Annotated in this window: 78 protein-coding genes (1 of these 78 running past the window's edge); 70 read left to right on the top strand and 8 right to left on the bottom strand. The window is 65.9% G+C overall.

Annotation, left to right across the window (positions count from 1 at the left end; translation table 11 throughout):
• The 18 genes from P1V51_20060 to P1V51_19975 all read left to right on the top strand — a co-directional run.
• On the top strand, nt 1-4,042 hold the 3' portion of the coding sequence (locus tag P1V51_20060) for an Ig domain-containing protein (GenBank protein MDF1565343.1). It extends 551 nt beyond the left edge of the window; 4,042 of the gene's 4,593 nt are visible here — the last part of the coding sequence; its start codon lies off the left edge, out of view; the stop codon is at nt 4,040-4,042.
• A gap of 13 nt (nt 4,043-4,055) precedes the next feature.
• Complete coding sequence (locus tag P1V51_20055; protein MDF1565342.1) at nt 4,056-4,664, top strand: hypothetical protein; 609 nt, start codon at nt 4,056-4,058, stop codon at nt 4,662-4,664.
• The gene (locus tag P1V51_20050; GenBank protein MDF1565341.1) at nt 4,664-4,855 is read left to right on the top strand and encodes a hypothetical protein; all 192 of its coding nucleotides are present in this window, start codon (nt 4,664-4,666) and stop codon (nt 4,853-4,855) included. Before P1V51_20055 ends, P1V51_20050 begins: the two co-directional genes overlap by 1 nt.
• Before the next feature lie 38 nt (nt 4,856-4,893).
• Nucleotides 4,894-5,505, top strand: a complete 612-nt coding sequence (locus tag P1V51_20045) for a hypothetical protein (protein MDF1565340.1) — start codon at nt 4,894-4,896, stop codon at nt 5,503-5,505.
• 9 nt (nt 5,506-5,514) lie between these two features.
• Complete coding sequence (locus tag P1V51_20040; protein MDF1565339.1) at nt 5,515-5,823, top strand: hypothetical protein; 309 nt, start codon at nt 5,515-5,517, stop codon at nt 5,821-5,823.
• A 10-nt stretch (nt 5,824-5,833) separates the two neighbouring features.
• The gene (locus P1V51_20035; protein MDF1565338.1) at nt 5,834-7,300 is read left to right on the top strand and encodes a hypothetical protein; all 1,467 of its coding nucleotides are present in this window, start codon (nt 5,834-5,836) and stop codon (nt 7,298-7,300) included.
• Nucleotides 7,301-7,312: 12 nt separating this feature from the next.
• Nucleotides 7,313-7,687, top strand: a complete 375-nt coding sequence (locus P1V51_20030) for a hypothetical protein (protein ID MDF1565337.1) — start codon at nt 7,313-7,315, stop codon at nt 7,685-7,687.
• 398 nt (nt 7,688-8,085) lie between these two features.
• Nucleotides 8,086-9,810, top strand: a complete 1,725-nt coding sequence (locus P1V51_20025; protein MDF1565336.1) for a hypothetical protein — start codon at nt 8,086-8,088, stop codon at nt 9,808-9,810.
• A gap of 13 nt (nt 9,811-9,823) precedes the next feature.
• Complete coding sequence (locus P1V51_20020) at nt 9,824-10,288, top strand: hypothetical protein (GenBank protein MDF1565335.1); 465 nt, start codon at nt 9,824-9,826, stop codon at nt 10,286-10,288.
• A 12-nt stretch (nt 10,289-10,300) separates the two neighbouring features.
• Complete coding sequence (locus P1V51_20015) at nt 10,301-10,507, top strand: hypothetical protein (protein MDF1565334.1); 207 nt, start codon at nt 10,301-10,303, stop codon at nt 10,505-10,507.
• A 74-nt stretch (nt 10,508-10,581) separates the two neighbouring features.
• A complete protein-coding gene (locus P1V51_20010; GenBank protein ID MDF1565333.1) occupies nt 10,582-11,001 on the top strand; it encodes a hypothetical protein in 420 nt (139 codons plus the stop codon).
• A 26-nt stretch (nt 11,002-11,027) separates the two neighbouring features.
• The gene (locus tag P1V51_20005) at nt 11,028-11,396 is read left to right on the top strand and encodes a hypothetical protein (protein ID MDF1565332.1); all 369 of its coding nucleotides are present in this window, start codon (nt 11,028-11,030) and stop codon (nt 11,394-11,396) included.
• Nucleotides 11,393-11,683 carry a hypothetical protein gene (locus tag P1V51_20000; GenBank protein MDF1565331.1) on the top strand — a complete coding sequence of 97 codons (291 nt, stop codon included), beginning with the start codon at nt 11,393-11,395 and terminating at the stop codon, nt 11,681-11,683. Before P1V51_20005 ends, P1V51_20000 begins: the two co-directional genes overlap by 4 nt.
• Before the next feature lie 5 nt (nt 11,684-11,688).
• A complete protein-coding gene (locus P1V51_19995; protein MDF1565330.1) occupies nt 11,689-11,973 on the top strand; it encodes a hypothetical protein in 285 nt (94 codons plus the stop codon).
• Nucleotides 11,970-12,404, top strand: coding sequence for a hypothetical protein (locus tag P1V51_19990; GenBank protein MDF1565329.1), 435 nt, complete (start codon nt 11,970-11,972; stop codon nt 12,402-12,404). The genes P1V51_19995 and P1V51_19990 overlap by 4 nt, the downstream gene beginning before the upstream one ends.
• Before the next feature lie 14 nt (nt 12,405-12,418).
• Nucleotides 12,419-12,988, top strand: coding sequence for a hypothetical protein (locus P1V51_19985; GenBank protein ID MDF1565328.1), 570 nt, complete (start codon nt 12,419-12,421; stop codon nt 12,986-12,988).
• Entirely contained in the window at nt 12,988-13,869 is an 882-nt protein-coding gene (locus P1V51_19980; protein ID MDF1565327.1) for a metallophosphoesterase family protein, read from the top strand. Before P1V51_19985 ends, P1V51_19980 begins: the two co-directional genes overlap by 1 nt.
• A 24-nt stretch (nt 13,870-13,893) precedes the next feature.
• Entirely contained in the window at nt 13,894-14,145 is a 252-nt protein-coding gene (locus P1V51_19975; GenBank protein MDF1565326.1) for a hypothetical protein, read from the top strand.
• A 68-nt stretch (nt 14,146-14,213) separates the two neighbouring features.
• On the opposite strand, the gene P1V51_19970 is transcribed toward P1V51_19975, so the two are convergent.
• The 7 genes from P1V51_19970 to P1V51_19940 form a co-directional block, all read right to left on the bottom strand.
• Complete coding sequence (locus tag P1V51_19970) at nt 14,214-14,543, bottom strand: hypothetical protein (protein ID MDF1565325.1); 330 nt, start codon at nt 14,541-14,543, stop codon at nt 14,214-14,216.
• A 476-nt stretch (nt 14,544-15,019) separates the two neighbouring features.
• Complete coding sequence (gene rdgC / locus P1V51_19965) at nt 15,020-16,060, bottom strand: recombination-associated protein RdgC (GenBank protein MDF1565324.1); 1,041 nt, start codon at nt 16,058-16,060, stop codon at nt 15,020-15,022.
• Between the two features lie 6 nt (nt 16,061-16,066).
• Nucleotides 16,067-16,417 (bottom strand): hypothetical protein, encoded by a 351-nt coding sequence (locus tag P1V51_19960; GenBank protein MDF1565323.1) that lies wholly within the window; start codon nt 16,415-16,417, stop codon nt 16,067-16,069.
• A 127-nt stretch (nt 16,418-16,544) separates the two neighbouring features.
• Nucleotides 16,545-16,760 carry a hypothetical protein gene (locus tag P1V51_19955; protein ID MDF1565322.1) on the bottom strand — a complete coding sequence of 72 codons (216 nt, stop codon included), beginning with the start codon at nt 16,758-16,760 and terminating at the stop codon, nt 16,545-16,547.
• A 97-nt stretch (nt 16,761-16,857) separates the two neighbouring features.
• A complete protein-coding gene (locus P1V51_19950; protein MDF1565321.1) occupies nt 16,858-17,343 on the bottom strand; it encodes a single-stranded DNA-binding protein in 486 nt (161 codons plus the stop codon).
• A gap of 78 nt (nt 17,344-17,421) precedes the next feature.
• Nucleotides 17,422-18,945, bottom strand: a complete 1,524-nt coding sequence (locus tag P1V51_19945) for a PD-(D/E)XK nuclease family protein (GenBank protein ID MDF1565320.1) — start codon at nt 18,943-18,945, stop codon at nt 17,422-17,424.
• Nucleotides 18,946-19,121: 176 nt separating this feature from the next.
• Complete coding sequence (locus P1V51_19940; GenBank protein MDF1565319.1) at nt 19,122-20,297, bottom strand: AAA family ATPase; 1,176 nt, start codon at nt 20,295-20,297, stop codon at nt 19,122-19,124.
• A gap of 404 nt (nt 20,298-20,701) precedes the next feature.
• Here P1V51_19940 and P1V51_19935 point away from each other — a divergent pair, with 404 nt between their 5' ends.
• The 46 genes from P1V51_19935 (at nt 20,702) to P1V51_19710 (ending at nt 50,716) form a co-directional block, all read left to right on the top strand.
• Nucleotides 20,702-20,971: a hypothetical protein gene (locus P1V51_19935; protein ID MDF1565318.1), complete on the top strand. Its 270-nt coding sequence runs from the start codon at nt 20,702-20,704 to the stop codon at nt 20,969-20,971.
• Nucleotides 20,972-21,127: 156 nt separating this feature from the next.
• A complete protein-coding gene (locus P1V51_19930; GenBank protein MDF1565317.1) occupies nt 21,128-21,706 on the top strand; it encodes a tyrosine-type recombinase/integrase in 579 nt (192 codons plus the stop codon).
• Nucleotides 21,703-22,458: a ParA family protein gene (locus tag P1V51_19925; GenBank protein MDF1565316.1), complete on the top strand. Its 756-nt coding sequence runs from the start codon at nt 21,703-21,705 to the stop codon at nt 22,456-22,458. The genes P1V51_19930 and P1V51_19925 overlap by 4 nt, the downstream gene beginning before the upstream one ends.
• 22 nt (nt 22,459-22,480) lie before the next feature.
• Nucleotides 22,481-22,699: a hypothetical protein gene (locus P1V51_19920; GenBank protein ID MDF1565315.1), complete on the top strand. Its 219-nt coding sequence runs from the start codon at nt 22,481-22,483 to the stop codon at nt 22,697-22,699.
• Between the two features lie 362 nt (nt 22,700-23,061).
• The gene (locus tag P1V51_19915; GenBank protein MDF1565314.1) at nt 23,062-24,060 is read left to right on the top strand and encodes a hypothetical protein; all 999 of its coding nucleotides are present in this window, start codon (nt 23,062-23,064) and stop codon (nt 24,058-24,060) included.
• Nucleotides 24,057-24,845, top strand: coding sequence for an ATP-binding protein (locus tag P1V51_19910; protein ID MDF1565313.1), 789 nt, complete (start codon nt 24,057-24,059; stop codon nt 24,843-24,845). The genes P1V51_19915 and P1V51_19910 overlap by 4 nt, the downstream gene beginning before the upstream one ends.
• 47 nt (nt 24,846-24,892) lie before the next feature.
• Complete coding sequence (locus P1V51_19905) at nt 24,893-25,384, top strand: hypothetical protein (GenBank protein ID MDF1565312.1); 492 nt, start codon at nt 24,893-24,895, stop codon at nt 25,382-25,384.
• Between the two features lie 120 nt (nt 25,385-25,504).
• Complete coding sequence (locus tag P1V51_19900; protein ID MDF1565311.1) at nt 25,505-25,705, top strand: hypothetical protein; 201 nt, start codon at nt 25,505-25,507, stop codon at nt 25,703-25,705.
• A gap of 79 nt (nt 25,706-25,784) precedes the next feature.
• The gene (locus P1V51_19895; GenBank protein ID MDF1565310.1) at nt 25,785-25,958 is read left to right on the top strand and encodes a hypothetical protein; all 174 of its coding nucleotides are present in this window, start codon (nt 25,785-25,787) and stop codon (nt 25,956-25,958) included.
• On the top strand, nt 25,955-26,362 hold the full coding sequence (locus P1V51_19890) for a DUF4406 domain-containing protein (protein MDF1565309.1): 408 nt from the start codon (nt 25,955-25,957) through the stop codon (nt 26,360-26,362). The genes P1V51_19895 and P1V51_19890 overlap by 4 nt, the downstream gene beginning before the upstream one ends.
• Nucleotides 26,359-27,006 (top strand): ParB/RepB/Spo0J family partition protein, encoded by a 648-nt coding sequence (locus P1V51_19885; GenBank protein ID MDF1565308.1) that lies wholly within the window; start codon nt 26,359-26,361, stop codon nt 27,004-27,006. The genes P1V51_19890 and P1V51_19885 overlap by 4 nt, the downstream gene beginning before the upstream one ends.
• A 28-nt stretch (nt 27,007-27,034) precedes the next feature.
• Nucleotides 27,035-28,438 carry a methyltransferase domain-containing protein gene (locus tag P1V51_19880; protein MDF1565307.1) on the top strand — a complete coding sequence of 468 codons (1,404 nt, stop codon included), beginning with the start codon at nt 27,035-27,037 and terminating at the stop codon, nt 28,436-28,438.
• A gap of 96 nt (nt 28,439-28,534) precedes the next feature.
• Nucleotides 28,535-28,735, top strand: a complete 201-nt coding sequence (locus P1V51_19875) for a hypothetical protein (GenBank protein MDF1565306.1) — start codon at nt 28,535-28,537, stop codon at nt 28,733-28,735.
• 10 nt (nt 28,736-28,745) lie between these two features.
• Nucleotides 28,746-29,210 (top strand): hypothetical protein, encoded by a 465-nt coding sequence (locus tag P1V51_19870; protein ID MDF1565305.1) that lies wholly within the window; start codon nt 28,746-28,748, stop codon nt 29,208-29,210.
• 193 nt (nt 29,211-29,403) lie between these two features.
• Complete coding sequence (locus P1V51_19865; GenBank protein MDF1565304.1) at nt 29,404-29,685, top strand: hypothetical protein; 282 nt, start codon at nt 29,404-29,406, stop codon at nt 29,683-29,685.
• Nucleotides 29,682-30,131, top strand: a complete 450-nt coding sequence (locus tag P1V51_19860; GenBank protein MDF1565303.1) for a hypothetical protein — start codon at nt 29,682-29,684, stop codon at nt 30,129-30,131. Before P1V51_19865 ends, P1V51_19860 begins: the two co-directional genes overlap by 4 nt.
• A gap of 54 nt (nt 30,132-30,185) precedes the next feature.
• Nucleotides 30,186-30,479 (top strand): hypothetical protein, encoded by a 294-nt coding sequence (locus P1V51_19855; protein MDF1565302.1) that lies wholly within the window; start codon nt 30,186-30,188, stop codon nt 30,477-30,479.
• A gap of 10 nt (nt 30,480-30,489) precedes the next feature.
• The gene (locus tag P1V51_19850) at nt 30,490-31,620 is read left to right on the top strand and encodes a DUF932 domain-containing protein (GenBank protein ID MDF1565301.1); all 1,131 of its coding nucleotides are present in this window, start codon (nt 30,490-30,492) and stop codon (nt 31,618-31,620) included.
• A gap of 51 nt (nt 31,621-31,671) precedes the next feature.
• Entirely contained in the window at nt 31,672-32,166 is a 495-nt protein-coding gene (locus P1V51_19845) for a hypothetical protein (GenBank protein ID MDF1565300.1), read from the top strand.
• Between the two features lie 181 nt (nt 32,167-32,347).
• Nucleotides 32,348-32,731 carry a hypothetical protein gene (locus P1V51_19840; GenBank protein MDF1565299.1) on the top strand — a complete coding sequence of 128 codons (384 nt, stop codon included), beginning with the start codon at nt 32,348-32,350 and terminating at the stop codon, nt 32,729-32,731.
• 250 nt (nt 32,732-32,981) lie between these two features.
• Nucleotides 32,982-33,977 (top strand): amidoligase family protein, encoded by a 996-nt coding sequence (locus tag P1V51_19835; protein MDF1565298.1) that lies wholly within the window; start codon nt 32,982-32,984, stop codon nt 33,975-33,977.
• Between the two features lie 59 nt (nt 33,978-34,036).
• Nucleotides 34,037-34,306: a hypothetical protein gene (locus P1V51_19830; GenBank protein MDF1565297.1), complete on the top strand. Its 270-nt coding sequence runs from the start codon at nt 34,037-34,039 to the stop codon at nt 34,304-34,306.
• Between the two features lie 2 nt (nt 34,307-34,308).
• Nucleotides 34,309-34,725: a gamma-glutamylcyclotransferase gene (locus tag P1V51_19825; GenBank protein MDF1565296.1), complete on the top strand. Its 417-nt coding sequence runs from the start codon at nt 34,309-34,311 to the stop codon at nt 34,723-34,725.
• 164 nt (nt 34,726-34,889) lie between these two features.
• Nucleotides 34,890-35,642, top strand: coding sequence for a gamma-glutamylcyclotransferase (locus P1V51_19820; protein ID MDF1565295.1), 753 nt, complete (start codon nt 34,890-34,892; stop codon nt 35,640-35,642).
• A gap of 10 nt (nt 35,643-35,652) precedes the next feature.
• Nucleotides 35,653-35,943 carry a hypothetical protein gene (locus P1V51_19815; GenBank protein MDF1565294.1) on the top strand — a complete coding sequence of 97 codons (291 nt, stop codon included), beginning with the start codon at nt 35,653-35,655 and terminating at the stop codon, nt 35,941-35,943.
• A 97-nt stretch (nt 35,944-36,040) separates the two neighbouring features.
• A complete protein-coding gene (locus P1V51_19810; protein ID MDF1565293.1) occupies nt 36,041-36,460 on the top strand; it encodes a hypothetical protein in 420 nt (139 codons plus the stop codon).
• 181 nt (nt 36,461-36,641) lie between these two features.
• Nucleotides 36,642-36,983 (top strand): hypothetical protein, encoded by a 342-nt coding sequence (locus P1V51_19805; protein ID MDF1565292.1) that lies wholly within the window; start codon nt 36,642-36,644, stop codon nt 36,981-36,983.
• Nucleotides 36,984-37,089: 106 nt separating this feature from the next.
• The gene (locus tag P1V51_19800) at nt 37,090-37,218 is read left to right on the top strand and encodes a hypothetical protein (GenBank protein MDF1565291.1); all 129 of its coding nucleotides are present in this window, start codon (nt 37,090-37,092) and stop codon (nt 37,216-37,218) included.
• Entirely contained in the window at nt 37,219-37,662 is a 444-nt protein-coding gene (locus P1V51_19795; GenBank protein ID MDF1565290.1) for a hypothetical protein, read from the top strand.
• Nucleotides 37,659-37,970, top strand: coding sequence for a hypothetical protein (locus tag P1V51_19790; GenBank protein ID MDF1565289.1), 312 nt, complete (start codon nt 37,659-37,661; stop codon nt 37,968-37,970). Before P1V51_19795 ends, P1V51_19790 begins: the two co-directional genes overlap by 4 nt.
• Nucleotides 37,967-38,473, top strand: coding sequence for an HAD family acid phosphatase (locus P1V51_19785; GenBank protein MDF1565288.1), 507 nt, complete (start codon nt 37,967-37,969; stop codon nt 38,471-38,473). The genes P1V51_19790 and P1V51_19785 overlap by 4 nt, the downstream gene beginning before the upstream one ends.
• Entirely contained in the window at nt 38,470-38,700 is a 231-nt protein-coding gene (locus P1V51_19780; GenBank protein ID MDF1565287.1) for a helix-turn-helix transcriptional regulator, read from the top strand. Before P1V51_19785 ends, P1V51_19780 begins: the two co-directional genes overlap by 4 nt.
• A gap of 4 nt (nt 38,701-38,704) precedes the next feature.
• The gene (locus P1V51_19775) at nt 38,705-38,977 is read left to right on the top strand and encodes a hypothetical protein (protein MDF1565286.1); all 273 of its coding nucleotides are present in this window, start codon (nt 38,705-38,707) and stop codon (nt 38,975-38,977) included.
• Nucleotides 38,974-39,234, top strand: coding sequence for a hypothetical protein (locus tag P1V51_19770; GenBank protein MDF1565285.1), 261 nt, complete (start codon nt 38,974-38,976; stop codon nt 39,232-39,234). Before P1V51_19775 ends, P1V51_19770 begins: the two co-directional genes overlap by 4 nt.
• Before the next feature lie 463 nt (nt 39,235-39,697).
• Nucleotides 39,698-40,525 carry a DUF1643 domain-containing protein gene (locus P1V51_19765; protein MDF1565284.1) on the top strand — a complete coding sequence of 276 codons (828 nt, stop codon included), beginning with the start codon at nt 39,698-39,700 and terminating at the stop codon, nt 40,523-40,525.
• Between the two features lie 106 nt (nt 40,526-40,631).
• Nucleotides 40,632-40,955 (top strand): hypothetical protein, encoded by a 324-nt coding sequence (locus tag P1V51_19760; protein ID MDF1565283.1) that lies wholly within the window; start codon nt 40,632-40,634, stop codon nt 40,953-40,955.
• Complete coding sequence (locus P1V51_19755; protein ID MDF1565282.1) at nt 40,952-41,155, top strand: hypothetical protein; 204 nt, start codon at nt 40,952-40,954, stop codon at nt 41,153-41,155. Before P1V51_19760 ends, P1V51_19755 begins: the two co-directional genes overlap by 4 nt.
• Nucleotides 41,155-41,670, top strand: coding sequence for a methyltransferase domain-containing protein (locus tag P1V51_19750; GenBank protein ID MDF1565281.1), 516 nt, complete (start codon nt 41,155-41,157; stop codon nt 41,668-41,670). The genes P1V51_19755 and P1V51_19750 overlap by 1 nt, the downstream gene beginning before the upstream one ends.
• Before the next feature lie 64 nt (nt 41,671-41,734).
• A complete protein-coding gene (locus P1V51_19745; GenBank protein MDF1565280.1) occupies nt 41,735-42,262 on the top strand; it encodes a hypothetical protein in 528 nt (175 codons plus the stop codon).
• Between the two features lie 25 nt (nt 42,263-42,287).
• Complete coding sequence (terL, locus tag P1V51_19740) at nt 42,288-43,943, top strand: phage terminase large subunit (protein ID MDF1565279.1); 1,656 nt, start codon at nt 42,288-42,290, stop codon at nt 43,941-43,943.
• A 9-nt stretch (nt 43,944-43,952) separates the two neighbouring features.
• Entirely contained in the window at nt 43,953-45,524 is a 1,572-nt protein-coding gene (locus P1V51_19735) for a hypothetical protein (protein MDF1565278.1), read from the top strand.
• 32 nt (nt 45,525-45,556) lie between these two features.
• On the top strand, nt 45,557-45,700 hold the full coding sequence (locus P1V51_19730; protein MDF1565277.1) for a hypothetical protein: 144 nt from the start codon (nt 45,557-45,559) through the stop codon (nt 45,698-45,700).
• Nucleotides 45,701-45,710: 10 nt separating this feature from the next.
• Nucleotides 45,711-45,956: a hypothetical protein gene (locus tag P1V51_19725; GenBank protein MDF1565276.1), complete on the top strand. Its 246-nt coding sequence runs from the start codon at nt 45,711-45,713 to the stop codon at nt 45,954-45,956.
• 29 nt (nt 45,957-45,985) lie between these two features.
• The gene (locus P1V51_19720) at nt 45,986-46,159 is read left to right on the top strand and encodes a hypothetical protein (protein ID MDF1565275.1); all 174 of its coding nucleotides are present in this window, start codon (nt 45,986-45,988) and stop codon (nt 46,157-46,159) included.
• A complete protein-coding gene (locus P1V51_19715; protein ID MDF1565274.1) occupies nt 46,137-46,733 on the top strand; it encodes a hypothetical protein in 597 nt (198 codons plus the stop codon). Before P1V51_19720 ends, P1V51_19715 begins: the two co-directional genes overlap by 23 nt.
• Nucleotides 46,734-46,864: 131 nt before the next feature.
• Nucleotides 46,865-50,716, top strand: coding sequence for an NAD(+)--dinitrogen-reductase ADP-D-ribosyltransferase (locus P1V51_19710; protein ID MDF1565273.1), 3,852 nt, complete (start codon nt 46,865-46,867; stop codon nt 50,714-50,716).
• On the opposite strand, the gene P1V51_19705 is transcribed toward P1V51_19710, so the two are convergent.
• The gene (locus P1V51_19705) at nt 50,713-50,949 is read right to left on the bottom strand and encodes a hypothetical protein (GenBank protein MDF1565272.1); all 237 of its coding nucleotides are present in this window, start codon (nt 50,947-50,949) and stop codon (nt 50,713-50,715) included. The two genes, P1V51_19710 and P1V51_19705, sit on opposite strands and share 4 nt — an antisense overlap.
• Nucleotides 50,950-51,119: 170 nt before the next feature.
• Here P1V51_19705 and P1V51_19700 point away from each other — a divergent pair, with 170 nt between their 5' ends.
• The 6 genes from P1V51_19700 (at nt 51,120) to P1V51_19675 (ending at nt 52,651) form a co-directional block, all read left to right on the top strand.
• Nucleotides 51,120-51,410, top strand: a complete 291-nt coding sequence (locus tag P1V51_19700; protein ID MDF1565271.1) for a hypothetical protein — start codon at nt 51,120-51,122, stop codon at nt 51,408-51,410.
• 2 nt (nt 51,411-51,412) lie between these two features.
• On the top strand, nt 51,413-51,634 hold the full coding sequence (locus P1V51_19695) for a hypothetical protein (GenBank protein ID MDF1565270.1): 222 nt from the start codon (nt 51,413-51,415) through the stop codon (nt 51,632-51,634).
• Nucleotides 51,635-51,806: 172 nt separating this feature from the next.
• Nucleotides 51,807-52,103 carry a hypothetical protein gene (locus P1V51_19690; GenBank protein MDF1565269.1) on the top strand — a complete coding sequence of 99 codons (297 nt, stop codon included), beginning with the start codon at nt 51,807-51,809 and terminating at the stop codon, nt 52,101-52,103.
• Nucleotides 52,104-52,113: 10 nt separating this feature from the next.
• Complete coding sequence (locus P1V51_19685) at nt 52,114-52,269, top strand: hypothetical protein (GenBank protein ID MDF1565268.1); 156 nt, start codon at nt 52,114-52,116, stop codon at nt 52,267-52,269.
• Between the two features lie 10 nt (nt 52,270-52,279).
• On the top strand, nt 52,280-52,483 hold the full coding sequence (locus P1V51_19680) for a hypothetical protein (GenBank protein ID MDF1565267.1): 204 nt from the start codon (nt 52,280-52,282) through the stop codon (nt 52,481-52,483).
• A gap of 3 nt (nt 52,484-52,486) precedes the next feature.
• The gene (locus P1V51_19675; GenBank protein ID MDF1565266.1) at nt 52,487-52,651 is read left to right on the top strand and encodes a hypothetical protein; all 165 of its coding nucleotides are present in this window, start codon (nt 52,487-52,489) and stop codon (nt 52,649-52,651) included.
• Nucleotides 52,652-52,697: the final 46 nt, after the last annotated feature.

Here is a 52,697-nt window from a genome sequence, read left to right as displayed (position 1 = left end):
GCTGCTCAACGCCACGGGGTCCCAGCTCACCCCCCTCTACAACCCCTACGAGGCGATCCAGCGGGCCGGCCTGATCTCCCGCTACTACGGGCACAAGGTCAACGTCCACATCGCCCCGGGGGAGTACGAGGACACCAAGTTCTTCCACTTCTTCGTCCCGGGCGCGACCGTGGACGTCTTCGGTGACGTCGACAACCGCCCGAAGGTTTGGTGCAACGAGGACGCCGACTACTCGGCCTGGCACCTGGGGTCGTTCGACGAGTACCTCGGCAACATGCAAACCTACTGGTCGACCGTGAAGTATTGCGGCTACAACCACCACCCGGCCCCGCTCAACACCCACCTCCGGATCTACGACGTGGACTTCTCCTCGGTCCACATCAAAGGGCTCCTCAACACCTTCGAGTGCCACCGGTCGGCCTTCGCGCTCTCGCTGGTCAAGACCTATGTGACCGACCGCTACGTCTTCCTCGACAACGAGGTCTCGGCCTCGATTGTTCGCCAGGATCCCCTCTGGGACTACACCGAACACTTCACGATGATTCCGCGGGGCGGCAGCTACGGGGCCTTGAGCTACATCGACCCCGCCTACTGGTCGAACATCCACTGGAAGCTACTCAAGGTCCCCATGCCGAGTCGCGCCGACTACGTCCAGTTCTACGGGGAGGCCGACGCGCAGCACCTCGATAACCTGGGGATGGGTCCCTACTGGGGCGGCTTTTTCGGAAAGTCGGCTTGGCACAACTTCGGGAACTGGAAGATCGACGGGGCCTACCTCGACGGGACCCCGATCGACACCATGTTCATCACCTTCTGGGAGGCCTGCTACAAGAACCCGAATACGGGCAACTGGGACTCTTACGACACCCACGTCGAGGTCCGGCGCAACACCTTCCGCGACAACTGCACGGTCGTCCGGTTCAACGCCGGGGTCGGCTCCATGTACTTCACCAACAACGTCGTCATGGGGTCCTTCCCCTACGACTCCTACACGATCAAGCAGTTCCGCTGCGAGGGGCGCCGCAACCTCATCGTCGAGAACAACACCACCGACGACAACATGCAGACGCCGGTCTACCTCCTCGGGGATCTCTACCCGGACGACGGCGTCGAGCTCTACGACTACACCGCATACCCCGCCAACAAGACGATCCACGGCACGCGCCAGGACAAGCTCATCTCGACCGGGACCTGGCCGGTGGCGACCATCCGGAGGCAGAACGAGTGCCAACTTGGGGTGGGCGGGCTCACGGTCGGCAACTGGTACGGCAACGGGGAGGAGAAGAACTGGAGCGACCCCGAATACGAGAACTACATGAGCTTCGCCAACAACATCATCCACTACAAGATCCAGCCGGTGCTCTTCAACCGGGCGAACGCGCAACTGGTCGACCTCGTGGGGATGGGCAAGGCGACCTTCAAGGAGTGGCTCGGGGTCGCCCCGACGCACTACGACTCGGGCTCTAGCGATGGTATGTCCGCTTACAACCAGGAGATCGACCTCGCGCAGTTCTACGACGTCATCGGCTTCCGGCCTCTGCCGAGCTCGCCCTACATCAACGCCGGCAACCCGGGCGTCGCGTACAACGATGCAGACGGCGCCCGCAACACGGTCGGGCACACCGGGGGGCCGGCAGGCACCAACGTCGTCGTCGCCCGGATCTACTGGATCGACTCCTTCGTCCCGGTCAACTACACCAAGGTCTATACGGGGATGCACCTCGAGCTGAAGGGCAACCGCTCGACGTGGGGCGGCGGGGTGGAGCCGACCTTCACCTGGGCCGACGACCCCGGCAACCCCACCTCCCAGGTCTGGGTCAACAACGGCACCTTCGCCGGCATGAACCAGTCGGCGGTCCTCTCCCAGGCGGGGACCTACACCTTCTCGGTCACGGTCGACGACGGGGCCGGCGGGGTCGACACGGCCTCGGTCACGTTCCTCGTCTCCGCGCAGAGGACCTTTTGCGTCAACTCGGATCGCACCTTCGTCAACAACGTCCTCCCGTTCGACCAGGTCGCCCCGGACGTGGCGAATTGGACCTTCTACGAGGACGCGGACTACTCGGAAGCCGTGGGCGGGACGGTGCAAAGCGTCAATTATGACGGCGCCGCCCACAACTCGGTCGCCCTGAACTGGGCGGCGCATCGGGACGTGACCCTGCCGCTGACCGACTCCCGCTACTACATGAAGTTCCGGGTCGCCAAACAGCACGTCGACAAGCGGCTCAACAATGACCTGAAGTTTTGGATCTTCGTCCAAGACGCCGATGGGAACCTGCTCTTCAGTGACCAGGCGATCATCCGCGGCTCGAACCTCGTGACCAAGCGGAACGCCGACTGGTCCGTCACCTACGGGGTCGCGAGCGCCTACTTCAGCGTCTCTGGGCAGACCAACGTCCGGATCTACGTCATGACCGACAACCGCGACGGGGGCCGGACCTACCGGACCTGGCTGGACGCGGTCTACATCACCCCGGCAGACGTGGAGAGCGACGCGATCTATCAAGACCTGCGGCTGGCGATCCGGCATCACAAGCCCAACGACTTGATCCAGCTTGCCGGCACGGCAGACGGGATCTTCTTCGACGTCCCGATGAGGATCGCCGGCAAGAACATCGCGTTCAACATCACGGGCGGATGGGATGCTTCTTCCCACAACGGGGCGGTCTATACGAGCCAGGACTGGACTACATACAAGAGCCACTTGAACTATATCAGGTTCGCTTACTTCAAGCGGCAACGGGACTGGGCATACAACGCGGTCTCGACCAATATGTATATCTATTTCCCGTCGCTCATGGGTCATTTCTACGTTTCCAACGAGTGGCCGGATCTCCCGAATGCTTGGGCCTACGACGGCATGAACATGCAACTCATCATGCACGCGCCCGTCATCATCGAGAAGATCAAGTTCTCCGGGCTCTACCGGGCCGGCGACATCACCGCCTATGGCGACTCGGTGCAACAGATCGACAACAAGCTCACGGTGCGGGACATCGAGATCGAGGACTGCCTCGAGGGCTTGCGGATCCGCACCGAGCACATTGATCTCGACGTCCTTGACAGCACGGGGGCGCGGGTAACGGCGGGGACCTTCATCATCGCGGCCAAGCGCTCGAACCTCATCGAGCGCAACTGCCGGATCAACGGCAACTCCTTCACCGACTGCGGGGTCTTCTCTGCGATCGGCTCGCAGGCGATCAACCGGGACGACGACGTTTGGCGCCGGATGCCGAGCTTCACCGACGACCCGAAGTGGGCGGTCAACTTCTCGGCCTATGTGCAGAACCCCTACTGGAACGTCGTCTACGACCCCCACTTCGCCCCGATCGCGATCGTCGAGGACGATCTGAATAAGGGCATGGAGCCCAACTTCGAGATCGCGGGCAACACCTTCCGCAAGCCCACGGCGGGACGCGAGGCCCTCTACGACATCGTCTTCACCGGCTCTGCGCTCCCCCAGTCGCGGGTGAGGATCCACGGCAACGACTCGGACTCCGGAAAGGACTTCATCGGGATCCACCGGGTCGGGGATCGCTGGGACTACTACTGCCCGGAGTGGCCGAAGTTCATGACCTTCACCCACTCCCTGGTGGAAGGGGCGATCGACTGGACCCAGTTTGCCGACGCTGCCGCCGCTGCCGCGTTCCTCGAGGCGAACACCGACCACTACCTGGCGGTCTACGACAACACCCTCGCGGATATGCGTTCGATCGTCAACTTCGTCAACGGCAGCGGCTTCTCGGAGGCGAGCCCCCGTGGGGTTCCCTACTTCCTCCTCGAGGACAACCTCTGCACCGCGGTCCCGTTCGCGGCCCACTTCGGGGCGGGGTCGGCCATGACTCCCCAGGGGTGGGACAAGATCCAGACCCCGGGCTCGGAGTGGTATCACATCGGCAACAACGGCGTCGGCTGCGCCGAGAAGCACATCACCTGGAACATCATGCCCGGAGAGCCGCAGGCCACTCCGCTCCTCCATAACGCTATGTGCCACCACGGGGTCATCCCCCGCCAGATCTTGGCGCACTTCCCTCGCGGCTAGATAGGAGAGCTTCATGGACAGGATCGAACAAGCTCGCGGCGACCTTCTGCTCCCTCTCGCGCTCCGGGGCGCCGGCGGTCCCTACATCTACAACCCCCTCAACCCGGAGGCCCTGGAGGTCGTGGCGTTCCATCCGGACTATCCGGCCTGGAGCCTCGCCGGCTACTCGGTGGTCCCGGTCTCGGCCTACGGCGAGGCCTGCCTCCTCATTCCGGGGGCGAGCCTGCCGACGCTGGTCGAGAACTTCTTTATCTACGCCTACTCCCCGACTGGGGCGTTCTACACGCAGATCTTCGAGGTCGTCTTCTTCCCGACGACCGTCCGGACCCAGGTCAGCGCTCTTGCCGCGAGCCTCGGGGAGTTCAGGGTGGACTTCGACGCCTTCGAGGCGACCGTCATCCAGCAGCTCGGTTTGCTCCTCGTCCCCACCGAAGCCAACGTCGAGAAGACCTTCGAGTGGAACGTCGACGGGACCGAGATCCAGGCGGTCAACATCCGGCTCGTCACCGACGACAACGCGCCGAACTTCGACAACCCGGACAAGAAATACCGGATCGAATACTTCCGCGACGAGACCTCCCGCCGCGTCACGCGAGCGACGATCAAGGAGGTCGCGGTCTAATGGCGATGCCGGCCTTCACCCCTGACGGGGTAACGAAGAACGTCGACGTGCGGCCCTCGACCGCGAACCTGGGGACCGTGACGATGGGGTCGTCCCGGGAGGTCATCGTCGCCACGCTCCCGCAGTCGCCCAAGGCGAAGATCCTCCAGTTCAGCGCCCCGGCCAAGTGGCGCCTGATCGAGTTCCTCTAATGCTCGGCCTTCTCTGGAGGGACTTCAGTATCGAGGGCATGGGCGGGCCTGCGGTGGATCCGGTTGTCGAGGACACCTTCGGCGCCGCCTGGGGCACCGGAGCGCCGTATGCCGGGGACTTCGCCCTGCCCGAGAACCTCGACAACTACCAGGCAGAGATCTTTCGCGAGGTGGTGCGGCGCACCATGCGACGCAAGGACCTCTACCTCTCCGAGACCCTGGCGTCGATCGAGTCGCCGTTGAACGCGGCCTTCGCCCAGACGGTGGGGCTCGAAGCCCTGCGCCCGATGAACGTGACCGCCCCGGCCTCGCCCGCGGTCGCCCGCCGCCGGGTGGTGTTCACGGCTGGCTCCGAGTACGTCCACGAGTTCGGCGCGGTGGAGATCACCGCCTGGAGCGAGCAGGCAATGACCTTCGGCTGCGAGCTGGTCTTCACCGACGACACGCGCTCGACGACCGTGGAGATGCCGGTCCTCGCGGGGACCTGGGACCAGATCAAGTTCCTCATCCCCCCGGGGTTCAGCCGCCAGCGCATCAAGCAGGTCCGGGTCGGCATCCAGAACGTCCCCCTTGTGACCAACCAGTTCCGGATCGGGCGCGTCTCGCTGCTCTACGCGGCGAGCCCCCTGCCGGCCCCCGTTATTGGATAGGAGACCCCGATGCCTGGAATAGTAGACGTCAAGACCCCCCGGGAGCACTTGGGCGCCGTTGCTCATCTCCTGCGGGCGATCCTCATGCAGCTCAAGAGCTACCCGAACGGACTCGGGTCCAGCTCTGACGCGCTTCCGGTCTACCAGGTCGGCGGGATCGCCACGGGCTCCCAGCCGATCTCGGGGACGGTCACGGTCTCCAATCACGCAACGTCCCCGTTGAACATCACAGACGTCAACTACATCGCCGAGCGCAACGGCGACTCGATCCGGTTCCAAGCCTTCCGCACCTTCGTCTCGAGCCTGACCGACGCCTAAAGGAGATCCCATGCTCAACCTCAGTCTTGCCAGTTTCCGCGAGTTCGAGCGGCTCCCGCCGCAGGTCGTCGACCTGTCTGGTTTCCTCGTCCAGTCTCTCTCCTATTGTTGGGTCAAGACGACCAAGAACTACTTCATCGCCGGCACCCACCGGGATCGGGGGATGCTCGTCTTCGATCCGGCCTCGATGCAGGTCCGCTGGACGATCTACTCGCCCGACCCGACCTACTTCAACGGCAACCAGACGTTCGAGGAGATCGAGGACGCCAACGGGCAGCGCTTCTTCGTCAACCAGTACGCGGGCAACTCCCAGACCCTCAACATCTACCCCTTCGGGGGCCAGGGGCTCGTCAACATCAACGGGACGAACTACGGACAGATGGCGCAGGGGTGGACGCAAGGGGCGCCGCTCCCCGCCCAGACGAACCTCCCGGTCACGCCGAACACCCAGCACATGAGCGGGCTCTCGAACTGGTGCGACGAGCGCTGGCGGATCGCGCCGAAAACGATCAACGACACCTCGCCCACCGTGGCCGACCCTGGGGCCGCGCCGACCTGCACCCCGGCGACGAGCGGCGGCAACCTGGCCGACGGCACCTACTACATCGCCTACGCCTGGGTCACAAAGCGCAACATGGCCCGGACGGCGCACGGCTTCACGCTGGCCTCCGCCGAGCAGACCGCGGCGGTAAGCGGGGGGGGTGGCCTGGGCTCGATCGACGTGACGATCCCGGCCTTCCCGTCGAACGTCGTCGGCGCGGTCGTCTACATGGGGACCACCTCGGGGGACCTGCGCGTCACCGCCTCCTTCAGCCAGGCGGGGACCTACACCCTCAAGCACGACCTCGACGCGCTCAACCTCAACGACAAGCTCTACTATGGCTACAACAACAACTTCTACTGGACCGACGTCCGGGCGGCGCCGCTCTCGACCGCCTGGACGTGGAACCTCATGCTGAACACCGGGTTCCAGACGAACTACCGGTACTACTCGCACCCCACCGGCTACGCCTTCCAGTTCTCCCCGTTCAACCGGGAAGCGGGCTTCGCCTACCTGCCCTACATCTACACGCACACCTACCCCTACGGGGGCTGGGATAAGTTCAACCTGGCCGACTTCGCGACGGGCAACCAGTTCGACGTCAAGGACAACGGGGACCTCACGCTCGGCATGAACGCGAAGTATGACTACTGCCAATACGCAATGACCAAGCCGGTCCCCGAGCTGGCGGCGCACCTCCGCATCTCGCACCCCAACCAGTTTACGGACATCTCCCCGAACATGAGCTACGACCTCGTCTCCGACATCACTGGGGAGACTATGTGGAGCTGCCCGCGGCAGAACACCGCTTCGACCTACCCCAGCTACCAGAACGACGCCGACGTCATCGTCGTCGACGGGCTCCCCTTCCTGATCTACTTCAACCGCCCGATGAGGGCTCTTGTCCGGCAACCGATCATGCTTCCGGACTGGTAAAAGGAGAGAACCATGAGCGTACACTACAAGAGCCTTGACTGGATCGTGAAGGCGGTTGACTTCTCCCGAATGATTACCGAGGCGACACGGGAGAACGACAAGGCCCTGACCCTGACCATCTCCTTCGGCGCGAAGCGGATCGACGAAGAGGGGGTGCCGGTCCTCGGCCTGCTCGGCGCCGAGCTCTGGGACGAGCTGGTCGCGAAGACGTACCCGGCGACCCTGCGGGACATCTACGACTTCTCGGTGGCGATCAACCACCCCGAGAGCCCGTTCCGGCCCGCGGCCCCGGAGGCGACCGACTTCCTGAGTCTCGACGCCCTGGTCTCCGGGCCTATGTACCAGTTCGCCCTCTGGATGTTCGCGCAAGGGCGCTGGATCCTGTAGGACGCCTCGCGTGAAGCGCTCGGAGCCCCCGCATGGGGGCTTCGTCGCGTCCGGGGCCAAGGGTGGCCGCTCGACCCGGCTCGTCGCTCCTGGGAGCTCCACGGGCGACGTGGATATGAACCACCACGACCTGCGCGGACACCATGACAACCTTGCCCTATTCCGAGTGGGAGAATTGGGCTACCATAAGCCAGCATGACAGCAAAGCGGCAGGGAGGAGACGGCGCACCACCTGAACTTCGGAGGGTTCTTCCATGCCTCAACTGACAGCAGGCGCAAGCCTGCGCCATGAACTCGCGGGGACCAACCTCGCCACGGGCAAGCCCCACACTGGGGGGCCTGTCTACGTCCTGCTCCGCGACGTTACGGCGAACCGGCACTGGGACGCGACCCTGAGCTTGTGGGTCCTCGGAGAGCCGGCCCTGGGCGACGTCCTGCTCGCCTCCGATATGGGCAGCGGCAACTTCGCCTACGTCATCCCGACCTCGGCGAGCGCCGGCCTGGCGGGGCACATCCTCAAGACCAAGCTGCTTACCACCTACGACGAGGCCGCAGAGGTGCTCTCTTCGGAGGTCGCGAGCTTCGAGGTCGTTGCGGGCGGCGAGTCCGGGGTAGCCGGCAACGCGGCGATCGGCGGGGCCGGTGGCCCCCAGATGTTCAACTCGGGGCAGCTCGTCCCGTTCGTCATCGACCTTGACGCCTCCGGAGGCCCGCCAAGGATCGAAGTCCGGCGCATCTCGGACGGCTACTACCTCGACTTCGCCAACAACACCTACAAGACCTCGGGCTGGGGCCAGAAGTCGGTCAACGTGCCCTCGAACGGGGTCGCCTGGGCTTGGCTCTGGGACACCACCAACCTCGACACGACCGCGCACGCCGTTCAAGTGGAGTGGCTCATCGACGGGGAGGTCTTCCCCGAGCTCTACCTGTTCAACTACGGCGGCGCGGGCGCGACTCTCCAGCAGATCGAGAACTCCGCGGTCCTGGCGAAGGAGATCACGGTCCTCTCCCGCCTGGCGGCTGCGAACTACGTCGCCCCGCCGAGCACCACGCAGATTCAATCGGACCTGACGACCTTGCTCTCCCGGCTCTCGGAGACGCGGCTAAACCGCCTGGACTTCATGGACGCGCCGATCACCTCGCGTCTCGCCGCCAGCTCCTACGCAGCCCCGCTCAACAACTCCATCACCGCAATCCTCAACGCTCTAACCAACGTCACCACCGGGCTCGCTGCGATCAAGACGGCGGTCGAAGCCGTCCCGGGGAACGTGGAGACCGTGCTCCAAGACGACTTCGACGGTCTCATCGCCCAGGGATACCCGACCCCGAGCGCGATCGCGGAGGAGGTCCAGACGCTCCTCTCCTCGGTCCTCCAGACCGCCGCCCTGGCGGGGACCTACCTCGAGGCCCTGACAACGGACGACGGCGGGATCCGGCGCTTCACCGCCGCGGCCCTGAAGAAGGTCATCCTCGTCCCTGAAGAGCTCGACATCGTCAACAACCCCACCAACCCCCCGGAGGTCTCACAGATGTATCGCGTCACGCGCTCGATCGACGTCCCCGACCCCGGGCTGGGGGTGGAGAGCATCAACGTCTATCGCTCGACCGACCTCCTCTCGGAGGTCTGGGACCTGGTCAACACCATCCCCTACACCCAAGGGGAGGACGAGGTGGTCTTCGACACCACCGTCAACGGTTTCTTCCGGATCGCCTTCGTCGCCTCGGATGGCCACGTCGGGACCCTCTCCGAACCGTTCGCCGTGGGCTCTGTCTACGACCGCGACTTCACCTACGCGGTCGAGTCGGACTCGGGCAAGTTCATCGTGGGCGACCAGCGCTACCTCACGGTCGTCGTCACCGATCCGGAAGAGAAGGGGACGGTCTGCCCTCCCTCGACCTTCTCGATCTACGGGCCGCTCTCTGACGAGACCGACCTGACCTCCTATCCGGAGACCCCGGTGCAGCTCGACGTCCCGGTGCTCGTCGACCGGATGGAGCTGAAATACCTGCTCGACTGCCGTCTGCTCGAGCCCGGGCTCTACATCTTCAACATCAAGACCAACACCGGATACGAGGTCATCCAGAACGCGAAGCCCCTGAAGTTCCGGGTCATCGCACGCTAGGACGGAGCCGTCTATGAGCCCAACCCTGGAGCCGCCCGTCATCCAGATCGGCGGCGAGCATGACGCGGAAATGGCGAAGAACCACGGGACGGTCCTCGTGTGGCTTTCCCAGATGGCTCAAAACACCGACACCGCGCTCAAGGTCATCTCGGAAAAGCTGGACTCGGTGCTCTCGGAACTCAAGGACCAGGGCAAGCGCATCGGGGGACTGGAGACGAAGGCCTTGGAGAACAAACACCAGCTCGAGCTCGTCCGGCGCGATCACGCGGACCTCGATCGCCTGGTGACGAAACACATCGCGGACCATGAGATCGCGATGAAGGAGAAGGACCGCAGGCGCTACGAGCTGTTCACTCGCCCGATCGTCGTCTGGGTGGTCGTGGGGATCCTGGGGCTCGCCGTCGTCGGCGGGACCATCACGGGGACGCTCTACGCGACACGCACGACGTCGGGCACTGCGGGCAGCTCGCCCGAGTAGGAGGAGAACCCCATGAAGGCCTGCGAGGAGAAGCTGGTCCCGATGGTCGCCGCGCTCAAGGGGCATCCCTCCTGGGACGCTGCCGAGAAGCTGCTCGCCCTGGACGGGATCAAGAGGGGAGCCTGCCCGCACGACTGCCTTGATATTTGCGCCTTCGGGCAGGAAGAGATCTTCCGCGACGCCCAGGCGAAGGGGATCGTCTTCGGGGGTGCCGCTTGACGCGGGCAGAGGTCCTCGCGACCGCCCTGCCGGGGGACATCCTGCTCGTCGCCGGCCCTTGGTATATCCGAGCGTTGACGTGCGAGTCGGCCTCTCACGTCGCCCTGGTGGCGGGCTACGACTGCGACGACGACCTCCTGGTGACCGAGTACACCTACCTCGGGGGCTGGCGCGAGACGCCCTTGGAGGAGTGGCTCGCCACGCGCCGGACCCAGGTCTGGTTCGGCATCGCCCCGGGCAATCTGCGGGGGGCGCAGGCGATCGGCGAGCTCCCGTGGGCCTATGGGAAGTTGGGCTATGGCTTCGGCGAGGCCGTGTGGGCTTGGGTCTGCCGGATCATCGGGCGCCGCTGGGCTGGCCGGGGGCAGATTTGCTCGACCTACGTTCAGCGCGTCTGGAAGGCCGCGAAGTCCGCGAACTGGATGGGGGACGGTCGCGCAATGTACCCCGGCGACTTCTTCGACTACGTCATCTCCTACCCGGTCACCGAATAGACGTGGCGACCTACGGCTCCGCGAGCATGGGCCACGTCGACCAGGCCCACCCCCTCCTTCGGGACTTTGCCCTGGAGCTCGTCAAGCACCGGGACTGCTCGGTGGTCTGCTCGCACCGGGGCAAGGAAGCGCAGCAGCAGGCCTTCGCCTCGGGGGCCTCGCGTGCGCGCTTCGGGGAGAGCCCCCACAACTACTTCCCCGCCCTGGCCCTGGACATCGTCCCCTATCCGGAGGCCTACGCCTCGGATCCGGCGCTCTGGGCGCTGGGCGCCTTCGGCCTGGACCTCGCGATCCGGATGGGACGTCCCATCGAGTGGGGCGGGGCCTGGCTCGTCCGCTATCGCTTCCAAGACCTCCCTCACTTCCAGCTTCGAGACTGGAGGAGCTACCTATGATCGAGCGCATCCGGGCCGGCTGGCGGTCCTTGCGGTTCGTCGACGACGGCAAGCTGCGGCCTTGGGTCGTCATCGACTTCGTCATTTTCGGCCTCGGCCTGGTGGTGCTCGCGAGCCTTTGCTCGCAGGTCGTTTGCGACCGGGCCGCGCAGATCCAAAGCCTGCTCATCGCCCTCGGCGGGGCGGCGATCTCTGCGATCTTCGGCGGGGCGTTCACGGGGGCGGCGGGCTCGGTGGCGGCGAAGGTCTTCCCCCCGGCGCAGGGCAAGCCGGCCCTCAAGGAGTAGAACCGATGGCAGACCTCCTCAAACGCAACTGGCTCATTCTTCTCGCCCTTCTCGGAGCGGCCCTGGTGCTCGCCTTCGGCCTGGACTCGGTCGTCGGGGCGCTGGGCGCGCTGGGCGCCGCGGTCGGGCTCGGCGGGAAGGCCTACTCGAAGACGAGCGTCGCCTCGGCCCCGCAGGCTGGGCCGGCAGTGCCGACGCCCAACGCAACCCCGGCCTCCGGGCGTCCCTCGGCAGAGGAGCTCCTCGAGCGCCTCGAGCGGATCCGCGCCCGCAAAAGGAGCACCCCATGAAGCGCCTCGTCGCACTCGCCCTGGTCCTCTCACTGGTCTCCTGCGGGGGGATGAATCCGGTCTTCGCCGCGGAGGGCACCTACACCATCACCGCCGCGGAGCTGGACGCGCTCGAGCAAGGCATCCAAGACCTCGCCGCCTGCGAACAGACGACCCCGTCCGTGGACGTTCTGGGCTCCCCATTTGTCACCGTGGGGCCAAGGGGACAAATCGCCACCTCGGGGCGCCTGGAGCTCCGAGTGAGCCTTCCTTCCACCGTGGGGCCGGGGACGATCTACGACTGGACGATCCCGGTCGACCTGAACCTGAGCGTGACGGCGGAACAGGTCGAGCCGAGCTGGTGGGAGGCGCACGACTTCCAGATCGGGGTCACGATCGGCGGCGTCACGGTTGGCGCTAGCCTACTGTTTCTTCTCGGCGCCCTCCAGTAGGGCAAGGAGCATTCATGGCAGGAAACAGACTGAGGATCCGGCTCAACAGCGGGCTCCCGATGGAGCTCGTCGCCAAGGCCCTTGCCGTTGTGGACTCCAACCACGGGCAGGTCCACGCCAAGAACGCCTACTCGTTCCCCGCCTTCATCTCCGCGCTGGCCGCGGCGGGCACCCACGACATCCGCATCGTCGTCCCGGCGAGCACCTACATCCACTTCCAGGCGCTCGCGATCGCTCCGGACGGGGAGAAGTGGAAGCTCGAGCTCTACGAGGGCTACACGGGGACCCCTACCGGGGGCTCCGCAATCACCCCACGCAACCGCAACCGGGCCGGCGGCTCGAACGACAACTCGGCCTTGACCGTCATGAGCGGGGAGGCCTCGATCACCCCGACCACCCTGCTCGACACGATCTACGTCGGGGGGAGCTCGGGCGGCAAGGCCAGCGGCGGGGGCCAGGCGGTCGACGACGTCGAGTGGGTCCTCAACCCGGGGGCGAGCTACATCCTGCGAGCAACCAACGGCGGGGCCTCGGCGTCGAGCGCCAACGTCAAGGCACTCTGGTATGAGGAGGCGAGCGTCTAATGGGCAACGCGATCGGAGACAAAGCGGCAAAGATCCTCGCGGCGGTCAAGGGGACCGCCAGCGACGGGAAAAAGGACACGCTGCTCGCCAAGCTCGGGGAGTCGCTCACGGTCCACGAGCTGGAGGCGATGCTCAAGAGCTCGCAGATCAGCAGGATCGCCCCGACCGTCATGGACTGGAGCGACGCCTACTTCAAGTTCGGCTTCATGACCGACACCCACATCGGGCACGCGAAGTTCCGCGAGGACTGGCTCTACCGGGCCTACAACCTCTGGGAACGGGAGAAGTGCGAGTTCGTCGTCCACGGTGGCGACATCTCCGAGGGGATGAGTGGGCGACCGGGCCACGTTTACGAGCTCTCGGAGGTCGGTTACCACGCGCAGTTCCGGCGCGCCCGGGACCTTCTGCGCTCCTGCCCGATCCCGATCAAGGCGGTCGCCGGCAATCACGACCTCTGGTGGTTGCAGAAGAACGACCTGGGGGTGCTCATCGGTGCCGAGCTCCAAGACGCCCTGGGCAAGGAGCAGTTCAGCTACCTCGGGGAGCACGAGGGGCAGCTCGTCCTCAACGGGCTCTCGGTCACGGTATGGCATGGGGCCGATGGTCGAGCCTATGCCAAGAGTTATCGCGCCCAGAAGATCGTCGAAAGCCTGCGCGGGGGGGAGAAGCCCCATATCCTCCTGCTCGGGCACACCCACGACCGCGTCGGTCTACAGGTCCGTAACGTGCAAGTCGTCGAGGGCGGCACGCTCTCGGCGCAGACGAGCTTCATGCGCTACCGCACGCGCTCGGAGATCGCTCCGGGCGTTCATATCGTGGAGGCCTGGGGCAAGGGGACCCTGGAGCGCTTCCGCACCGAATGGGTCCCCTTCTTCGACTAGGGGACATAACGAGGAGGGCTAGGCATGGCAGAGGAGTTGCTGAAGGAGAAGATCCGGGGAGCGCTGGAGACCGTGGCCGCTCCGGAAGGTGCGCTGGACTCGCACCAGTGGGCGCAGTTGCTCGGGGTGAGCGTCGACACCTTCGCGAAGTATCGGCGCGCTCTCATCCAGACGGGCGCGATGGAGCACGCCGGCTTCAAGGACGCGAAGAGCGCGGACGGTAAGCGGGCGCGCGTGCCGATCTACGTCTTCAAGGACGGCGACGGCGAGGGCTAGGCCAGGTCGCCGGGAAGGAACCGGGGAGGGGCTGCGACGCCCCTCCCCGCGTTTGTTCTGGGGCGCTACTAGGCGCGGTTCCCGCCGTTCTTGAAGGGGGGTAGGGGACCCTCTGCAAGGTGTATGCCAGAACGGGCGGCGACGAACGCCTTGTGGAGCTCGCTGCCCGCCTCGATGTTGTGGATCAGGATGTTCGTCGGGCCGACGATCGCGACGGTGCCGTCCATCCCCTCCTTGGTGAGATCCACGAGCGCGAGCTGCGGCGGCTGGTTGGCTTGCTTCGGGGGGAGCTGGCGCATCTGCACCACCTCCTCGAGGACCAGGTGCCCGTTCTCGGAGCTCGAGAAGGTGGAGCAGAGGTACTGCATCCCATTAACGACGACGAGCTTTGGGGTCATGCGTCTCTCCAGTCTGCGGGCGTAGGGGGGATCCCGTGTTGCCCGTCGTGGCAGTTCGCGCAGAGGAGCGCGATGTTGGCTTGCTCATTGTTCCCACCCTGGGAGCGCTTCACCCGGTGGTGGAAGTTGTGGACCCTGGCTTGGACGAGGCGCTTGCCGCACAGCTCACAGATCCGCGGGCGCGTCTCCCAGGCGACGCGGCACGCCTCGACGAACTCCTCGACCCAGGCGTCCCGGCGTTCCTGAGAGCCCTTGCCCCGGCGCATCTTCGACCGGGGCAAGGGCTTTGGGGCGCGCTTAGGCCGGGGCTGGGGTTTGGGGAACGCCAGGGGTGCCAGCGATCGCTCGATAGGCGACGAGGAGGCGATCGGTCGCCCGGTCGATCCGGTTCCGGCCCCGGAAGTCGGGGCTCCTGGCGGCGCGGTAGGCCTGGACCGCCTCCTCGAGCTCGGCAAACAGCGGGGCGAGGCTCTCGATCATTCCGCCGCGACCTTTTCGGCCTGCGGGTGGACCCACTTCTCGACGGCGTCGAGGTCGGCTCCGGTGAACGCGGCCCCGGCGAACATCAACCACCACTGGTCGACGGCCTCGAGGGCGGGGCGGATCGCGGCGTAGTGGACGATGAGCTCCTCGGCGAGGTCTCCCTCGGCTTCCGGCTCCGCGACCAGGCCGGTCTTGAGCCCCTTGTAGACGAGGCCCTCGGTGAGGGTGAAGGAGAGGCTCCCGTCGTTGCCTTCGGTCGGGAACAGTCGCAGCGCGGCGACGATCGAGCCGTCGTGCATCGCGGCCCGGACCAGAGAGTTCTCCCGCAGGTCCTCCCCGGTGACGGTCACGCTGCTCCAGTCGGTCTTGAGCTTGACCGTGTCGCCGATCCCGACCCCGTGCTCGCCCTCGTGGGCCTGGACCCACAACCACGCCAGGAACCGGGCGCCCCAGTTGTCGCGGCCACTGACGGGGGCCTCGCCGGGGAAGTAGGAGCCGGGGCAGAAGCGGACGAGCTTGCGCTGGAAGGTGCGCTGGAACAGGCCGGCGCAGGCGTCGATCGCGGTGGTGGATCCGCCGAAGATGAGCAGCTCCTCGCGGTCGACGTCCCAGAACAGGTCGTAGGTCGTCGTCGAGGGGAGGGCTTGCTGGATCAACTCCTTGCGGGTGAGGGAGAGGAGCTCTTCCTTCTCGGCCCGGGAGAGGTACTCCCGCCCGGACTTCACGAGGAACTCCTCCATCCGCTCCGCGCAGCGGCGCTTGAGCAGCGCCGGGGGGACACTGCGCTTATCCTCTCGGACCCCCAGGAAGACGAAGCCGTCGTATCCATAGTCGGCCCCGGCCTGCTCGGGGTGGTCGGGGTCGGCGAAGGGGATCCACCCCATGACCACCCCGCGCTCATCGTTCTCGGTGAAGCCGGCGAAGGCCCCGTGCGCGATCCGGCGAGCGTCCTCATCGGCCAGCCCGGGGAGAGACTTCTCTTGCCGGCCCACCTTGTATCGGGCGAAGGTCTTCGCCCCCTTGTGCAATCCCATGTTCTGCTACCTCCTCTCGATGGTGCCGATCGTGCCGTCGACTTCCTCGACGCGCATCGGGCGCTTGAAGCGGATGGGCTCGCCGTCGTCGGCTTCATCCCAGTTCTCGACCTCGACCGCCTTCCAGAGTTTGAGGATCTCCGGGGCGGAGGCATCGCCGGGGTGGCGCGTGACGGCGTAGGGCACGCGCTTGGAGCGCAGGAAGCGCTCCCACTTCCCCAGGACCTCGAGGTCGTCGAGGTCGTTGAGCGCGATCCGGGGGAGAAAGTCGCTCAGGCGCGGATCCTCCGCGTTGAAGCGACCGTAGGTTCTGACAATGTGGGCGTCGGCCCACTGCGTCGACGGCTTCTTCGGCATCCTGACCTCCTTGCTGGCTTCCTGTTTTGCTGGCTAATTGAGCGCACCCCCGCACCGGGGGCAACCGCACTCGGATCAATGACGGGGGGGAATCGGCAGACCGCAGCTCGGGCAGGTCTTCACGGGGTTACTCGCCTTCCGCGACCGTCGTCTTGGTGAACTTCGCGTCGACGACGAGCGCCGTGTAGGTTCCGGAGAGCAGGTCCTCGCCCTCGACGATCGGCGCGCCCTCGAGCCGCTCGACCAGCTTCTTCGCGGCCAGCTTACCGAGCCGGACGTGCATCCCTTCCTCGGCGTTGAGCAGGACTTCGACTTGGATATAGGCCTTGCGGGGTTCCTTCATGAGCTCCTCCTTCGGTGCCGTTGCCGGCCCCCCCCCACGACCTTCGAGGGGGACCGGCTTAGTTAAAAAACTTCAATGATTTCCGATACTTAAGTCGTCAAAACGGCACGTCGTCGTTAGGATCGAACCCCCCCTCGTAGTCGGGGAAGTCGTCGTGGTTCGACGCGCCGCCCCGGCTCGGGCCGGATCCGCTCGTCGGGCCGGACTGCCGCGGCTTGGATCCGCCGCCCTGCCCGGATCCGCCGCCCTGCCCGGATCCGCCGAGGAACTGGATCATCCGGACGATGATCTCGGTCGTCCAGCGCGTGTTGCCGTCCTTGTCTTCCCACTTGCGGGTCTGGATCTTGCCCTCGATGAACACCTGGGAGCCCTTGCGGAGGTACTCGTTGCAGTGCTCGGCGGTCTTTCCAAAGGCGACGATATTGTGCCACTCGGTCTCGTCCTGCCACTCGCCGTTGCGCTTGACGCGCTCGGTGGTAGCGAGGCTGAACGTCGCGACGGGGGTGCCGGACTGCGTGTAGCGCAGCTCGGGGTCCTTGCCCAGGTTGCCAAGGAGGATGGATTTGTTGACGCCTCGGGCCATTTGCTCTTTTCTCCTTCCGGGGCTCGTTACGTCCCCGGTTCAATGGCTCCCCCCGGTTAGTGGGGGGGAGTGCGGGATCTACATGCGCGCCTTCGAGAAGGCCAGGAACGGGGCCGACTCCTTGTAGGAGCCCTGCGCGATGAGCTGGTCGATCAGCTCGACGCGGCGGGCCTTGTTCTCCTCGACCAACTGGGCGCGATCGCTCTTGAGCTGCTCGATCGCCTGCGCCCGGAGCGCCTTGTTCTCGTCCACCAGTTCGGCGCGCTCGGCCTTGAGGGCGTCGATCCGGGTCTTGCGGGCCTCCTTGTTCGCCGCCGCGGTGTCCTTGTCGACGCCCTTGAGCGGGAGCTCGGCCTCGATCGCCTTGATCTCCGGGGCCAGCGGCGGGAAATGGATCGGGTACTGGTCCTCGATCGCCTTGATCTCCTCGGTCTGGGAGGGGAAGCGCACCGGCACCAGATCGCCCACCATGCGCTCGACGTCGGACTTGGAGACCGAGAGCCGGTTCCAGATCATATCGGCGGTCGCCCCCAGGGAGCGCAGCTTGACGACGATCCCCTTGGTGTCGCCGGACCACTCGGACTTGGTGCTCATGCGGGCGAGCATCCCCCCACCCTCGACGGCGCCCTGCTCGGTGATGAACTTCGCGAGGGAGTCTTCCATCTGTTCGAGGAGGCCCTTGACCAGGCCCCGGAACTGCACCACGCGAGAGGCGTCGGCATGGTCGACGATGATCCCCCCGGCCACGCGCCGGATCCACGCAGAGAGCCCCTCCTGCTCGATCTCGGCGGGGAGGTCCTCGTGGGCCTTGGCGATCGCCGCGGTCGAGACGGTGTAGGCGGGGCACGAGGCGAGGAAGCCACAGTACCGGCACCCCTTCCCGGGGGTCGCCGGCCAGGCGGTGCGTTGCTCGTGAGCGAGGATCGCGTCGAGCATCGACTCGCCCTCCTCCACGACCTCGGAGTAGAGCATCTCACGCTGGTCGACCCACCCCTTGGCGATGAGGTTGTAGCGGAGCACCACGCGCTCGACGTCGGCCTCGGAGAGCTGCTCTCGGAGGATCCGCAGGTAGGCATAGAAGACGATTTGCTGGGGGTCCGGCGTCGTCCAGCCGGTCTTGTCGTCCTCGACGTAGAGGACCTTGTCGCGGATATAGGAGCAGTCGTCGGTCGCGCCCAGCCAGAACGCCTCCGGGGCGATCCGGCCCTCGGGGGGCTCGATGGTCTGGAGGTGCCGGTCGAAGAACATGCGCTCCTCGACCCAGACGCGCTCGGGGTTGTCGGGGACGCGGAAGTTCTTCCGGAAGGAAGTGACGAGATCGCGCAGCCGGGGGATGAAGGCCTCGCTGGGGAGCTCTTCGGCGAAGCGCTTGACCAGCTCGTCGTCGCTGGGGATGCCCCGGCCCTCCAGCTCCTCGACGCGCATAAAGGCGCTCGCGGAGTGGAACGCCTGACCCAGGTCGGCATACTCGGAGCTGGGCTCGCGCAGGCCGTCCCGGTAGCGCAGCTTCCCCCGGAGGGGGCAGTCGTTGAAGGTGTTGAGGACAGAAAAGGACCAGCGCATCGCGCCGTCTGTCTGGATGCCGCGGACTTCTTCGCTCATGGTTCTCCTCCTGCCTGGGGGGGGCGGACCCCCCCTCTGGTGGTTGGTTGGTTAAGCGGACAGGGAACGGCTCGGCTTCACCAGGGCGCTAGTTTTTCCAGTGGGGGCTAGCCCGGCTGCCCATTTCGCTGGTGGGAGAGGCTGTCGTCGCCGTTCCCTGCCGCGGACGCTTGTCGTTAGGCGGCTTTCTCGGTGCCCTCGGCGAGCAGATCGTCGAGGGGGTCGGTCTCCTCCGCGGGCTCGGACGGGGGGATCTGGTCGGTGAGGCGACCAATGAGCTCCCGGCCCTCCTCCTCGGTGAGGAACGTCGAGGCGGCGCGAACGCCGTCGAGCTCCATCTCGGCGAGGAACTTCGCCACGGTCTCGTTGCCCCCATCCCCCAGGCCGGCGACCAGATCGGCGATCTGGACGAGCTGGGAGCCCAGGACACCGGCGGTTTTCACCTGGCGGTCGTTGAAGGGAGAGGCCACCGTGCGAGGACGCTCCCTACGGGCCGTGGCGGGGCTTTCGGAGGCGCCACCCTGCTCTGCCCCTCGGGAGGGGCGAGGCGGCTCTTCTCGGGGCTTCTGCTTCGTCTCCTGGTCGCCTTGGCGACTTTGGTTCGCGGTCTTGGTGTTCAACTCCTCGGGCTTGGCGCCGGCCAGCCACTCGGAGATCCGCTTGCCGGTCTGGAGCGAGATCGCCTCGGGGGTATAGACGGTCAGCTCGTCGAAGAGCCCCGTGCGGTCCTTGGAGGCCCGGGCCTCGTGGGAGTCGCGGTCCAGATCGAGGACGAGGGTAAACTCGTATTCCATCCCGGGGCGCTGGATGGACTTCATGCCGATCTTCTTGGGGGTCTTCTTGCCCCGGGCGTCTTCCTCGAGGACGACCTCGTCCTTCATCCTCATGGTGCAGACGATATGACACGGCGAGTTGAGCAGCGCCTCGACGAACTGGTTGTGTTTCTTGGAGACGCTCCTCCAGGCCGTGAAGCTGTTCTTGTCGCTGGAGCGGTCCTTCTCCTCGAGCAAGCCCCCCTGCCCGTCCCAGCAGTGGGTGATGGAGTCGAGGACAATGACGTCGAACAACTCCGAACGCTCGGCGTCTTGGAGCTCCTTCATGTACTTCTCGACCGTGTACGGGGGCTGAATCTGCACGGTGTAGAAGGTCTCGTCGAAGCCCTGCCGCAGCGGCAGGTCATCGTAGAGCGAGGCGCTGCCGCGCTCGGTGTCGATCAGGAGGACCCGTTCGGGGTCCATCGACAACCCCAGGGCGAGCAGGATCGCAGACCAGGTCTTGCCGCCCCCGGAGGGGGACTCAATGGCGATCCGGGCGCGGGCTTCGGTACGGCGGGCTTTCTGGTAACGACTCATGGTGTTCCTCCTTGGTCGCCGGCCTAACCGGCGAACGTCTTCAAGGCCACGGCGACGACGGCGACGGCCAACGTCGCGACGCCCCAGGCGAGGTCGTGGGTCCCTTGGGCGTAGGCTCTCGCCTGCTTCCGGGCTGCGAGGTAAGAGAGTGCCGCTCTTTCCCCTATCGTTCTCATCCGAGTCTCCTTCTCGGCGCCTCAAAACCCCTTGTGGGTTTGTCTCTTTGGCGCCTTGGTGACCTGAGTATGCCACTCACTGGGAGGGGATGCAAGGGGAAAAATGAAATTTTTTTGTCTCCACTTCCGCATATTGACGACGAACGTCAATCGGTGTACAAGGCAACAGGGGATTGATCTGAACTCGGATGGCCTTTGCTTTTTGTCGGGATCAAGGAGGAGCGTGGGATGGGAAAGGTGCTGGCGTTTCCGAACGTGATGGACCCCGTGGTCGCGACGATTGAGACGGTCGATGGGAGCGTAGAGATCGCCCGCTCGTGGGTGCGAGCGAAACAAGCGAACTATCTAGGGATCAACGTGTTGCAGGAGATGAAGCGCTACGAGATGGAGTGCAAGGGAGGCCACGAGGCGCGCCGGACGACGAAGGGCTTGCCGCGGCGGCTCGAACATCTCCTGCGCCGGGCCGCCGGCACTGGAAGCCAGGCGGTCGCCTTGTAGCTCATGCTCACGGTCACGTAGTTCGCGTTCCCCTCACAAGACGTAGAAAAGGCGACTCGCTACCGGGTCGCCTTTTTTGTGCTCATTGTTCGGTACTTGCGCTTGACGGGGTCAACTTTACCTACTACGCTAAGTTCCGAAGGAGACAAAACGACAATGAAGGGATGCCGCCCCCTACAGCAAGACGAGGTGGGAAAGGTGATTGCGGCCCTCCAGACCGACCGAGACCGCACCCTCTTCGTCCTGGGATGCACCACCGGGCTCCGGATCTCGGAGCTGCTCTCGGTGCGCGTGCGCCACATCTACCCCGGGGAGTGGTCGGGGGTGGTGGAAGTGAAGCGCCGGCATATGAAGGGAGCCGGGGAGGGGCGCGTGCTGCCGCTGCATCCGATGGTTCGCAAACACGGGGAGCGCCACGTCAAGCGCACCTACAAACGCTTCGGGCCGGACGCCTTCCTGTTCGGATCCAAGCGGCGCCGCACGGGCGACTCGGCCCTGGCCGTGCGAAGCGCGCAGCTCATCCTCTCGGAGGCCTACCAAGTGGCCGGCGTGACGGGGGCGGTCGGGACCCACTCGATGCGGAAGTTCTTCGCCTCCCAGGTCCACGAGCGGCTCGGGCGGGACATCAACCGCACCAAGGAGGCGCTCGGGCATCGGTGGATCCAGACGACGGTCGCCTACCTGTCCTTCGACCGGGCCGAGATCGACTCTGCCGTGACGGGGATCGACTGGTGATTCTCGCCGTGGCGAACCAGAAGGGCGGGGTCGGCAAGACGACGACGGTCGTCAACATGGGGGCCGCGCTTGCGGAGCAGGGGGCGAAGGTGCTCCTGGTGGATCTCGATCCCCAAGGCGGGGCGAGCCTGAGCCTGACCGGCCAGGACATCGGCGGGGAGGCCCTGGCGGCGGCGATCGTCGCGGCCTGCGGGATCGGCGAACTCGCCCGGGAGACGGGGATCGAGAGGCTGTGGCTGGTGCCTGGGAGCCCGTCGCTGGCCGAGGCCGAGGCGCTCGAGGGGGAGCGCGGGGCGATCCGCCGGCTCCAGCGCGCCCTGACCAAGTGCGAGGGGGCCTACGACGTCGTGCTGCTCGACACGAGCCCACACCTGGGCTTTCTGACGATCTCGTCGCTGGTCGCTGCAAGCGGGGTGCTGGTGCCGTTCGAGGCCCACCCGCTCTCGCTGAAGGCGTTGACGATCATCACCTCGACGGTCGACCAGGTCCGGATGCTCCACAACCCGGGGCTGCGCGTGCTGGGCTATCTGCCGACGCGGGCGCACCCCCGGCGCAAGGTGCATGAAGTGGCGATCGCAGAGATGGAGGAAACCTACCCGGGGCTCTTGGCCCCGCCCATACGGGAGCTGGTCGAGATCGCCCTGGCCCCGATGAACGGTTCTTCGGTACTTCAGTCGGCCCCCCGCAGTGGGGGGGCGCAAGACTACAGAGACGCAGCACGCTGGCTGGCCGCGCAGCTTACGCGGGAGTGAACCGAGAGGAGGAGGAACGATCATGAGTCTGCTCAAGGGGTTTTCGCCCAAGGCGCTGGAGACGAACCGCGCACGACCAACCAAGGTGTTGCGCGGGGATCAGAAGAAGGTGAGCTTCTATCTACCGGCCCACCTGGCGCGCATGGTTCGGATCCAGGCGGTCGAGGAGGAGACCAGCATGAGCGACCTGGTCTCCCAGATTCTCGAAGGCTACGGAAGGGAGCACAAGCTCTTGAACTAGACAAGAGAAAGCCCCGACCGGCCAGGGTCGGGGCTTTGTTGTAGATGGGGTAGAGGAGCGGCATCCCCTCAACCCCGGACTCGGACGGGAGACTCGGACCTGCCCGAGGCATAGGGTCTCATCGACCCTACGCTTCCCAAGGTATCATCTCCTCGACGATCCGGCAAGGGAAAAAACGCTTTCCCGAAAAGGGGTTACGCGAGCCGCCCTCCCAATGAGTGGTAGTCTTGTCTTTTTGTCTCTTGACCAGCAAAACGGCTTGATTTACTCTCTGCGTCGTACCAGGCCCCGGCATGGGCCTACAGACCTTTCAGGGAGACTCGCGATGGAGAACAACCACCGGTCCCAGGTGTGGGACCCCCATGAGTAGAGAGTATGGCGTCATCCGGACGCGGTACTGGACCGATCCAGACGTTCACCGACTGAGCCTGCCGGCCCGCCTCATGGGGGCCTACCTGCTCACCTCCCCCCACTCGAACGCCCTGGGATGCTATCGCGCCCCGGTGGGCTACCTGTCCGAAGACCTTCGGCTCTCCTACGACGACGCGAAGCAGGCCCTCGAGACCCTCGAGGAGATCGGCTTCGTCGTGACCGACGAGCTCGGCTGGATCTTCCTTCCGAACTACATCAAGCACAACCCCCCCCAGTCGCCCAATGCTGGCAAAGCGGCAGTCGCCGTCATCGACACGATCCCCAAAGAGTCGCCGCTGCGAAAAGAGGCGATTTCTGCTATCCTCGCGTCCGGCAACGCTTATTTGATCGAGGCCCTGTCCATAACCGGGCTCGCCGGGGAGGAATATGAAGGGCTTGTGGAGGGCTTGGCAAGCCCTTCCGAAGGGCTTCCGGAGGGCTTGGCAAGCCCTTCCGAAGGGCTTCCGGAGGGCTTGCCTACAATAGACCAAGACCAAGACCAAGAACAGAAAGACTCTGAGGAGGAGGAGGTCGCGCTCACGCCCGCTCGCCCGCCGGCTGCGTTCACGGCCCGGGAGCTCGCGCTGCTCTGGAACGAGAAGGCCGTCGCTCCCCTGCCGCGCATCAAGGCCCTTACCGACGACCGCCGGAAGAAGCTGCGCACCAGGCTCTCGATCCATCCCGAGCCCGCCTGGTGGGAGGCGGTCATCGAGCGCGTCAACGCTTCCCGGTTCCTGCGCGGCGACAACGAGCGGGGGTGGATGGTCGACTTCGACTGGATCCTCTCCGAGCGCAACCTGACGCGGATCGTCGAGGGCAAGTACGACAACCGCCCCGCAGGGGGAGGAGGGGGAGGTCAGAGGCCGAGCGCGCCCAGGAGCCCGGGAGCCCCACGAGGCGCCGGCCTGAACGCCCTGGTTCGCAGCTCCGCAGAGGGAGGGGAGCAATGAACGGCATTGGTTTCGAGACGAAAGACGCGCTGGCGAACCTCGCCCGACTCACGCTGGTTCCGGATCCGGGCGAGGAGCCCCGAGGGGAGAACTGCTCCTGCGAGGACCCCAGCCAGTGCCCCGATGGGGGCTGGATCTCGATCAAGCAGGACCAGCGCCAGGTCCGCGCTCGCTGCAAGCCGTGGCAGGCCTGGAGAGCCGCCGAGAAGATGGCCGAGAAGCTCGCCTCGACGAAGATCAGCAAGCGCTTCCGGACCCGCACCTTCGACAGCTTCCGGGCGACGCCGGCCAACCGTGGCGCCCTGGAGGCCTGTAGGCGCTGGGTCACGGCCTACCCCCAGGAGGGGGGCGAGGGGATCTCTCTGGTGGGCGACGTGGGCCGAGGCAAGACGCATCTCGCCGCGGCGATGGTCAACGCGCTACACCGCCAGGGGGTCAAGGTGCTCTTCGCCTACGTCCCCGACTTGATCGCCGACTTCCGCGCCGGGATCTCGAAGGGGACCGTCGAGGACCTGGCCGAGGAGGTCATGCAGGTCCCGGTCTTGGTGCTCGACGACATCGGTGCGGAACGGGCGACCGAGTGGGTCCAAGAGCTCATCCCCCGGATCATCAACCGCCGCTACGAGGACCTGCTCCCGACCATCGTCACCTCGAACCTCATGCCCGACGAGCTTTCCGAGCGCATCACGGCCCGGGCCGCGTCGCGCCTGACCGAGATGAACGAGTGGATCGCCCTGGGGGGGCCGGACTACCGCGTCGAGAAGCGCCTGGGCAAGCAACCGTGAGGGGGCGGATCCGGGGTCGCTCGATCCAGCTCAAGGGGCGCTATGCCGTGCCAGCAAAGCACCACGGCAAGCCAGCAAGCAGGCCAGCAAAGCGGCTGGAGCGCCTGGAGGCCCCGCCGGCAGAGCGGGCGGCGGTCGCCCAGACGTTCTTCCTCGATGGTCCCTGCCCCGGGGAGAACGAGCTGCTCGCCGCCGCCCGAAAGGCCGGCTGGCGCAGACGGGGCGGCGAGAGGATCTTCGTCGACCCCTACAACGAGATGAAGAAGCACTGGTCCGAGGCCGTCGCCGTGGCGCTTTGGACCGCGGGGACCCGGGCGGTCGACTACCCCGTCCACGTTCACTTCCGCTGGATCGAGCGCAACCGCAGACGCGATAAGGACAACGTGGCCGGCGCGAAGAAGCTCATCATCGACGGGCTGCGCTACGCCGGCATCCTCGCCAACGACGGCTGGGAGCATGTCGTAGGGTTTTCGGACGACTTTGCGGTCGACAAGGAGCGCCCCGGGGTGGAGATCACGCTCCACCCGCGCCGATTTTGACAGTAAATTGACAGCAAAGTTGAAAACTTCTATAGACGTTTGACGGTTTAGTGGTATGCTGTAAGTCGTAGATACCCATTGGGGGGGAACCACCGGGGGGGGGAGAATCGGGGAGGAGATATGGCACAGACGAACAGGCAGACCGACACGGAGGTAACGACCCGGACGGCCACGCTGCGCGAGACGCGCAAGGTGACGTTCTACATTCCGGCGGGGCTCCACCGCGAGCTCAAGAGTCTCGCCGCGTTCGACGACCGCCCGATGAGTGATATGGTCACGAACGTCCTCGAGGAGTATGCTCGAGGCCGTCGCAGAGGGTAGCGTCCACACTCGAAGGGGCCGGGGATTCCCCCCCGGCTTTCTTCGGCCCCATATGCCAGCAAAGCGGCAAGGAGTCAAAATGGCAACCTCCCCTTCGGTCATCCAGCAACGCCCCAACCGCCAAACGCGCCGCGCCGTGGGCGCCGAGTACCGCAAGCTCCTCACCGCCGCCCGCCGCTCCGGGGTGGACGTCAAGGACCCCAAGGAACTCCAGAAGATCGTCAAACAGGCCTGGGGGAACCTCACCCGATGAGAAGGGTCTACATCGCCGGTCCAATGCGGGGCTACGCGAACTTCAACTTCGACGCCTTCGACGCCGCCCGCGATCGGCTCCGAGCCCAGGGCTGGATCGTCGTCTCCCCCGCTGACCTGGACCGGGCCTACGAGGGCTGGGGGGCCTACCCTCCCGAGGACCTGGTCGTCGACCGCGAGCTCCAGATCCGCTGCATCTCCCGGGATCTTGCGGCGATCCAGACCTTCGACAAGACCAAAGGCGACGCGATCTACCTCCTCAAGGGGTGGCAGAAGAGCGCCGGGGCTCTCGCCGAGCTCGCGCTGGCCCAGTTCCTGGGCCTGGAGGTCTACGTCGAAGATCGCCGCGACCATGTACTCCTCGCGTGCCTGGCCGACTTTCACCAGTGCGCGGAGGCCGCATGAGCAAGAGCAAGAGCAAGCCAGCCTTTCCCAACCGGATCGTTGGCAGCGGGGAGGAAGATCCCGAACAGATCCTCGCGAACCCCCTCAACTGGCGCATCCATCCCGAGTTCCAGCAAGACGCCCTCAAGGGGCTCCTCTCCGAGGTCGGCTGGGTCCAGCAGGTCGTCGTCAACAAGCGCACCGGTCACCTGGTCGACGGGCATCTGCGCGTCATGCTCGCCCTGCGGGAGCACATCTCCGCGGTTCCGGTCGTCTACGTCGACCTCTCCGAGGCCGAGGAGAAGAAGATCCTCGCGACCCTGGATCCGATCGCCGCCCTGGCCGGCTCGGATGCCGCAAACCTGCACGCTCTCCTCGAGGACATCGAGACGGGCGACGCCGCCGTCATGCAGCTCCTCGAGGACACCGCCGAGAAGGCCGGCCTGCACCGCACCGGATCGGGCAGCGCGGAGATCCCGCTCGAAACAGACGGCGCCAGTGTCGGCGCTCATGGGGAGTGCCTGCTCAAGTGGGAGGTCAACAAGAAGCTGCGGGCGATCCCGCTCACCGAGGAGGAGCTCGCGCTACTGGAGGCCGCGCTGAAGGCCCACGTCGAGACCGCCGGGGTCCAGTTCGGCTTCGTTCTGGGGCTCCTGGGGAACTGAGAAGCGGCCCCGGGGAGGAGAGGACCCCATGTTCTACCCCGAATATCCGATTGCCGAGATCAAGGGGGCGATCTACAACCCCCGGATCATCGGGGACGACGACCTGGCCGCGCTGCGGGAGTCGCTCTCCTCGCTGGGAGTGCTCAAGCCGATCCTCGTCCGCAAGGAGGACGGCACGATCGTCGCGGGTCACCAGCGCACCAAGAGCCTCCGGGCGCTCGGCTACACCCACGCGCCGGTCGTCCTGCTCGAGGGGTTGAGCGACGTCGACGAGGTGCGCTTCAACCAGCTCCACAACGGCACCGACGCCGACACGGGCGATGAGGCGTGCTCCGTTCCGCCCGCCGGGGTCCTCGGCTGGGTCGACGTGCCCGCGAAGGAGATCGCCGGCAACCTGCGGTCCCCCGGGGCCGGGATCCGCAAGGAGTCGATCAAGCTGATCCTCGCCCACGGGCTCTGGGGCGCCGCGGTCGCGACACAGTCCGGCAAGGTCCTCTCGGGGGCGAACTACGCCCTCGCCTGCAAGGTCATCGGGAAGCCCTGCCGGGTCAACTACATTCCAGACGACAAGGAGGCCGAGGTCCTCGAGCGCTTCGGGCGCGCCTACGGGAAGTTCTCCTACGCCCACCTTCCGAAACTCACCTACGCCCAGACCAACGTCCAGGTCTTCCGGCTCCGCGAGAACGAGAAGACGGGCCGGATGAGCAACCGCAGTCCCCTCTATGAGAAGCACATCCTTCCGGAGCTCCGCAAGGACGAGCGCGTGCTCGACTTCGGCTGCGGCCAGGGGGACTACCAGGCGAAGCTCAACCGGGAGGGCTACCGGATCCACGGGGTCGAGTTCTTCCGCCGGGCCAAAGGCGGGGCGACCATCGACACCGGACAGGTCCATCGAATGTGCCGGGCCATGTTCAAGGACATCGCGGAGCGGGGGCGCTACGACGTGGTCGTCCTCGACGTCGTCATCTGCGCGGTCGACTCCCCGCAGGCCGAGGCCGACGTGCTCACCACCATCAACGCCCTCGCCAAGCCAGGGGCGCGCATCTACCTCTCGGGACGCTGCAAGGAGTACACCGCCCGGGCGCTGGAAGCGACGGTCGATGGGGACGCCGAGCGCCGCTACATCCAGTTCCTCGACGACGACGGCTTCACTGCGATCTTCTTCCTGGGGAACTGGGTCTACCAGCGGTTCCACGCCAAGGACGAAGTCCCGGCCATGCTCGACGCCTACAAGATGAAACTGACGGGGCACAAGCACTCGACCACCTGGCAGGCGTCAGCGATCAAGACCGGGGAGATCCCCGAGGACCAGGCGATCGCCGCCCTGCGCCGGGAGTTCGACCTGCCGTGGCCCGGGTGCCGCAGGGTCGGCCTCGCGGATGAGGTCGAAGCCGCGTATCGGGCGGCACGGGAAAAAGAAGCGAAAAAGTAAAAAGAGATCATTTTCCCCTTGCGGAACCACCCAACGGGGGGTACTTTGTCGCCACGTCAACAAGACCCCCGGCATGGGGCACAAGGAGACTCGAAGATGAAAAGCAAGACCAAGATCCGCACACGCAAGCAGCTTCGCGAGTATGCAGACGCCGAGGGCGTCATCACAAGCCGCCGCCGTAGCGTTCGCGTGAAGATCTGGGGCGACGACACGATCACCCGCTGGGACAAGGGCCTCGACCTCTCCTTGACGACTCCACTGACCGTCAAGGCTGCCGTCGAGATCCTTGGTTTCTAGGGGGCCGACCATGACGACACCGCAGCTCTACATCAAGCCCCCGTGCAAGGAGACCAAGAAGCTCGAAGGCTTCCGGCAATTCTGGATGAAGTACGTCCGGGGGGCCAACCCCCGGAAGCACTGTCAGAAGGGGCTGGTGGGTCCCGTCTCCCCGAAGATCAAGATCGAGACGCTGCCGCTCGCGACCGTCATCGACCTCGACGAGGTCCCGACCGCCGCCTGGGACTATCTCTACATCTGCGGGGTCCACCAACGACTCCAGTGGTCGCAGAACTTCCATATGCCGCTTCGCTTGAAACCGGGCAGCGTCGCCGTCCTCCGAACGTGGAACGGCTACGAGTTCCGCGTCAAGCACGCCGAGCTCCTCGAGATCCCCGCCCTGCCCGAGGGCTGGAAGGGTCTCGCCGCGGAGTTCACGACCTGCCGGAACTTCCAGTTCGCCGTCGCTCGCTACGGCTACCCGTCGCTCTTCTAAAGGCTCCGCAACCCCGCGCTCTACGCCCTCGCAGGACCAACCACGTTCCACCCTTTTGGGTCGCCTCGTCGCTGGGGCGACCTCTTTTTTTGCTTTGCCCCATTTTTGCCCTTGCACGACCCCCCCGTTGAGGGGTATATAGGGAGACAAGACGACAAAGGGCACGGCAAGCCCGCCGACGAAGGAGACTCCAATGGACCCAACCGGCAAGACCGTCGACTACTACTTCATCGAGGTCCGGGGGCGCGAGGTGAAGCTCTGGGACGGCAAGCAGTTCCGCCGCAGCACCAGGGGATCCGCCCAGGGGCGCTTCCGCCGGCTCAGGACCGCCGAACGCCACCTCGAGAAGGCCGGCTCCCGCACCCCCAGCAGCAACACCCTCGCCCTGGTCGCCTGCACCTACACCGTCGCAGGCGGCAAGCGCCACTACGACGACATCGACGTCACCTACTTCAAGAGGAGCGAGCGCGCATGAGCAAACATATTACCGAGACCCTCTGGAGAACCGCCGCCGACATCGTGACCGCAGAGGCCGAGGCCCTCCCGTTTATCTTCATCGTCAAGGACAACCACATCATCGCGCACGGCCAGGTCAACTTCAGCTCCGAGGCGTTGAAGATGCAGTCCTGCCGCCAGGCCAGCGCGCTCGCCCGCCGCACCGGGGCCGACCTGGTCGTCGTCATCTCCGAGAGCTGGATCAAGAAGCTCGCGCCAGGCGAGACGATCCCCGAGGGGCGCGTGAAGAATATGGAGGGGCGCCAGGAGGCCCTCTCCCTGGTGGAAGTGACCCCGGACGGTTCCGGCGTCATGTACTTCGCCGAGATCAAGACCGAGGGCAAGGGGCGCTCCCTGGGTCCCCGGATCGTCGAGAGCGCGCAGACCCACCTCGTCCCCCCGTGGGGCACGATCATCGTTCACTAGAACCCCAGCGCGGGGGGCATGGGCGCCCCCCGCCACCCCGAAGGAGAAGCCGCGATGAAGACAGAGTTGAAGACCCTCGCCCCGAACCACGAGATCGACCTCATCACCAAGATCGCCGAGCGGGCCGTGAAAGCCTGCGAGGTCCTGGGGGTCCGGCTGGTGCCCGCTGCAACGTGCCGGACCCTGACCTTGGCCCACCTCAACGGATGCCCGCTTCGCCTGGAGGAGCTCGCCGCCGCCAGCGACTACGACCTGCTCCACGACGTCACCGGGATCCACAACCACCTCGACCGCGAGACGGGCAAGCTGACCGGATGCTTCCTGCCCCGTTACGCCGTCAGCCAGTAGGAGGAGAGAGATGAACCAGCTACAGACCAACGCAGGCGCCGCCGCCCCGACCAACCTCTATCACCTCTCGCGCCAGTGGGCGAGCCGCCCGGACGACGAGCGCTTCGTCACCCTCGAGGGGCTCCGGGCCGCGGTCGCCCTCCGCACCGAGAACGTCCGGACGGTTGAGATCCAGCCGAAGGAGCTCTACCCCGACATCGTGGGCCGCGACGTCGTCCTCAAGCACCGCAAGTTCGAGCGCCTGGACTTCACCCACTGGAGCTTCGGACAGACCGCCCAGGTCGCCAAGGCCCCCGCCGCCTACCTGCGCCGGCTCCCCCCGGAGCTGACCACGGCGCTCCTCACCCACGGCTTGCGCGTCGACTCCGACAAGGGCGAGAGCGCCTTCTACTACGAGGACCAGGGAGAGGGAGCGGGCACCCTGCGCGCAGTGACCTCCCCGAGCTATGGGCGCATCTTCGACCTCGATGTGGTCGACGCCGTCATGAGGCTCAACCAGGAGCAGGGGGGGCGCTGGGTCGTCCCCGCCTCCAGCTACACCAGCCACAACCCCAAGCGAGCGACGACCCTCTACGCGAGCGACCGGGACGTTTTCTGCTTCCTGTGCGACCCCGCGAACCCGATCCAGATCCCAGGCCAGCAGGCCCCGAGCTACCGGGGCTTCATCGTCTCGAACTCCGAGACCGGGAGCGCCTCCTTCAAGCTCATGCTCATGCTCTACGAGAAGGTCTGCGACAACCGGATCATCTGGGGCGCCCGCCACGTTGAGCAGCTCTCGATCCGGCACAACGCCGGGGCGCCTGCGCGCTTCCTGCGCGAGGCCGCGCCCGCCCTGGAGGACTACGCCGAGCGCTCCGTTGAGCAGGAGGTCCAGGCGATCGAGAGGGCGCAGAACCTTCGCCTCAAGACCGCCGCCCCCGGAGAGGGCTCCTACGAGGATATTCTGCGCTGGGTCCGCGAGCGCACGGGGATCGCCAAGGGGATCATCGAGGACGGCTGGAAGCAGGCGCAGACCGAGGAGGGCAAAGTCGACACCGCCTGGGATATGGTGCAAGGCATCACCGCCGCCGCCCGCTCGATCCCCCACACGGACAGCCGCATCGCCGTGGAACAGGCCGCAACGAAGCTGATCCCCAACTAGACCGTTCACCAAACGACGCCGGGGGCCGAGTGCCCCCGGCAGGAGGCGACCATGAAGACCGACGTCAAGATCCGTTTAACCGAGGAGGCTCTCGACGCCTTGTTCCCCGTGGGAACCGTGGCCCGCGCAGAGCTGGAGCGATCCGTTGTGAAGGGGCTTGCCCGGGGGATCCTGGTGAAAGCCGGCCACGACGAGACCCTCTCCCGAGTGTTCGCGGCCACCGTGGCACAAGAGGTCCAGTTGTACGCGAAGCCGGAATGGTCGAGCCGGGGGACCAAGCTCGCCCTGACCGACCTGGGCAAGATCGTCGTGCGGGAGGAGGCGAACCGGGCCGCCGATGAAACCGTGCGCGCCCAGGTCCGCGAGGCCGTCGCGACCCAGACCCAGGATCTACGGGACAAGATCCAAGCGACCCTGGAGGTCGAAATCCTCAACCAGGTCAAGCGCACCGTCCGGAGGATCGTCGACGACGAGCTGGCCGGCCAGGTCGGGAAGATCAAGGCCAAGCTCCACGAGCTCATGGACCTCACCGGGGGGAGGCGATGAGAATCACCGCCGCCGAGTTCAACGCCTAATACAAAGTCGGGACCCCTGTGCGCTACCGAGTGACCGCCGGGGGTCCCGAGTACGAGGAGACGACCACGACCCCGGGGAGACCTTCGGGGTCCTGTTCAAGCGTATCGACCTCACCGACAAGCAGCTCGACGAGCTCCCCGAGGGATAGCCCATGACCGACCTCCCCGCCGTCTACCAGCACGCCAACCCCCGGGCCAGGGTCGCCCATACCTGCGCCGAGTGTGACGGGACCATCGAGATCGGGCATCGCTACCACGAGCACTCCGGGCTCTGGGACGGGAGATGGCAGCGCTACCGCCTCTGTTCGGTCTGCAACGACGTGTTCGAGATGGCGAACGCTTGGTCCGACTTCCCCGACGAGGGTCCCTGGTTCACCGGGCTCTTCGAGTGGCTCATGGACGACATCTACGCCACCCTCGAGCGGTTGCGGGACGAGGACACCGAATGCCGCCGGCACTGCCTCCAACAGGTCCGCAGGATCCGCAACGACCGCCGCCGCCGCAGGCAGAGTCGGGCGGTCGCCCTCCCAGCGTAGGAGACAAGTCCACCCCCCCCTCCCCTGCCCCGGGGCTTGGTCGTCGAAACCGAGCCTCGGGCCCTCTCGAAAAACCGAGTCCCGCAAAGACCTTAGACGGCCCCTCAAAAAAAAGTGAGGGCGCCGTGTTTTTTTGTCGATTTGTCGCTTTTTCCCCTTGCGTCCCACCCCAATGAGTGGGTACTATGTAGACAACAAAGCAAGGCAACCAGCGCCACGGCAAGGGCGCGAACCTTCAGGGAGACTCACAATGGCACGCTCTTTTGGGATCGAGATCGAGACCTTCCACCCTACGATGAGCCGCGCTCAGGTAGCCGAGAAGATCCGCGAGACCGGCGTCAACTGCCGCGAAGAGGGTTACAACCACGCGACGCGCACCTGGTGGAAGATCGTGACCGATTGCAGCGTCCACGGCACCGGAACCGAGATGGAAGTCGTCTCCCCGGTCCTGAGTGGCGACGCCGGCATCGAGCAGCTCCAAAAGGTCCTCGAATGTCTGACCGCCATTGGGTGCCGCGTCAACCGTACCACTGGGCTCCACGTTCACGCTGACGCCCGCGACCTGACCCTGGAGAACTGGAAGAAGCTGGTCGCCGACTACCGGCACTACGAGCCCGTCACCGACTCCTTCATGCCCACCAGCCGCCGCGCCCAAAACAACCGCTTCTGCAAGAGCCTCCGCAGCGCGACGACCTACCGCGCAATCATGGCCGCGACGACCATGAACGAGCTTTGCTACTGTCTCAACAACGACCGCTACCACAAGCTCAACCTCCAGAGCTACACCGTCCACGGCACCGTGGAGTTCCGCCAGCACTCCGGAACCGTCGAAGCCGCGAAGGTCCTCCCCTGGCTGCGCCTGTGCCTCGCCCTGGTCGAGAAGAGCAAGGCCCCCGCCGCCGCCGACGTCCACAACGTCACCGTCACGACCCGCGGCAAGTATCGCCCGGTCATCCAGAAGCTCGTCTCTGAAGGGCTGACCCTGGCCGAGGCGAAGGAAATGACCGGCGCCAAGAACCCGAGCTTCCAGATCTATAAGGCCGTGTGGGCGATGGGCCTGGACCTCAAGACGACCCGCGAGAACGGCACCGTGCGCTACCACCTGACCACCGGCAACGCCGAAGGAGCGCCCGCGGCTCCTGAGCGCACAGCGACCCTGGCCGGTCTCATGCGCCTCGCCTCCCTCGCCGCCGCCGACGTCGCCTACTTCACCCTGCGCGCCTCGACCTTCGCCGAAGCCGCCTAACCGAACCGAGCCAGGGGGTGGGGGCTCCTCCCCACCCCGCAGCCAAGGAGGAACCGACCATGACCATCACGACCCCGCAGGGACGCACCTACGAAGCCGGCACCCCCGAGGAGGTCCTCGCCCTCCTGCACCGAGACGCTTTCCTGGCCGAGGACGACCGGGACGACTGGATGAAGGAAGTCGCCCGCCGCGCCTTGCGCTACAAGGAGGTCATCGTCTCGACTGCTTCCCCGGAGGCCTTCCTTCACTCGCTGGCCTACTGGGGGTTCATCGCGATCATCCCGTCCCAGGGCAAGGTCCCCGGAACGACCCCGACCGAGGAGGGCTAACCATGAACCGCAAGATCTTCGTCTATGGCTCGCTCCGCAAGGGCTTCCACAACCACTGCTTCCTCACCGGCCCGGGGGTCCGAGAGCTGGGGCCGGCCATGACCGACGAGCTCTATGCCATGTACGCCGAACGGATCCCCTACGTCGTCAAGGACGAACCTGTTACCCCGATCCGGGGGGAGGTCTACGCCGTGGATCCCGAGACGCTGGAACGCCTCGACAGCCTGGAGGAACATCCCCGCTGGTATCGCCGCCAGGAGATCACGGTCACGCTCGACAACGGCGAGAGCGTCACCGCTTGGCTCTACTTCTGCCCCACCCCCCGAGGCGTTCCGGTCCCATCAGGGGACTACAGTGACCACCAGAGGCCGCAGGCGCCCCGGCAGCGCCTCTTCGAGCCCCGGCAGGCCTTCGCATAGGGGGCCGAAGAACCGGCAACAGAGGCCCTTCTCGCCCCCGAGAGGGGCCTCGTTTTTTTGGTCGCCTTGTCACTTTTTTCCTTGTAGTACCCCCCATTGGGTGGTATTGTGTGGACGTAGAAAGAAACAACGCGCCCCGGCATGGGCGAAAGGAGACTGGAGAGATGGCAAGCAACAAGAAGAACCGAGCCCGAGAGGTCTACTACTTCGCCTACGGATCCAACTGCAACGGCAAGCAGATGCGCCGCCGCTGCCCCGGCGCCGTGGCCCTGGGCTTGGCGACCCTGGCCGAGCACCGCCTCACCTTCCGCCGCTGGTCCCGCGTGACCGGCGTCGCCGACGTCGAGCGCAAGGTGGGGTGCGAGGTCCCCGGGATCCTGTGGGCGATCACCCCCGACCACGAGGCGACCCTGGACCGCTGCGAGGGCGTCGCCTCTGACGTCTACCGGAAGAAGTGGCTGACCGTGAACCACCAGGGGCTCCGGATCCAGGCCCTCGTCTACGTCATGGCCCCCGGGTGCCGCGAGCACGACCCCGCCGAGGACTACCTGGGGGTCATCGCCCGCGCCTACAAGGCCTGGAAGCTGCCGTTGACGAACCTCAAGGACGCCCTGCTCCGCGTCTCCGAGAAGATGGAGCAGTGGGAGCTGGTCGACAACCGCTCCCAGGCCGGCTTTCGCACCAGCTTCGCCGAGCTCGCGAAGCTCAAGGGCTGGAAGAGCACCCTCGAGATCCCCGAGGAGCCCTGGGAGGCGACCTTCGCCCCGGCCAAGGGGAACAAGGGGTGGAGCTGGAACGCCAGCAGCGCCCCCGCCAAGGCCTCCCAGAAGGGCAAGAAGAAGGGCAAGCGCGTATCGAAGCACCCCGACCTCTACTTCTACGACCACAACGACCGCCTTGTGACCGTCCTTGGCTAAGGAGACCGCGATGATCCAGACCCCGCACGAGACCGGAGTCCAACCAATGTGCCTGATCGACCGGGACCAGGCGCCGATCGAGGCCTTCAACATCTGCGACGTCCTCGACGTCGTCTGCCCCGACTGGCTCGACAACTACGAGCGCACCTACGCCGAGGAGATGGAGCTCGTCGCGGCTTGGGCCGAGAAGTGGGGCGCCTACCACTACGAGCGCGACAAGGAGCACTACAGCGAGTGGGAGGCCGCACGCCTCGCCGCGGAGGCCGGCAAGGCCCGCGTCATCCTGCACAACCAGAGCTGAAGGGGGGTCCCCGGAAAAGGGGACCTTGCTTTTGCCTCTCGTTGGGTGGATACTTCTCAACGAGTGGAACGAAGGAAAAGACACAAAGGAGGACGGCATGAAGAGGAAACCGATCCGGCGCGACACCATGACCGCCGACGAGTTCTTGGAGATCCAAGATATGCTCGGCGTCACGAACGCGGAGATGGCCGAGAAGCTCAACTCTACCGAGCGTTCCGTTGAGAACTGGCGCCGGGAGTCCCGGGCGATCCCCGGCCCCGTTGCGAGGCTCATGAGGATCTACGGCGCCAGCGTCGAGGAGGAGATCCCCGAGTCCGTCCTGCGCGAGCGGCTGGAGATCGCCGTTGAGGCGATGCGGGCGATCGAGCGCAACGACAAGACCAGCTACAACCACCACGAGGCGCGCCCGTTCGACGGCAAGATCCCGGACGAGATCGACGGGGGGACCTGCTTCCTCACCCCGAGGGAGATCTCCCAGTACGCGATCGCCGAGATCTGGCCCGGGGGTGGCGAGTGAGCCGGTGCCGAAGCTGCGCCGCGGAGATCGACTGGGTCAAACTCGCCAGCGGCAAGAAGAACCCGGTCGACCTGCCCCGCGTCGTCATCGTCACCGATGAGGGGGCCGTCGTGAGCGGCAGGATCTCGCACTTCGCGACCTGCCCGGACGCCGGCACGCACCGCAACGATAGGAGGCACCAATGAGCCCTGGCCGATTGATCGAGGTCCACTTCAACGTCGACGAGCTGGAGCCGGCGCACCGCCGCGCCCTGGCCGAGCGTGTCGCCAAGAGGCTCAAGACCGTCAAGGACTGGTTCCGCAAGGCCCGCTTCGCCGAGCGTGGGCGCTGCGTCCACTGCTCCGATCCCGCCGAGTTCATGATCGTCGAGACCGGCGAGGCCGTCTGCGCGCCCTGCGCCCGCACCTACGCCGAGGACGCCGCCGAGTTCTGGACGGCGCTCAACCTGGCCGATGCGATGAACGCCTTGGGCCGTGAGGAGTCGGGCCAGCTCTACTATCCCGAGGACGAGTTCGCCTACTGAGCCAGCAAAGCGTTTTGTCACCATGCCACCACGAGGAGAGAGACCGATGGAAACGAAGAAGGCCTGGCACACAACCCAACCCCAGCGCGCCGCCCGGAACGCCAAAATGCGCCAGAGCTGGAAGGAGCTGCGGGAGGCAGGGACGAAGACCGACGAGGCGTTCCAGGCCCTCGCGAGGGAGTTCAACATCGGGCGCTCCCAGGTCTCCAAGATCGTCTACGGCATCGTCCCCTAGATGAGCCGCGCCAACCGGAGGACCTACGTCGCCGTTTGCTCGATCGCTCTCCTGTGCGACTTGGTCAAGAAGCACCAGGAGACCGAGGAGCCCGTGCGGATCTGGTGCGACCGGATCATCGAGCACGTCTCCGGGCCGAGCGCCGACGTCCTGGCGTTCTACGTCACCAAGGCCGGCGTCGTCCAAGCCCTGAGCGCTAAGGCGATCGAGATCACTGAGAAACTCGGGAGGCAGGCCTCGTTCGTCGTCCTCCTGCAAGCCTGGATGGCATGGGCCGAGGACCAGCTCGAGCGCGTCACCCACCGGGGCAAGCGCGTCTTCTACGAGACCCTGATCCGCAACCTCGACGGCCTCTACGCCCTGCTCGACCCCGGCTACGAGCACGCCGCCGAGGCCGGCGACGCCGTCCGGCTCGCCCTGGAACTGGAAGGGAGCGTCCCGTGAGCGGGGGCTGGTGGTTGGTCCGGAAGGACTTCCCACTGCCCGTCGTGGCCGACGTGTCCGAGGCCACCGAGACCCACGTCACCGTCACCGAGGACCTGTTACGCCGAGGGACCGGGGAGCTCTACCCCGTTACCTACAAGACCAAGAGGCGCACCAAGACTCGCGCCTACTACAACAACGCCCGCGAGGCCTGGAGGCACGCCAGGGACTACAAGGAGCGCCAGCTCGCCGTCTACCAGTCCCGGCTGGAACAAGTTGAACACGAGCTCGAGGAGCTCAATCGTTGGAAGGAGGAGAACTGCGAATGATCGCTTTCATCGACATCGACGGGGTCGTCGCCGACGCCCGCCGCCGCCGCGAGAGGATGCTTGCCCTCCACGGCAACAAGAGGGACGACGCCGCTTGGGCCACGTTCCACGAGGGGGCCGAGAAGGACCCCGTCATCCCGGGGGGCTTTCTCCTCGTGCGCGGGCTCATGGAGAGCCAGGTCGACGTCTTCTTCCTCACCGCCCGGGCCGAGAGCCAGCGCTCAGTGACCGCCCACTGGCTCGCCGCGAACGGTCTCGGCGACTACGAGCACCTCATCATGCGACCCCACGGCGACCGCCGCCCCGGGGTCGAGTTCAAGACCGAGATCGTGAAGCGTGAGGTCGCCGATCTGCCGTCGATTTACTACATCAACGACTGCCGCCCGACCGTCATCGCCGTCGACGACGACCCCCGGATCACCGCCGCCTACGACGCGCTGAAGATGGGGATCTACACCATGACGATCGGGGGCTACTCCGACAAGGGGATCAACGCGCTATGAGTATGCAACGGTTCAACGAGGCGCTCGTCGCCCTTCGCAACAAGTGGAACCTGACCCAGAAGGAGTTCGCCCGCGCCCTGGGGATCTCCCAGCAATACCTCTGCGACATCGAGAAGGGGCGCGCCCTGCCCACCGTCCGCTTCGTCGAGAAGCTGATCGCGTGCTCGCCGGGGTGGTCGGTCAACTGGAACGTCCTCGCCGCCCAGGCGCACGGCTGGAAGGTCTAAGACGATGAAGATCATAGGCCTTTTCCGCGCCGCCGTGGGGCGCCTGACGCGCCCTGCCCCGTGCATCGAGTACCGGGGGAACACCTACACCCACGCGAAGGTCCCGAGGAAGGAGGCCCTCGCCGCCTACGCCAAGAGCGGGAGCGAATCCTTCCTCCACTTCAAGTTCGAGAGGCTCGAGCAGACCTGGTACGGGCGCTGGATCCGCACGGGGGACGTCATCCGCCTCTCCCTGCTCGACGACTGGAAGGTGTTCGGGACGCGGAGGGTCGCGTGAGCGCTCCCTCCCTCGACGCCTCCGGGTCGCTGCGGATCCCCTTCGACTGCGACCCCTGCTTCCGCTGGTGGGACCAGGCCGTCGAGGGGCGCCTGAGCACGCGGAAGATCTACGAGGGGCTGGGTTGCGAGACGGAGGACCACGACAACCCTTTTGGATGGAAGCTCAAGGGGAAGGAGTACAGGGTCTTCCCCCCGATGCGCCCGCCTCCGGAGGCCCCGGAACCGCTGGTCAAGAGGAAAGGCCGGCGGCGATGAATGACCCCCGTGGGGGCGATGCGCCAGGAGGTTACACCGTGACCGAGAAGACGACCTGCCGCGACTGTCAGAACTTCTACGCCTGCAAGCGCAAGATCCCCGACCTCGACCCCGAGGAGACCGAGTGCTTCTGGAAGGAGGAGATCACCAATGGCTAGCCCCGCCGCCCTGACCACGACAACCCTGTTTGCCCTCGCTGCCGGCCTTGGCGCCCTGGGAGCTCCCAGGAGGCCCGAGAAGGGACGTTCAGGCCAAGGCCTACACCACAAGGCAGGCGCGGCCAAGAAAGCCAAGCGCAAGGCCCGTCAGAAGGCCCAGCGCCGCAACCGCGGCGGATAAGGAGAGAGCTCATGCCGACCTACGGAACCGGGTATGAAGCAGGAGGCGCCCCGAGCAGCAAGGAGCGGAGGCGCTGGCGCCGAGCGAAGCGGCGGGAGCGGCGGAGGAGCGAGGGGGTTGGCGAATGAAGACAATTCTCGGCACCCACGGCGGGGCGGTCTTCTCCGAGAGCGAGACCTACCGATACGTCCTCTGGCGGGACATCGGAACGCCGCTCTTCACGTTCGACGTCGTCCAGTCGATCGCCTTCCTGGGGCTCAACCCCTCGACCGCCGACCAGAACGTCAACGACCCCACCATCACGCGCTGCGAGAGGCGGGCGCGCTCGCTGGACTACGAGCGCTTCTACATGGTCAACCTCTTTGGGCTGCGCTCAACGGATCCGAAGGCGCTCTACACCGAGCCCGACCCCATCGGCCCGGGCAACGACGAGGCCCTCGCCAAGATCATCTCGGTCGCCGACACCGTCGTCCTCGCCTGGGGCGTCCACGGGGAGCTCCGGGGCCGTGCCCGGGAAGTGCTCCGCATGATCCCCACCAACAAGAGGGTCTGCCTGGGCGTCACCAAGGACGGGCATCCGCGGCACCCCCTCTACATTTCGAACGAAACCCAGCTCGAGATCTACGCTCGCGATTACTGCGAAGGTTGTGGCAAGCTCCTGCCGTGGGCAAGCCTCGCCTGGTCGAAGTACAACGGCCTCTACTGTGCCCCGTGCCGGATCGAGCTCGCGAAGGGCACCGCCGAGCGGGGGGGGGCCGCGGAACCCGGGGGGGGCAAGATAGGAGGCGGCGCAGCCGCGCCGGCCAAATTTTCCGCACCCCGCACGCCGTTCGATCCGGCTTTGTGGACCCCATGTGCGCCCCGACGTGTTCCGGCTGGTGCTCCCTGTGCCCGCGCCCCCCCGAGGTGCCCTGCCCTCCCGGGGGTCCTGACTTCCAGTTCCTCACCATGAGCGACGACCCCCTCGGGCCGGCTCCTGACCCCAAGAAGGTCGAGGAGGCCTCCCGTGCAACCCGTAAAACGATGAATATCCTTGAGTATTTCCTACCGGAGGAACCATGAGTCACCAGGCAGTGAGTCCCGAGGAGAAGGCCCTCTTCATCCCGCTCATGGGCGTCTACTACGACGCCTTCGAGATGGGGATCAAGACCAACGAGCTCCGCGAGTACGGGCACCGGTTCAACGAGAGGACCTGCCGCTTGGGCCGGCGCGTCCTCCTCTCCCGGGGCTACGGCAAGGCCCGCCGGATGGAGGGCACCATCGTCTCCTTCCGCAAGATCCCGGCCCGCCAGCTCCGACAGGCCGACCAGATCTCCTTCGAGGTGATATACGGCACCCTCGACGCGGACGCCGCCGACATCGGGATCGAGCTGGACCCATGAGGACCACCACCCAGCTCCAACTCGAAGTGATGCGCCGCGACCTGGCGACCCTGCCCGCGGAGGACCAGGCGAAAATCGAGGCGCTCGTCGCCGAGGTCAAGGCGTTCGTCGCCAAGCACGGGGCCCTCGCCGTTATCGCGATCGGGGTCGCCAGCCTCGAACTTAGCCTCGAACTCACCCAGGAAAGGACCCCCGAGTGATGGATACCGACGCGATCAAGCGCACCAGCCGGGGCCGCGGTGCCGTGGGCATCGCCCCCCTTCCCTTCCGCGTCCTGGTTCGCACGCTGCCGCCGCCGGCCAAGGTCCTCGACTTCGGCTGCGGGCGCTACGCCGCCCAGGTCGCCCAGCTCCGCGAGATGGGCTACGACGCCGTGGGCTGCGACCTGTGGCACCCGGGAAGCGAGCGGCACATCATCCCCGGGGCCTACGACGCGGTGCTCCTCTCGAACGTCCTCAACGTCCAGCCCAACCCCCCGACGCTGAAGCTCGTCATCGACCAGGCGGCGAGCTGCGTGCGCCCTGGGGGGCTCCTGCTCTGCAACTACCCCGAGGACCCCCGCAAAACGACCACGTCCAAGGGGTGGGTCGCCTCTTCCTGGCTGGTCAAGTCGCTCCTGGCCGAGGCCTTCGGTCACAGCCGCGTCCTCTGCGTAGGCGGGCGCAAGAGCCCCGTTTGGGTCTGTACCCAGGGGGGTCCCAAAGGGCTCGTCTAAATGCCTGTCTTGCTGGCTTGCTGGCTTGCCGGTACGATAGGACAACGCTAGGGGAAGACAACAGATGGCGAAGACCAAGGCCCCGGCGACGGCCCCGAAGAAGGGGAAACCAGCGCGCCGCCGCCCCAAGACGAAGAAGGTCACCGAGCGCACGGTCGCAGCCGCGCACAAGCGCCGCAAGGCCCTCGAGCTCAAGAAGGCCGGCTACACCTACGAGATCATCGCCCAGCAAGTGGGCTATGCCGACCGGGGGGCCGCGCACAAGGCGGTCCAGACCGCGCTTCGGGAGATCACCAGGGAGCCGGCGGAAGAGCTCCTCGAGCTCCAGCTCCAGCGCCTCGACGATATGAGGGCTTCGGTCTGGGCACGAGCCCGCAAGGGGGACACCAAGGCGATCTACGCCGTCGTCAAGATCGACGAGCGCGAGGCGAAGCTCATCGGGCTCAACGCGCCGAGCGCTCACGAGATCACCGGCAAGGACGGCGCGCCGATCATCGACCTCTCGAAACTCAGCGACGAGGAGCTGCTCGCTCTGGCCGCGCTGGGGGAGATGATTATGGGGAGCAAGAGTGGGGCTGGGAATACCGACTGAGATCCTGCCGCAGGCTGCGAAGGTCTTGGGGCCGGACGGGCTCAAGGCGCTCCGCAGCGCGTCGAGGAAGCTCGACCATGCAGACCTGCGTCTGCTCTCCGAGCTCGCACGCGAGCAGGTCGACCGCCGGAAGTTCGAGCGTGACATCCCGCAGATCCGGGCGGGCCTGTCCACGTTTACGCGCTACGCCTTCCGCACGCTGGACCCCAACACCAAGCTCCTCTGGAACTGGCACATCGACGCCGTCGCCGACCACCTCGAGGCCTGCGCCCGACGTGAGATCAAGCGCCTCATCGTCAACATCGTCCCGCGCTACCTGAAGAGCATGACGGCGACGATCGCCTTCCCCGCTTGGGTCCTGGGCAACGACCCCAGCGAGCGCTTTATGTGCGCCTCCTACTCGGGGGACCTGGCGCAGGAGCACGGCATCGCCACGCGCTTCCTCATGGAGCAGGAGTGGTATCAGGAGGTCTTCCCCGACACTCGCGTCGCGGGCGCCCGCGATCGGATGGGGAAGGATACCCAGTCGATGTTCGTCACCACGCAACGCGGCCACCGGATCGCCGTGGGCGTAGGCGGAACCCAGACGGGCCGCGGCGGCAACATCCTCATCGTCGACGACCCCGTCAACCCCAAGCAGGCCGCGTCGTTCAAGGAGCGGAAGAACGCCAACACCTGGTTCGACGGGACCTTCTACAACCGCCTCAACGACAAGAAGAACGGCGTCATCATCGTCATCATGCAGCGCCTCCACGAGCTCGACCTGACGGGGCATCTGCTCGAGGGCGAGCTCGAGGGCGAGGGCGAGTGGACCCACCTCAAGATCCCCGGCTACTTCGAGCGGCCCGCCGTGTTCGACTTCTTCCGGCCCCGGCAGATCGGCGGCGAGGGCGAAGCGGTCACGGGCGTCGACATCGACGCCGGCACCTACCTCCACGAGGCCCGGGAGGGGGAGGCCGAGCACAAGAAGATGAAGAAGCGCCTGGGGACCTACGGCTACGCGGGGCAGTACATCCAAGAGCCGAGCCCCGACGAGGGCGGGCTCTTCAAGCGCTACTACTTCCGCTTCTGGCAACCGGCGGGCGCCAACCTCCCCCCGGTCCCGGTCAAGAAGGCAGACGGCACGATCCACCTCTGCGAGGTCGTTACCCTTCCCGGCGGCTTTACCCGCGTCATCCAGTCCTGGGACCTGCCCTTCACCAAGGGCGACCTCACCGCCGAGGATGACGGCCACTCCTACGCCGTGGGCGGGGTCCTGGCCCGCGCCGGGGCCGAGCGCTACCTGCTCGACCTGCACCGGGAGCAAGAGGAGTTTCCAGACACCATCAAGGCGCTGCGGAAACTGACCGCCAAGTGGCCCCAAGCCAAGGCGAAGATCGTCGAGAAGAAGGCTAACGGGCCGGCGCTCATCGCCACGCTCCGCAAGATCGTCTCAGGGATCATCGGCTACGAGCCCCGAGGGGACAAGTACACCCGGGCCTTCGCCCACCAACCGCTCTTCGAGGCTGGCAACGTCATCATCCCGCACCCGCGGCTCTTCCCGTGGGTCGACGACTACATCGACGAGCTCGCCACGTTCCCGAACGCCAAGAACGACGACTGCGTCGATATGACCTCCCAGGGTCTCGACTACCTCGACAAGATCCCCGAGCAAAAAGGCGCCAACCCAGACTGGCTCTAAGGAGACCTCATGGCCGAGACAATCAAGTCCATTCACCCCGAGTACAAAGCCCGCAAAGACAAGTGGGCGGATGCCGCCAACCTGTACTACCTCGAGGGGGGCTTCGCGGACGGCGCCTACCTCGTCGCCCACGGGGGCGAGGTCAAGGACGGGATCGAGACCGACAAGTTCAAGAAGCGCAAGGAGCTCGCCTGGATCCCCTCCTACGGCTCCCTCATCATCGACTCCAGGGTCGGGCACCTGTTCAAGCAGGAGATCTCGCGCACGACCGAGAATCCCGAGCTCGAGAAGTGGCTCGCCGACGTGGACGGCAACGGGACGCGCCTCAACGACTTCCTCCGAACCTCGATGAAGGAGGCGATGATCTACGACCACGTTTGGGTCTTCATGGACCTCCCACGCTCCCAGGTCATCGCCGCCAAGGAGGAGTCCGGGGAGCCCGTGACCAAGGCCGACGTGAAGAGCGAGGGGATCCGGCCCTACATCTACGCCGTCAACCCGACCGACGTGCTCGACTGGGACGTGGACCGGGCGAAGAAGCTGCGGTGGGTGAAGGTGCGAGAGACGCACTACGTCTACGGCGTCCTCCCCCTGGGGGAGTCCGATCCCCTTGTGGCGCGCTCCACCGTCGAGTTCATCCGGATTTGGACGCGCCAGAACACGACCCTCTACCGTCCGAACGACAAGGACGGGGGCTACACCGTTGAGGGCGTGCCCGTCGAACACAACCTGGGCGTCGTCCCCGGCCTGTGTCTCTACAACAAGCTCGGGAAGATGGGCCAGCTCGTGGGACGCTCCGAGCTGGAGGACATCGTCCCGCTCGCCAAGGCGCTCTACAACCGCCTCTCGGAGGCGACCGAGCTGTTCCGCAACCAGTCCTTCTCGATCCTCACCATCCCGGTCCAGTCGGCAGACGAGGACATCACGGGCATCAAGGTCGGGACCGACCGCGCCCTGCCCTACGACGCCAGCCTCCCGGGCGGCAAGGCCCCGGCCTTCATCTCGGCAGACTCGGCGAACGCGACCGTCCTCGCCGATCACATCGGCTGGATCGTCGAGGAGATCCACCGGATCGGCGCGATCAAGTACATGGGCGGGGTCGCTCAGTCGGGCGTCGCCTGGGCGTTTGACTGGGAGATGGTCAACCACTCCCTGACCTCGAAGGCCGACCTGCTCAAGGAGTTCGAGCTCAAGCTGGCGGCTCTCTGGTTCGCCTACGAGACCGGCAGCTACCCCTCCCTCGAGGAGGCCGAGCTGGACTACCAGGTCCAGTACCCCACCACCTTCTCGCTGGCCGACCCCCAGACCGAGGCCGAGCTCGCGGACAAGCTCTCCCGGCTCAAGCTGCCCGCCGACGTCTGGAAGGAGTTTGTCCGGTCCCTCGTGCGGAAGGTCCTCCCCGACCTCTCCCCCGATGTTGCGGGCCGCCTGGACGACGCGATCACCGCCTGGGACCCCGACGCTGGGGGCGTCGAGGACCTGCTCTCCTCCTTCGACGCTGGCCGGGTCGACGCGATCAACGGCAAAACGCCCTCCCTGGGCGCCGAGGAGCCCCCGCAGGGGCCGGGAACGCTTCAGTGAGCTGGGGAACCCACGTCTCCCCAGAAGATCCAGTGACGGGGCAACGGGAGGCTCACGTCTACCCCCACAACCGGGAGGGGGGCACCGACCACCAGTTCTCCCACGACTGCTTCTGTCTGCCGGATGAGCACGAGGAGCCCTACGGGATCCTCTACGTCCACTACATCGAAAACTGAGGAGGACACGATGAGCGCCTACGAAGACCGCCAGCGGGCCAAGAACAGGGCAACCGTCGACGCCGGGGGGATGATCTTCCTCTCCTACGGCTTCGGCCCCGTCCCCGGTGCCAAGAGGAACCGGCTGCGCTTTGTGCGCGTGCTTCGACCGAATACGCCGGCACAAGAGCTCGCGACGACCAACCAGGTCCCCTTGAAGAACCGGATCCGGATCGCCTGGGCGCTGGTCAAGGCGGTCCTGTGGGGGGTCCCGTGAGCGCCCCGGCCACCTGGACCCTTGGAGAGGTGCGAGACCTGCTCGCTGGTATGCGCTCCTCCGAGATCCGCAAGCTCGACCACCTGGGCGACGACCAGGCCGTCGCTCTCTCTGACATCCTCGACCCCGACGACGGGACCTTCTACGTCATCATCGAGCCCGTTCCCCAGGAGACCAACGATGCAAAGCGTCATCGGACTTAGCGGGAAGATCCGCTGCGGCAAGACCACCGTCGCCGAGAACCTCCAGGTCAGCCGGCCCTTCCGCCGCCGCGCCTTCGGGGACGCGATCAAGGAGGAGGTCTCCGAGCTCTTCGGGATCCCCCTGAGCTGGACCTACTCCCAGGAGGGCAAGGCCTACCGGATCCCCCAGCTCCCCTCGGACCCCTGGAAGATGCCGCGCCCGCTCATGACCCTCGGGGAGATCCTCCAGTACCACGGCACCGAGTTCCGGCGGGCGCAGGACCCCGACTACTGGACGAAGAGGATGCAGGAGTGGGCCGAGGCGCACCCTGGCGAGGACATCATCGTTGACGACGTGCGCTTCCTCAACGAGGCCAAGTGGGTCCTCTCCCAGCCGGGGGGCTTCCTCGTGCGGATCGACCCCTACGAGGGCTGGCAGGCGCCCACCGAGCGCGATCCCCAGCACCTCTCCGAGACGGCCCTGGACAACTACCCAGGCTTCTCTTTGCGCGTCACGCCCGCCTACGGGGGCCTGGCGGCTCTGGCCGAGCAGATCCTCGAGGCCGCGGCCCTGGCCCGCCACCGGGTCGCCTAACCATGCCCAGCCTGGCCCGCCGCGTCGACCCCCAGCCGGTCCTCACCTCCCCCCGGCCCTTGGCATACGGGGAGCAATGGCTCCTCGCCAAACTCAGGCTCGACCAGCGCCCGAAGATCGCCGCGGCGCTCATGCGGCTCGACACCGAGCTCCCGGCCAAGCTCATCAAGGACAAGGCAAAGACCATCATGGCAATCGGGCGCGCCTATAACGACGCGCTGCAACACGGGGGGCTCGCCTGGTCGGTCAAGGACCAGATCCAGGCCCTCTTGAGCGCGGTCTTCCACGAGCAGGCCGAAGCCGTCAAGGCGTGCCTCGCGGCGGGGATCGAGACCGGCCAGGACGTCATCATCCGGGGGATGCTCAACGCCTACGGCGTCCAGGCCGTGAACCCGCTTTTCGCGATCGCCTTCGACAAACCCAACGTCAAGGCCGCGCAGCTCTTCGGGGCGACGCGGAGCATGACGCTGCTCTCGGGCCAGCAGTCGCACTTCTCGATCTCCGGGCGGCTCATGCAGCTCGCGTCGCTCAACCAGGCGCAGTTCCTTAACCGGATGCAGGAGGCGATCACCGCCGGCCAGGACATCGTCAAGACGGCGAAGGCCCTCCAAGAGGTCTCGGTCTTCACCAACGCCGCCCTTCGCAACCGCTACATCCGGGCGATCGACCAGCGTATCAGTGGGCTCTCGGGCGTCATCGACCCCGCCAAGAAGGCCGAGCTCCAGCAAGTCACCCGCTTCTACCGGAGCTACGCCGACTCCCTCACGCGCAAGGGCGCGAAGGGCTTCCAGCATCTCGGGATCCGCAAAGCGACCAAGGCGTTCATCCAGAACGTCGAGCAGGCGACCACCTACGGCGCCGTCAACCGCGCTCTCGAGCAATGGCTCGGGCACAAGGCCCTCTACCAGTGCAAGGTCATCGCCCGCACCGAGACGGCGCGAGCCTACGTCGAGGAGCTGCGGGAGAGCGGGCAGAGCCGGCCCTACCTGAAGGGCTACCGGATCATCCTCTCCGGATCCCACCCCCGGCAGGACATCTGCGACGAGCTGGCGAAGGAGATCCTCTTCGACCCCGCGAAGGGCGTCACGCGGGCCTCGGTCAAGCTCCCCCCCTGGCACCCGAACTGCCTGTGCCACGTCGTCGAGATCCTCGAGCAGGACTACTTCAAGACCAAGCGCGAGGAGCTCCAGAAGGACAAGAAGGAGAAGGCGGCAGAGATCGCCAAGCAGAAGGCGCTCGAGGTCGAGCAAAAGGCCAAGGCCAAGGAGGCGACCGTCGCCGCGCTCAAGCGCAACATGAAGCACGGGGAGATGGTCTCCTACGTCCAACAGGAGACCGCGGGGCTCATCCCCAAGACTCACGTCAAGGAGATCATGAGCGCCCAGAAGCTCTCGGAGATCATCCACCTCCCCCCCCGGGAGATGGCCGAGGCGGTCTCGCGCCTCCGGGCCGAGGGCTGGCGCAAGGGGGGGCACATCGACCCCGCCTTCGACCGGGCGATCCCCATCACCGCCACCAACTCGGGCGAGCTGGCCCGCAGGCACTTCGGCCTCCTGACCCAGGCCGTGATGGACGAGCACGGGGGAATGCTGCCCGACCGCACGAGCACCACCGGCCAGGGGCAGCTCTTCAACGGCTACGGCAAGGCCCTCTCCCAGTCCATCCGCGACGGGAGCGTGAAGGTCAAGGTCTCCCCCGAGGCCCTCGACGCCTTCGACAAGGTCCTCGCCGAGGGCAAACACTCGCAGACCGAATGGGGGGCCGCGCTCGGGCTCGTCAAGAGCGGCCAGCCGCCCACCGGCAAGCTCCTCGAGTGGATGCAGAACATGGGGACCGAGACCCTCGACGACCTGCTCGATATGATGCACGGCAAGGACCGGACCCTGGAGATCCTGCGGCTCCTCGACGAGACCGCCGAGCTCCAGAAGGCCTCGCTCCGCAAGGCCGGGATCACCAAGGTCAAGCTCTACAAGGGGCTTTCGGTGCCGGACGGCAACGAGAGCTCGGTCGCCTCCTTCTTCCAGGCCGACAAGAAGCACTTCGACGCGAGCCCGGGGAGCAACTGGACGACGAGCGTCGAGAGGGCGAAGGCCCGGGCCTACCGCGACGTCTCCCCTCCCCCCGAACCGGTCCTGCCGGCCTGGGCGAAGCAGAACCTCGCCAGCCTCAACAAGGGGGAGCTCGCCCGGATCCACTACGCCGCCCAGCACGGGCTCGCAGAGCTGCCCGCCGCCGACAACTGGGACGTCCGGCTCCTCATGCGCTACAACAAGGCCGATGAGATGCGGGCCAAGGCGGCGCAGGCGCTCAACGAGTACAAGCCGCCCGCCGCGGCCCTCGCCCGCCCCAAGGGCTTCGTCATCGCGACCGAGGTCGACCTCGACGACGTCGCCTTCATCCACAACGTCCAGGGCAGCGGGGGCGTCACCCTGCTCGGCAATCCCAAGCTCGCTTTCACCGTCGCCGAGGGGATGGAGGACTTCAACGCCTACGTCCTGGGAAACGGGGGGGCCGTCTCCGCGCTCCCCGCGGGCGCCTGGGAGCGGGTCGGCGGGCAGCTCGGTTCGAACGAGGGCGGCAAGTTCCGGGGGCCGGACGGCAAGGACTACTACGTCAAGTTCTACCGGGACGCCAACCAGGCCCGCTCCGAGGTCGCCTCCGCGCAGCTCTGCGAAGCGATGGGCGCGAAGACCCTCAACCCCCAGATCGCGAACATCGACGGGCGCGTCGCCCTGGCGACCCAGTGGCGGGACGACCTGGTGCGCCTGTCCCGGGAGCAGCTCGCCGACCCCAGCCGCGCCCAGGACCTCGCCCGCCACTACATGGCCGCGACCGTGACCAAGAACTGGGACGTCGTGGGCCAAGAGTTCGACAACCTGCTCCTCGACCGGTCGACGAACCGCCTGGTCGTCGTCGACACCGGGGGCTCGTTCAAGTACCGGGCGCAGGGGGGCGCGAAGGACTTCGGCGGGGACATCGACGAGCTCGTCTCCCTGCGGTCCCGCAACCGGCAGTCCGGCCAGGTCTTCGACCACGTCTTCAACGCTGACGTCTTCGCGGAGGGAGAGGTCGCCCGAGGGGTGCTCGACGCGCTCAATGACGACACGATCGAGAAGGCCCTGGTCGGGGCCGGCTTCGACAAGGCCGAGCGCAAGTCGCTCATGCGCTCCCTCCAGGTCCGCTCCGAGAAGCTGCGCGAGCACTACAACGTCGACTTCCAGCACTACGAGGGCTACGGGCAGCACCTCGAGGTCTTCAAGACCTGGTCGCGACACGGCCTGGACGACCTGACTCGCGACTTCGACGGGGTGAAGGGGACCCAGACCAGCTACAAGGCCCGCGACGACACCATGAAGGTCATGGGGCGCTTCAAGGAGTACATCAACCAGATCCACCCCCGGGCCGACGAGGCGATCCGCAGCATCTACGGGAGCGGGGGATGGAGCTCGAACTCCTCCTCCTCCGGAGGCGGGGCGCTGAAGAACTGGGCGCGCAAGCGCTTCAACCTCGAGGTGGGCTACCACCGGGAAGCCCACGCGGAGACCCTATTGCGGAAGGCGGTGCGGCAGGACTTCGACCACTTCGTCAGCAACTACGGCATGACCTCCGAGCAGCTCATGAAGGTCCTCGATGCCGAATACGAGTTCACCCAGTGGCAGCTTCGGCGCCTGCATCGTTATGAGGAATACAACGTCATCCGGTACGTCTCCCGCAGCGACTACGCCAGGCAAGCGAAGAACCTCAAGGGCAACAAGGACGAGACCGGGGCGGAGGGGCTCTACACGGCGAACGCCGTGGCATCGACGGCAGCGACCGAGGGCAACTACACGAGCTCGGTCAAACTGCTCCTAAAGGCCAGGAACGAGCACTTCGTCAAGACCTGGCGGCAGGGGCGCGACTACATGAGCTACTACGACCGGGAGAACGAGTACATCGTCCTGGGGATCCCGCTGCGCTACGAGCGGCTCTCCTACCGCTACTAGGGCTCGGGGAAGGTCTCGAGGAGGAGGTCGTGGAGGTCGGGCGCGAGCGACCGGATCCAGGCCTGGTCCCTTGGCTCGGAGTCGCGGATCCCATCGGCAGCAAGGGGACCATTGGCGATGAAGTCCTCGAAGGTCCGGAGGCGGTCGACCCACTCACGGTCGCGGGTCTCCGCGATCGGGCAGGCCTGGTACTTGAACTTCAGGTCGGCCATTTTGGCGGTCGGGGCGAGCACGGCTCGAGGCTTTTTAGTGGACATTCCTTGTCTCCTTGTCTAGTATCATACCACCCAATGGAGGGAAAGCAAGGACCTAAAGAGGTCGGAGGAGGAGAAAAGTGTGGATTTGTCTGAATGACGCCTTTGTATCCATCGTCGCGCACCGACGCGATCCAGACTTCCTGCTCGTGCGGGCGCGCAGGGACGGCGACATCCAGCGCGCCTTCCCTGACTGCCTGCCCGACGTCTTCACCGACGAGGAGGCCGACTACTTCTACCGGGCGCTCATCTCCAAGAAGGTCGTCGCCGCGGAGCTCTCGAAGCAGATCATGGGGATCGACTACGACAACTTCAAGGACTCCGTTTCGGATCGGGAGCTGCACGACGCCTACGTCGACATCTGGTGGCGGATGCTCTGGCTCCAGGCCGACCGTCTCGGGCTAGCCAACCGCCCTACCCTCCCCTTCACAAGGAGCTGACCATGCACGCCAAGCAGTTCGCCTTCGAGCACCGGGCCGTCCCGGTGCGCCAGTTCAAGCCCGACCAGGTCGAGGCCGGCTGGGAGGTCTTCCACTCGGACCAGCAGTTCTTCTACATCCGCCCGATCGAGGAGGGACGGGACGAACCGCCGCACACGAGGTTCCACCCCGAGCAGGTCCAGAGCCCGTTCGCCCCGACGTTCGACAACCCGGTCAAGTCCTGACGACCCCAGCCCGCCGGGGATAGGCGGGCGACTTTCCCCCCTCGGGAGGCCTGGAGACAGGTCTCCCTTTTTTTTCATTTTTTATCACTTTTTCCCTTGACGACCACCCAATGGGGGGGCTAGATTGGAGACAAGGAAGCAAGGCGACCCAACAAGAACCAAGGAGAAGACCATGAGCCAGGCGATCGCGAAGACCATCATCGAGCAAATGGGCGGCTTTGGAAAGCTGCGCTGCATGGTGGGCGCCCACAACCTGCTCGACCACGGCAACGCCCTTTCCTTTCGCTTCAAGGGCTCGCGCTCCTTCAACTACTGCAAGGTCACCCTGACCGCCGACGACCTCTACACCGTGGAGCTGGGGAAGATCGTCAAGTTTGAGCTGAAGAACCAGCGCAGAGCCGAGGGGCTCTTCTTCGACATGTTGGTCCCCCACTTCGAGTCGAACACTGGGCTCTTCCTCTCCCTGTAGGAGTCAGACCATGACCACGTTCCAGATGGAAGCCAGCCACAAGATGATCGACGCCCTCAAGGCCGCGCTCCTCGAAGCGATCGCGAAGCACGGCTTGGGGTCCGCAGAGCATAAGGAAGTTTCCGACCGGCTCTCCCGCTTCTGCAATGTCGCCCTCGAGCGATAGGAGTCAGATCATGCAACTGATCCCGACCAATGACCCCACCATCCGCCGCACCGTATCGGGAGACTTCACCGTTCAGAAGTTTGGCTCTCACTATGGGGGGTTTGGCTTCTGGTGGAAGGTCACCGACACCGCGACCCAGGAAGTCTTCGAGGCCGACACCCTGGAGGACGCGAAGGACGTCATCCGCGAAATGCGAAACGAAAAGGAGGCCTAGACCATGAAGACCCATCTCGTTCTCAACCGCCGCAACCTGACGACCGCCTGTGGGGCCGAGATCCGCCGTCTCCCCCGGAACGTCGACTACTCGCTGGACCCGGTCTTCGTCAACTGCCCCCACTGCAAGGCCAACGCCCGCCGCCAGGAGCAGGAGGGAGCCCGATGAGCTTCACTTTCGTCTTGATCCACAACTCCGAGCCCGAGCCCGAGCC

The sequence above is a fragment of the Deltaproteobacteria bacterium genome (genome assembly GCA_029210625.1).
Taxonomy (GTDB): Bacteria; Myxococcota; Myxococcia; order SLRQ01; family SLRQ01; genus JARGFU01.
The sequence above is the reverse complement of the archived record's forward strand: the minus strand, read 5'-3'. Positions and strand labels throughout refer to the sequence as shown.

Bases quoted from the DNA above. Each gene is read 5' to 3' on its own strand.
- P1V51_20055 (MDF1565342.1), top strand. From the start codon at position 4,056: ATGGACAGGATCGAACAAGCTCGCGGCGACCTTCTGCTCCCTCTCGCG.
- P1V51_20050 (MDF1565341.1), top strand. From the start codon at position 4,664: ATGGCGATGCCGGCCTTCACCCCTGACGGGGTAACGAAGAACGTCGAC.
- P1V51_20045 (MDF1565340.1), top strand. From the start codon at position 4,894: ATGGGCGGGCCTGCGGTGGATCCGGTTGTCGAGGACACCTTCGGCGCC.
- P1V51_20040 (MDF1565339.1), top strand. From the start codon at position 5,515: ATGCCTGGAATAGTAGACGTCAAGACCCCCCGGGAGCACTTGGGCGCC.
- P1V51_20035 (MDF1565338.1), top strand. From the start codon at position 5,834: ATGCTCAACCTCAGTCTTGCCAGTTTCCGCGAGTTCGAGCGGCTCCCG.
- P1V51_20030 (MDF1565337.1), top strand. From the start codon at position 7,313: ATGAGCGTACACTACAAGAGCCTTGACTGGATCGTGAAGGCGGTTGAC.
- P1V51_20020 (MDF1565335.1), top strand. From the start codon at position 9,824: ATGAGCCCAACCCTGGAGCCGCCCGTCATCCAGATCGGCGGCGAGCAT.
- P1V51_20015 (MDF1565334.1), top strand. From the start codon at position 10,301: ATGAAGGCCTGCGAGGAGAAGCTGGTCCCGATGGTCGCCGCGCTCAAG.
- P1V51_20005 (MDF1565332.1), top strand. From the start codon at position 11,028: ATGGGCCACGTCGACCAGGCCCACCCCCTCCTTCGGGACTTTGCCCTG.
- P1V51_20000 (MDF1565331.1), top strand. From the start codon at position 11,393: ATGATCGAGCGCATCCGGGCCGGCTGGCGGTCCTTGCGGTTCGTCGAC.
- P1V51_19995 (MDF1565330.1), top strand. From the start codon at position 11,689: ATGGCAGACCTCCTCAAACGCAACTGGCTCATTCTTCTCGCCCTTCTC.
- P1V51_19990 (MDF1565329.1), top strand. From the start codon at position 11,970: ATGAAGCGCCTCGTCGCACTCGCCCTGGTCCTCTCACTGGTCTCCTGC.
- P1V51_19985 (MDF1565328.1), top strand. From the start codon at position 12,419: ATGGCAGGAAACAGACTGAGGATCCGGCTCAACAGCGGGCTCCCGATG.
- P1V51_19980 (MDF1565327.1), top strand. From the start codon at position 12,988: ATGGGCAACGCGATCGGAGACAAAGCGGCAAAGATCCTCGCGGCGGTC.
- P1V51_19975 (MDF1565326.1), top strand. From the start codon at position 13,894: ATGGCAGAGGAGTTGCTGAAGGAGAAGATCCGGGGAGCGCTGGAGACC.
- P1V51_19970 (MDF1565325.1), bottom strand. From the start codon at position 14,543: ATGACCCCAAAGCTCGTCGTCGTTAATGGGATGCAGTACCTCTGCTCC.
- rdgC (MDF1565324.1), bottom strand. From the start codon at position 16,060: ATGGGATTGCACAAGGGGGCGAAGACCTTCGCCCGATACAAGGTGGGC.
- P1V51_19960 (MDF1565323.1), bottom strand. From the start codon at position 16,417: ATGCCGAAGAAGCCGTCGACGCAGTGGGCCGACGCCCACATTGTCAGA.
- P1V51_19955 (MDF1565322.1), bottom strand. From the start codon at position 16,760: ATGAAGGAACCCCGCAAGGCCTATATCCAAGTCGAAGTCCTGCTCAAC.
- P1V51_19950 (MDF1565321.1), bottom strand. From the start codon at position 17,343: ATGGCCCGAGGCGTCAACAAATCCATCCTCCTTGGCAACCTGGGCAAG.
- P1V51_19945 (MDF1565320.1), bottom strand. From the start codon at position 18,945: ATGAGCGAAGAAGTCCGCGGCATCCAGACAGACGGCGCGATGCGCTGG.
- P1V51_19940 (MDF1565319.1), bottom strand. From the start codon at position 20,297: ATGAGTCGTTACCAGAAAGCCCGCCGTACCGAAGCCCGCGCCCGGATC.
- P1V51_19935 (MDF1565318.1), top strand. From the start codon at position 20,702: ATGGGAAAGGTGCTGGCGTTTCCGAACGTGATGGACCCCGTGGTCGCG.
- P1V51_19930 (MDF1565317.1), top strand. From the start codon at position 21,128: ATGAAGGGATGCCGCCCCCTACAGCAAGACGAGGTGGGAAAGGTGATT.
- P1V51_19920 (MDF1565315.1), top strand. From the start codon at position 22,481: ATGAGTCTGCTCAAGGGGTTTTCGCCCAAGGCGCTGGAGACGAACCGC.
- P1V51_19915 (MDF1565314.1), top strand. From the start codon at position 23,062: ATGAGTAGAGAGTATGGCGTCATCCGGACGCGGTACTGGACCGATCCA.
- P1V51_19910 (MDF1565313.1), top strand. From the start codon at position 24,057: ATGAACGGCATTGGTTTCGAGACGAAAGACGCGCTGGCGAACCTCGCC.
- P1V51_19900 (MDF1565311.1), top strand. From the start codon at position 25,505: ATGGCACAGACGAACAGGCAGACCGACACGGAGGTAACGACCCGGACG.
- P1V51_19895 (MDF1565310.1), top strand. From the start codon at position 25,785: ATGGCAACCTCCCCTTCGGTCATCCAGCAACGCCCCAACCGCCAAACG.
- P1V51_19890 (MDF1565309.1), top strand. From the start codon at position 25,955: ATGAGAAGGGTCTACATCGCCGGTCCAATGCGGGGCTACGCGAACTTC.
- P1V51_19885 (MDF1565308.1), top strand. From the start codon at position 26,359: ATGAGCAAGAGCAAGAGCAAGCCAGCCTTTCCCAACCGGATCGTTGGC.
- P1V51_19880 (MDF1565307.1), top strand. From the start codon at position 27,035: ATGTTCTACCCCGAATATCCGATTGCCGAGATCAAGGGGGCGATCTAC.
- P1V51_19875 (MDF1565306.1), top strand. From the start codon at position 28,535: ATGAAAAGCAAGACCAAGATCCGCACACGCAAGCAGCTTCGCGAGTAT.
- P1V51_19870 (MDF1565305.1), top strand. From the start codon at position 28,746: ATGACGACACCGCAGCTCTACATCAAGCCCCCGTGCAAGGAGACCAAG.
- P1V51_19865 (MDF1565304.1), top strand. From the start codon at position 29,404: ATGGACCCAACCGGCAAGACCGTCGACTACTACTTCATCGAGGTCCGG.
- P1V51_19860 (MDF1565303.1), top strand. From the start codon at position 29,682: ATGAGCAAACATATTACCGAGACCCTCTGGAGAACCGCCGCCGACATC.
- P1V51_19855 (MDF1565302.1), top strand. From the start codon at position 30,186: ATGAAGACAGAGTTGAAGACCCTCGCCCCGAACCACGAGATCGACCTC.
- P1V51_19850 (MDF1565301.1), top strand. From the start codon at position 30,490: ATGAACCAGCTACAGACCAACGCAGGCGCCGCCGCCCCGACCAACCTC.
- P1V51_19845 (MDF1565300.1), top strand. From the start codon at position 31,672: ATGAAGACCGACGTCAAGATCCGTTTAACCGAGGAGGCTCTCGACGCC.
- P1V51_19840 (MDF1565299.1), top strand. From the start codon at position 32,348: ATGACCGACCTCCCCGCCGTCTACCAGCACGCCAACCCCCGGGCCAGG.
- P1V51_19835 (MDF1565298.1), top strand. From the start codon at position 32,982: ATGGCACGCTCTTTTGGGATCGAGATCGAGACCTTCCACCCTACGATG.
- P1V51_19830 (MDF1565297.1), top strand. From the start codon at position 34,037: ATGACCATCACGACCCCGCAGGGACGCACCTACGAAGCCGGCACCCCC.
- P1V51_19825 (MDF1565296.1), top strand. From the start codon at position 34,309: ATGAACCGCAAGATCTTCGTCTATGGCTCGCTCCGCAAGGGCTTCCAC.
- P1V51_19820 (MDF1565295.1), top strand. From the start codon at position 34,890: ATGGCAAGCAACAAGAAGAACCGAGCCCGAGAGGTCTACTACTTCGCC.
- P1V51_19815 (MDF1565294.1), top strand. From the start codon at position 35,653: ATGATCCAGACCCCGCACGAGACCGGAGTCCAACCAATGTGCCTGATC.
- P1V51_19810 (MDF1565293.1), top strand. From the start codon at position 36,041: ATGAAGAGGAAACCGATCCGGCGCGACACCATGACCGCCGACGAGTTC.
- P1V51_19805 (MDF1565292.1), top strand. From the start codon at position 36,642: ATGAGCCCTGGCCGATTGATCGAGGTCCACTTCAACGTCGACGAGCTG.
- P1V51_19800 (MDF1565291.1), top strand. From the start codon at position 37,090: ATGCGCCAGAGCTGGAAGGAGCTGCGGGAGGCAGGGACGAAGACCGAC.
- P1V51_19795 (MDF1565290.1), top strand. From the start codon at position 37,219: ATGAGCCGCGCCAACCGGAGGACCTACGTCGCCGTTTGCTCGATCGCT.
- P1V51_19785 (MDF1565288.1), top strand. From the start codon at position 37,967: ATGATCGCTTTCATCGACATCGACGGGGTCGTCGCCGACGCCCGCCGC.
- P1V51_19780 (MDF1565287.1), top strand. From the start codon at position 38,470: ATGAGTATGCAACGGTTCAACGAGGCGCTCGTCGCCCTTCGCAACAAG.
- P1V51_19775 (MDF1565286.1), top strand. From the start codon at position 38,705: ATGAAGATCATAGGCCTTTTCCGCGCCGCCGTGGGGCGCCTGACGCGC.
- P1V51_19765 (MDF1565284.1), top strand. From the start codon at position 39,698: ATGAAGACAATTCTCGGCACCCACGGCGGGGCGGTCTTCTCCGAGAGC.
- P1V51_19760 (MDF1565283.1), top strand. From the start codon at position 40,632: ATGAGTCACCAGGCAGTGAGTCCCGAGGAGAAGGCCCTCTTCATCCCG.
- P1V51_19755 (MDF1565282.1), top strand. From the start codon at position 40,952: ATGAGGACCACCACCCAGCTCCAACTCGAAGTGATGCGCCGCGACCTG.
- P1V51_19750 (MDF1565281.1), top strand. From the start codon at position 41,155: ATGGATACCGACGCGATCAAGCGCACCAGCCGGGGCCGCGGTGCCGTG.
- P1V51_19745 (MDF1565280.1), top strand. From the start codon at position 41,735: ATGGCGAAGACCAAGGCCCCGGCGACGGCCCCGAAGAAGGGGAAACCA.
- P1V51_19735 (MDF1565278.1), top strand. From the start codon at position 43,953: ATGGCCGAGACAATCAAGTCCATTCACCCCGAGTACAAAGCCCGCAAA.
- P1V51_19725 (MDF1565276.1), top strand. From the start codon at position 45,711: ATGAGCGCCTACGAAGACCGCCAGCGGGCCAAGAACAGGGCAACCGTC.
- P1V51_19715 (MDF1565274.1), top strand. From the start codon at position 46,137: ATGCAAAGCGTCATCGGACTTAGCGGGAAGATCCGCTGCGGCAAGACC.
- P1V51_19710 (MDF1565273.1), top strand. From the start codon at position 46,865: ATGCGGCTCGACACCGAGCTCCCGGCCAAGCTCATCAAGGACAAGGCA.
- P1V51_19695 (MDF1565270.1), top strand. From the start codon at position 51,413: ATGCACGCCAAGCAGTTCGCCTTCGAGCACCGGGCCGTCCCGGTGCGC.
- P1V51_19690 (MDF1565269.1), top strand. From the start codon at position 51,807: ATGAGCCAGGCGATCGCGAAGACCATCATCGAGCAAATGGGCGGCTTT.
- P1V51_19685 (MDF1565268.1), top strand. From the start codon at position 52,114: ATGACCACGTTCCAGATGGAAGCCAGCCACAAGATGATCGACGCCCTC.
- P1V51_19680 (MDF1565267.1), top strand. From the start codon at position 52,280: ATGCAACTGATCCCGACCAATGACCCCACCATCCGCCGCACCGTATCG.
- P1V51_19675 (MDF1565266.1), top strand. From the start codon at position 52,487: ATGAAGACCCATCTCGTTCTCAACCGCCGCAACCTGACGACCGCCTGT.